We start from the raw sequence: 57671 nt of genomic DNA on the forward strand, positions 1-57671 counted from the left end.
CACCAGCGTCGTGCAGAGGCCGGCGTAGAACACCGCCGTGCGCCCGAGGAGCCGCACCCTGCTGCCGAACGCGTACGCGAAGAACGCGGGCAGCAGCAGCGCGCTGCACGGGCTGAGGAGCGAGAACAGCCCGCCGAGGAACGCGGCCGCGATGCCGATGCCGGTCACTGCCCGGCCTCCTTCGCGATCCGCGCGGCACGCTCGATGGCGGCCTCGAACGCGCCGTACGGCTGCGCGCCCAGCATGGGCTGGGAGTTGAGCAGGAAGGCGGGCGTGCTCGGCACGCCGATCCCGTACCCCTCGTCGGTGTCGCGCTGGACGGCGTCGCGCGCCTGCTTGCCGTCCATGTCCGCGCGGAAGCGGGCGAGGTCCGGCACACCGGCCCGCCGGGCCATCTCGACGACCTCCTCCGGGTCGAACGCGCCGCTGTTGCGCTTGCGCTCCTTGGCGTAGGCGACGTCGTGGAACTCCCAGAACCGGCCCTGGAGCGCGGCGGCCTGGCCCGCGCGGGCGGCGGCCTCCGACTCCTCGCCGAAGATCGGGAAGTCCCGCCACTCGATGCGCAGCGTCCCGTCGTCGACGAACTTCATCAGTTTCGGCTTGGTGTCGCGGGCGAACTTCCCGCAGAACGGGCATTGGAAGTCGGCGAACTCGACGAGGACGACCGGCGCGTCCACGCGTCCCAGGGCGCGCGGGTCGCCTGCGTCCCTGCGCGCCGTGTCGGGCATCTTCGTGTCGTTCGATTGGGTCTCGTCCGATGGGCGCGGCGACGCGGCGGACGACGTGGCCGACGCCCCGGCAGTGGGGCTTTCGCCACCGGTGGTCAGCGACACCGCGCCGAGGCCGAGGGAACCGGCCAGAACGACGCCGGCGACGGCGATGACGGTCTTGCTCCGGCGGGCAGGGGTCTTGCTGGGCATGATGCTCCTCGGGAGAGAGAAGAACGGTGGAAGGTCGCGCGGAACAGGCGCGACCGCCTCCGGAGCGACTTCATGCCGGAAGGGGCCGACGCCCTGTTCTGCCGTGCGGCGCGCGATGTGGCGCGCCGCGCGGAAAGAACGGGCGTCTAGATCCGCAGAACGGAGAGGGATACCGGGCTGGGCGCGGGCGGCGCGGGCCCGGCGTAGCGACCGCCGTCTCGCGGTGCGTGCGGGTGAACCGGCCCGGGGAGCCTGATCGCCGGCGCCAGGGCCGCGTCGTACACGGCTTGGGGTGCGGGGTGCGCCTCGGTGGACGACGGTTTCTGTGAGCAGTACCGGCCGCCGTCACCGTCGTCGGCCGAGGTCTGGTCCACCGCCGCCTGGGACTGCGCGACGGCCGCCGGCGCGCTGGGCGCCGAGGGCGGCTCACCGGCTGCGGCGTCCGCGGTGAGCGGCCGCAGGCAGACGGCCGCCGCCAAGGCGAGCAGTACCAGTGTGAGCGTCAGCGCCCGGGTGAAGGGCGCCGGGACCGCGGGCAGCCCGGACGTGCGCGCGGAGGGACTCCGGACCATCCGTGCGTCCCCCCTCTCCGAAGCCGTCGGTTCGCGCCCACAGTACGAAGCGCCCATCGCGGCGGCAAATGCGGGAACGCGGCACCAGGCGCCGCGGCCCCCTTCAGCGTCCGGGCGGGTCAGTATCCGGGGAGCGACGACAGGTCGGGGAGGCCGACGTCCGGGACGAGGAGGGCGCCGCCCGCCAGGAGCGCCAGCAGGGCGGTCGCGCCGAACAGGCTGACCCAGGCCAGGCCCGGGACGCCGGTGAGGTGCGCGAGCTGGTCGGCGTCGGAGCTCGGCGCCATGTGCCGGGAGCGCATCCGCTGCAGCTCGATCACCGGGCGGGTGGCGGCGAGCAGCAGGAACCAGGCGGCCAGGTACGCGAACCCGGCCTGGACCTCGGCGCTGCCCAGCCACGACACCCCGAAGATGATCGCGCCGGTGGCCACCACCGAGAGCACCCCGTAGGCGTTGCGGATCATGATGAGCATCGCCCCGAGCAGCGCGAGCGAGAACCACAGCATCAGCGTGATCCGGCCGCCGGCGAGCAGCAGCGCGAAGAACAGGCCGAGCAGCGGGGGAGTGACGTAGCCCGCCAGCGCCGTGAAGATCATGCCGGGCCCGTGCGGCTTGCCGCGCGAGACCGTCACCCCGGAGGTGTCGGAGTGCAGCTTGATGCCGTCCAGCTTGCGGCCCGTGACGAGGGCGATCAGCGCGTGCCCGCCCTCGTGCGCGATCGTCACGGTGTTGCGCGCGACCCGCCAGGTGGGGCCGTGGAGCACGGCGGCGAGCGCCACGAGGCCGACGAAGGCGACCAGCCACCACGGGGGATCGGGCTGCGTCCCCGTCACGCGGTCCCACAGGTCGGCGATGCTGATGTCTTCCACGTCCACCTCGAAGTCGTCGTCGCGAAGCCCAACATTAGGACGTCATGGATAACGTTCGCGTTCGGTTCTCGGCGGTCATTCGGTGAATACCGGTACGGGACGGCGTTGAAAGCCGTTATTGTGCCCTTCGCGCCGGGGGGTCGCGGCTCCCGACCCGGGATCTGGTGCGACGAGAGGGTGACGGGGATTGATCGGGGACCGATCCCCCGCGCGGGACACGGGCCCGCGCGGCTGGGGGTGCAGTTGAATTGACAGAGAACGCGGGGGTGGACGCGGACGCCCTGGCCGGGCGGTTCGCGCAGATGTTCGCGGCGCTGGCGGGCAACGTCGAGCGGGTGGTGCGCGGCAAGCGGGAGAAGGTCGAGCTGGCGCTCATCTGCCTGCTGTCGGAGGGGCACCTGCTCATCGAGGACGTCCCGGGCGTCGGCAAGACGACCCTGGCGCGGGCGATGTCGGCGTCGGTGGAGGCGGAGTGGACGCGCATCCAGTTCACGCCCGACCTGCTGCCCAGCGACATCACCGGAGTGTCGATCTTCAACCAGGGGACGAACGCGTTCGAGTTCCACCCCGGGCCGATCTTCGCGAACCTCGCCGTCGCCGACGAGATCAACCGCGGCTCGCCGAAGACGCAGTCGGCGCTGCTGGAGGTCATGGAGGAGCGCCGGGTGACCGTGGAGGGCACGCCCCATCCGGTGCCGCGCCCGTTCATGGTGATCGCGACGCAGAACCCGGTCGACATGGACGGCACGTACCCGCTGCCGGAGGCGCAGCTCGACCGGTTCCTGATGCGCATCTCGATGGGCTACCCCGACCACCAGGCCGAGGTGGCGCTGCTCGCGGGCGCGCCGACCGGCGCGATGCTCGACAAGATGCCGCCCGTCATGGGCCGCGAGGACCTCGCCCGGATGATCGACTTCGCGCAGCGGCTGCACGTCGCGCCGCCCCTGTTCGACTACCTGGTGCGGGTCGTCGCGGCCACCCGCGCGCATCCCGACCTGCGGCTCGGCGCGAGCCCGCGGGCCAGCATCGCGCTGCTGCGGGCGGCGCGGGTGCGCGCTGCCGCGGCCGGCCGGTCCTACATCGTCCCGGAGGACGTGAAGGCGCTCGCGGTCCCGGTCATCGCGCACCGGCTCATCGTGACGCCGGAGGCGGAGCTGCGCGGGCGCTCCGGCGCGGACGTGGTCGGGGAGGCGCTGCAGAACGTGCCCACCCCGCAGGCCGCCGGTGTCTGAGGGCGGGCGTGTGACGTGCTGACGCCGCTGGGTTGGGGGACGGCGGCCGTGTCGGCGCCGCTGTACGCGGCGGGCTGGTGGCTCGGCTATCCGGAGCCCGCGATGTTCGGCCTCGCCGGGCTCGCCGCGGTGGCGGGCGCGGCGCTGTGGGCGCTGCCGCAGGCGAAGCTGGACGTCAGCCGCGAGATCGCGCCGAAGAAGGTCGAGCGCGGCGAACCGGCCGTGGGCGTCCTGCACGTCACCAACAAGGGACGCGGTGCGCGGGGGGTGAGCGCGCAGGACGCGGCCGGCTCCGACTCCGTCGCGGTGGACGTTCCCCGGCTGCGGCCCGGCGGCACGCGGACCGTGACCTACCGGCTGCCGACCGGCCGGCGCGGCGAGATCCCGGTGGGGCCGCTGCGGCTGGTGCGCGCCGACCCGCTCAGGCTGGCCCGGCGGATCCGGGAGTACGGCAGGCCGGAGGTGCTGCTCGTCCGGCCGAGGACGGTGCCGCTGTCGCTGCTGCCGTCCGGCCGCGCCCACCATCTGGACGGCCCGACCAGCGACCGGTCCCCGGCGGGGACGGCGACGTTCCACGCGCTGCGCGAGTACGTGATCGGCGACGAGCTGCGCCACATCCACTGGAAGTCCTCGGCGCGGACGGGCACGCTCATGGTCCGCCAGCTCGTCGACGCCAGCCTGCCGACCACGACGATCGTCCTGGAGACGCGGCCCGGAGCGTGGGCCGAGCCCGACGACTTCGAGCTGGCGGTGGACGCGGCGGCGTCGGTCGCGATGGCGGCGGCGTCGGCGAACTTCCCCGTCCGGCTCCTGACCGGCGAAGGGCAGCTCACCGAGACGCGCGGCGGACGCGACGACGTGGAAGCCCTGCTCGACCGGCTCACCTCGGTCGGAACGCAGGAGCGGCCGCAGTCCGCCATGGACGCGGTGCGCCGTGTGCGCGCGGGCGGTTCGCTCGTCGTCGTCACGTCCGGCGCCGTGGAGCTCGGAGAGGTCGCGGCCGTCCGGAACCGCTTCGACCGGGTCGTGGTGCTGCGGGCCCGGCCGCCCGGGCCGGTGTCGGCGCCGCCCGGCGTCCAGGTGATCGACTTCGGCGACCTGGACGGGCTGGCCGGGTCGTGGCGGCGGCTGGGGCGCGTCCGGTGACCCGGTACGCGTCGCTCGCCGTGACGGCCTGCCTCGCCGCCGTCGCCGGACTGTCCTTCCAGCGGGTCTTCGGGTTCGGCCCGGTGGTCCCGGTCGCCGTCGTCGCCGCGGTCGTGCCGGCGCTGCTGTGCGGGCTGCTGTCCGGACCGCGCAAGGGCGGGCCTGGCAAGAGCGGGAACCCGTGGCCGCTGTGGATCTCGCTGGTGCTCACGGTGGTCGCCTGGGCGGGCACGGTGTCGGTCACCGTCCTGCGCCCGGCCCTCAGCGCGGGGACGCTGCCGCAGACGCTCCGCGAGGGCGTGCTCAGCTCGTGGAAGGCGATCCTGACGACGCTGCTGCCCGCCCCGGCCGAACCGGAGCTCCTCCTCCTGGTCAACGTGGTGGTGTGGCTGGCGGCGTTCGCGTCCGCCGAGCTGGCGCTGCGGACCTCGCTGCGCGCCGCGCCGTGCCTGCCGGCGCTCGGCGTGTGGGCGGTCGCGCTCCCGCTGGGCGTGGACGGGCCCGGCTCCAACGCGCCCCTCGCCGCCGCGACCGTCGTGCTGGTCGCGGTCCTCGTCCTCGTCCGCGCCGACGGCTCCGTCCCGCGCGTCGCGTGGCGGCCGCTCGCGATCGGCATGCCCGCCGCCGTCGTGCTGGGGGCGGTGGCGTTCGCGGTGGCGCCGGTCGTCCCGGTCAGCGCCGACCCGTACGATCCGCGCGAGCAGGTGCAGGCCCCGCCGCCGCAGCAGCGCGACGGCGTCAGCCCGCTCGACCGCGTGGGCGGCTGGCTGCTGAACCCCGGCCAGGTCATGTTCACCGTCCAGTCCGGCCGGAACGAGATCGAGCGGCTCGCCGTCCTCGACCGGTTCAACGGCGTGACCTGGTCGTCCACGGCCCGGTTCGTCCCCACCGGGAGCCGCGTGCCGCAAGGCCCGCGGCCGGACCGCACGCACGAGGCGGAGCAGCGCATCACGATCCGCGACCTGCCTGGCGTGTGGGTGCCCGCCCCCGACCGTCCCCGGCAGGTCGACGGGCTCCCCGTCGTCGTCGACCCCGAGAGCGGGGCGCTGGCCGCCGCGCAGCCGCTCCGCCCCGGCCAGACGTACCGGGTCGCCTCCGTCGTGCCCGAATGGACGGCCGAGGACCTCGCCGCCGCGACCGTCGCGACCGACGCCGAGGCCGAGGCGGCGCTCGAACTGCCGTGGGGACCGGGCGCGAAGGAGCCGCCCGTCCAGCTCGCCGAGTTCCGCAGGTTCGCGGAGGCGGCCACGCAGGGCGCGGTGTCGCCGATCGACAAGGCCGCGCTGCTCGCCCAGTACCTCAAGCGCTACGCCAGGTACGACGTGACCGCGCCGCCCGGGCACAGCTACCGCCAGCTCGACTACTTCCTCGCCGAGGGCAGGCGCGGCACCCCCGAGCACTTCGCGACCGCCTACGCCCTGCTCGCCCGGACGCTCGGCCTGCCGTCGCGTGTCGTGGTGGGCTTCGACGGCGGGAACCGCGTGGGCGACACCGTCCAGGTCCGTTCCGGGGACGTGATGGTGTGGCCCGAGATCAAGTTCGAGCGTCTCGGCTGGATCCGCTTCAATCCGCTCCCGGATTCCGGACGCGGCTCCAAGGGCAATGACTCGGTCGCTGCGGGCGAGACGGAACAGAAGCTTGAACAGGCACAGAAGAACGCCGTGTCCCAAGAGCGCGGTGAAGGGCCGGGCAACACCACGGAGAAGGGGCCGCAGAAGAGCGTCGCCGAAGACTCGCCCACACCGTGGTGGGTGTACGCGTCGATCGCGGGGGCCGTGCTGGTCATCGGATACGTGCTCGCCGTCCTGCTCGCTCCCGCCTTGCGCAGGCGGCGCCGCCGGGCCGGATCGCCCGCCGCCCGCATCACCGGCGCCTGGCACCAGGCCCTCGACCACCTGTCGGACGTCGGCCTGTCCACGGCCCGCACACTGACCGCGCACGAGGTGGCGCGGTTCGGCGCGTCCAGCGTCGGCGAGGACGCCCACGGGCATCTGCGCCCGCTCGCCGACCTCGTCAACCGGAGCCGCTTCGCCGCGTCCCGCCCGGACCCGCGCGCCGCCGACCGGGCCTGGCAGCACACCGACGCGCTGGGACGCCTGGTCACCGCCAAGGCCGGGCATCTGCGCCGCCTCCGGCGCCGCCTGCACCCCCGCTCCCTGAAGGACCGCCGCGCACCCGCCGGACGTCCGGCGGAGGCGCCCGTCAGGAGAGGGGCAGGCTGACCGCGATCTCGCCGCCCAGCGCCGCGCCGGTCTCCAGCTCCAGGTCGTCCCCGCTCCAGAACCGCCCCGGGTCGAACCAGTTCGGGCGGCGCCCCTTCGGCAGCAGCCCCATCGCCTGGTAGGTCACCGCGACGATCTCGGCGCAGAACGCCGTCTCCATCGCGTCGGCGCCGCGGCCCGCGTCGCCCTCGGCGGGCCGCCGGATCGGCACCCGCCCGCGCAGCCACCGCGTCGCCAGCTTCGACGTCGACGGGAACGGGGTGCCGTTCAGCCGCGCCACCGCGCGCAGCGCCGCGTCCTCCATCTGCGTGGTCGGCGGCGGTTCGAGCTGCCGCAGCCACGCCCGCTGCCCGTACCGGTTCCCCCACGCCAGGACGGCGTCGCGCAGGTCGTGCAGCTGCGCGCCGCGGTGGTGGCCGCCCGTCCACATGTCCCGCAGCGACCGCCCCAGCTCGGCGTGCCACATCAGCGGCGGAAGGTCGTCGATGACCAGCGACATGCCGACATGGTTGACGGGGCTGTTCGTCGTCATCTGGATGGCGCGGTCCGCGACCGTCCGGCCGCGGAACAGCCACACGTCCCCCGTGCGGGTCAGGTCGGCGGCCTCGTCGAGGGAGATGCTCGTACCAGGCATGATCGATACGGTAGCCGCATGCGATGGTGGAAGACGCTGGGCATCTGGAAAGCACTGGGCATCGCCGGGTTCCTCGGTGTCGCCGCGACCGGGGCGGTGATCGTGCGGTCCGAGCGGCGCCGCCGCTCCTACACGCCCGAGGAGGTCCGGCAGCGCCTCCACGAACGGCTGGACGAGGGGCCGGGGGAGCGCCCGTGACGGTCCGCGCCGTCCGCCCACCCGGCCCCGAGGACCTGGACCGCGCCTGGCGGGCCGTCTCCGCCGAACTCGAGCCGACGCCGCTGGTGCCGTCCGGCCTGGCCCCCGGCGCCCTGCTGAAGCTGGAGACGTTCCAGCCGACCGGCGCGTTCAAGGTGCGCGGCGCGCTCGCGGCCGTCGCGGCGCTCCCCCCGGGGCGGCCGGCCGTCACGGCGAGCGCGGGCAACCACGGGCTCGGCATGGGCTACGCGGCGGCCCGGTCCGGCGCGGACGTCACCGTGGTCGTGTCGACCCGGGCGTCCCGGGTGAAGGTCGACAAGATCGGGGCGTACCCGGTGCGGCTCGTCCAGCACGGGACGACCTACGACGAGGCCGAGGCGCACGCGACGACCCTGCCCGGTCACTACGTCTCGCCGTACAACGACCCGGCGGTCATCGCCGGGCAGGGGACCATCGGGCGGGAACTCGACCGGCAGGCGGACGGGCCCCTCACGGTCGTCGCGCCGGTCGGCGGCGGCGGCCTGCTCGCCGGGCTGTGCCTGTGGGCGCGCGAACGCGGAGACGTGCGGATCGTCGGCGTGGAGTCGGCGGTGTCGCGCGGCGTGTCCGCCTCGGTGTCGGCCGGGCGGGTCGTGGAGGTCGAGGTCGGCGAGACGTTCGCCGACGGACTTCCCGGCAACCTGGAGGCCGGCAGCGTCACACCGGAGGTGATCGGCGGGACCGCCGAGCTGACCGCCGTCGCCGATGACCGGATCCGGACGGCGATGCGGTGGCTGTTCCGCGAGCACGGGCTGGTCGCGGAGGGGGCGGGCGCGGCCGGCGTCGCCGCCGTCCTCGCCGGGAAGACCGAGGTCACCGGCCGCCTCATAGTGATCATTACCGGACGTAACATTACAGTCCCGACATTCACCGACGCCATTCGCGAAAGCTGAACACCATCCTTATCCGGGAAAACACCGGCATCCTGCGGCCGGAACCCACTACGGTTCTCCTCGAACCGGGGGAAGGTGATCGTAGTCGTGCGGGTTGCTGGCCTGAGCTGGATCCGGCGTGACCGCCTGACGGGGCAGGTCGCGGTCGGTCTCGTCGGTGTGCTCGCCATCGCCGCCGCCGTGTACGGAGTGGGCGTCGCGAGCGCACAGTACCGCCTCGCCGACGTCGGCGCCTGGCTGGCCGCGAAGAGCAAGGGAATCGTCGTCCACGTCAACGGCCCCGCGGCCAAGGTGGACGGCAAGGCCGGCGTGATCCCGCAGATGCGCGGCCACAACATCAAGATCGTCCAGGACGGCGCCACGATCCTGATCATCGACCTCGACACGGGCGTGGTCAGCCGGCTCGACCCGTCCCAGCTGAGCATCGGCCAGAGCCGCTCGCTCGGCAAGGGCATCCAGGTCCTCGCCGGAGCCGGGAAGGCCTACACGGTCGACTCGGTCAAGGGCGTCGTGCAGCAGATCGACCCCGTCGGCCTCACCCCCGTCGGCGCGGCCGCCGACCTGCCGCCGGTCCTCGGCCAGGCCGGAATCGACGGCAAGGGCGCGCTCTGGATCCCGGTCTCGCAGAAGGGCGAGGTCGCGGCGTTCAAGGACGGCGAGGTCCAGCCGCCCGTCCGGGTCGGCGAGCCGGGCGACGACCTGGCGCTGACCATCGCGGCCGGCGCCCCGGTCGTCACCGACTCGACCGCCTCCACCGCCACGGTCGTCACCTCGTCCGGGTCGCCGCTCAAGATCAGCCTGCCGACGACCGTGCGGCGGGCGGGCCGCGGCGGCGTGCTGGCCCCCGCGCACACTGACGGCAAGATCGTCCCGCTGCTGGTACCCGGCACGGGATCCCTGGTGACCGTCGACACCGACACAGGGCGGTACTCCAGCACCCGGCTGCCGATGCCGAAGCACCGCTACCGGCCGCCGCAGATGCTCGGCGCGAAGGTCTACATCCCGGACGAGACCGCCGGCGCCCTGATCGTGTACAACTCGGCGGCGAACCGGTTCGAGAAGCCGATCCCGGTGTCGAACCCGCGATCCAGCCTGGACGTCTTCGTCAAGGACGGGATGATCTGGGCGAACGACCCGTCCGGTCCCCGCGCCGTCGTGATCGACCGGCAGGGCGTGCAGAAGGGGATCAACAAGTACAAGGACAGGGTCGCGGGCGGCCCGAAGCGCCGGACGATCCCGCTGCCCGGCGACGGCGACGCCCCGCCGCCGGCCCGCAGGGGCCCGTCCGCGCCGCCGCTGACGCCGCCGGGTCGGCAGCCGACCGGCCCGCCGCGCCCCGGCGATCCTCCGACCGCGCCGACCAACGTGTCGGTCACGCCCGGCGCCGGCACGATGCGGATCGACTTCCAGCCCTCGCAGGGCGAGGGGATCGTCGGGTACGCGCTGAAGGACGTCCCGGCCGGACTGTCGGCCGGCCCGTCCGCGATCGGCCCTGGCGCGGGCCCCTTCACGTTCACGGTCACGGGCGGCGACTGCGGGCAGGAGTACCGGTTCCGCGTCGCGGTGCGGTACAAGGACGCCAACGGCAGGACGCGTGAAGTGCTGTCGACGGCCAGCGACCCCGTCCGGCCGTGCGTGACGCCGGGTGCGCCGACCGGCCTCAAGGCCCAGGCGACCAAGTCCGGGGCGAAGCTGTCCTGGACGGCCCCGCCCGGCGGAGGCTCCGCCACCTACAAGCTCACCTGGAGCGGCCCGGTCTCGGGAAGCAAGACGGTCTCGGCCACGTCCGCGACCCTCGGCGACGTGTGGTCGAACGGGAACTACACCTTCACCGTCGCGGCCGCCAACGGCGCGGGAACCGGCTCGGGCACGACGATCAGCACCAAGCTGACCGGGCCCACGAGCACCTACGCCGTGACGAGCAACGGCAACTCCGACGGCTACATCCGGGAAACGGCGAGTTCCACGAGTGCGAAGGTCGCCACCATGCACGACAACAACGGCGACAAGGTCACCGTGCATTGCAAAGAGCAGGGCCTCTACTACGAGCACCCCAACGATCCCAACCTCGCCGGTGACATGTACACCAACATCACGTGGAAGGGGAACCGCGGCTACGTGATCGGCTACCTGATCACCACGCCCGGCAGCTGGAAGACTCACAACGGGCCGGCGATCTGGAAGTGCGAGCCGTCCAACAGCTGGTAGCCTGCCGACCGGCCTCCGGCTAGCCCCGCTTGTTCTTGTTCTTCGGGATGCAGGTGGGCGCCGACCACGACACGTCCGGCGCCTGACCCTGGTTGAGGCGCAGCACCGCGCCGACCTTGAAGCAGTAACGGGTGTTCGGCCGCAGGCCCGGCACGGTCGCAGCGCGGGAGCCGGCCTGGACGGTGATGAGCGGCTCCGCGCCGGCGGGATGCTGCTGGATGAGCAGCGGCAGATCCTTCGCGGCGGGCGGGAGCGCCCAAGCCAGCGCGGCGGTGCGGCCGACCGGCTTGGCGACGAGCTTGCGCGGCCGGGTGGCGGCCAGCTGCGCGGACGTGATCGGCTCCGGCGGGACGTTCGTCGCCTGCCCCTGCGCGGCCGGCGTGGACCCGCCGGGAGGCTCCGCGGTCTGCTGGTTCCCGTCGCCGCCGCGTGTCAGGGCGAGCGCCCCGATGCCGAGCGCCAGCCCGCCGACGAGCGCGACGCCCGCCGCGACGATGAGGCCGCGGCGCGGCCCGTCGTCCGGCCGGTCGTGGGCGAGCCGGTACGGGTGCGCGTGCGGGGTGGTGTGGGAGCCGCTCGCCCGCGGGTCCCCGGCCTGCGGCGGCGCGTACGGCGGCTGCCCGGCCGCTGCCCAGGTGGCGGCGTCGGGCGCGGCCGGCGGCTGCTGCGGACGCGGGCCGTCCTGGGGGAGGAGGGCGTCCGGGGTCTGCGGCGGTAGCCCGTCCGGATGCCAGGGGGACGGTGGCGCGGCGGCCGGCGCCGCGGGTGCGGGCGGCGCCTGGGCGGTGGGCGCCCACTCCGGGACGCGCGGCGGGCCGGAGGTGTCGGGGAACGACATCCGCGGCCCCGAGAGGGAACCGGACGACGAGTAGCCCGAGGACGAGTGACCCGAAGACGAGTAGCCGGAAGACGAGTACCCGGAAGACGACGGGCCGGTGCCGCCGTCGGTCCGCGGGGCGGGCCGGACGGAGCCGCTGCTGTGCGCCACGTCCGTGACCGGAAGCCCCAGCTCGCCCTGCACGCCCTGGAGCGCCTGCGCGAACTCCACGGCGGTCGCGAAGCGCGACTCGGGGGTCTTGGCCATCGCGCGCCCGATGGCGTCGGCGACCTGCTGCGGGACGTCCGGCCGGGGGATCGGCGGCGGCGGGTCGTTCAGGATGCGCAGCATCAGCAGCGCGATGCCCTCGCCGGGCGGCCCCTTGAACGCGGGCTGGCCGGCCAGGAGCTGGTACAGCGTCGAGCCGAGCGAGTAGATGTCGGCGCCGACGCCGGGCGGCCGGCCCTCCAGCACCTCGGGCGCCGCGTGATGCGGCGTGAACGCCTGCGTGTGCGTCGCGTCGAAGGAGTCGACCAGGCGGGCGATGCCGAAGTCGGCGAGGGCCGGCTCCCCGTACCGCGACAGCAGCACGTTCTGCGGCTTGACGTCGCGGTGCAGGACGTCGGTCTCGTGGGTGGCGGCGAGCGCGCCCGCCATCTTCACCCCGATGCGCAGCACGTCCTCGAACGGCAGCGGCCCCTCCCGGGCGAGCCGGTCGGTGAGCGCGCCGTGCTCGAAGTACTCCATCGCGATGTAGGGACGTCCGGAACGGGTGGTGCCGGTGTCGAGCACGGTCACGATGTTGGGGTGGCCGGACAGCCGACCGGTGATCTTGCTCTCCCGCTGGAAGCGCCGCATCGCGGCGTCGTCGACCGAGGCGATCGACAGCACCTTCAGCGCGACCATCCGGTCGAGGTGCTCCTGGTGCGCGCGGTAGACGACGCTGAAGCCGCCCTCGCCGACCTGCTCCAGCACCCGGTAGCCGGGGACGTCCTCGGTCATGGGTGGGGGGATCCTTCTCGGTTGCTCGTCCGGGTCGCGGCGGGGGCGCGATCATTCGATGTCCTGCGGCCCGGGGAGGTTCCCCCGGAGGTCAACAGCGTAGTACGGGGAGGAATCGGGCGAGGCTGGTCTCGCCGGACCGCCGCGGCCCGCCCTCCCCGCGCCGCCCCCAGTACGGAAATAGGGTGACATATCCAATCGCCTGATTAATCGTTGTTCCAATTTCGCCTCGCTCCCGCCGGGAAGCGGCTTAACCTCGGGGTTCGCGACGAGAGAACGGCCCAGAGGGAGTGGCCAGCCGTGACGGAAGATGTCCTGACGAATACGCGCACGGAATCGGAATCGCCGATCTCGAAATCGGCTTATGGCGACCTTGTCCGGATGGCGTACTTCGTTCTTCCCGGCACGGGAAAGCGCGTCTACCGGCTGGCGATCGCGCGCCGGATCGTGGACACCAGCGCGCGCGGCGCCCGGGACCGCTCGCCCGCCGGGCTCGCCCGCCGCCGCACCCGGGTGCTCCGCAGGGCGCTGCGTCCCTCCCGGCGGCTGCACATCGGCCTCGGCCCCTGGCTGCGCGCGCTGCCCGCGCGGCTGCCCGACCCGGCGCTCACCGCGGCGCTGGCCCGGCTACATCCGCACGTCCGCGTCGCCTACGTCCTGCGCCACATCGAGGGACTGCCCCGCTACGCGGTCCACGACCAGCTGGTCGAGCTGCGCGTCCGCGACCCCTGGCCGGTGATCCGCGCGGCCGACGCCGTCACGCCGCCGCCCGTCCGGCGCACCGGACGGTTCGAGCCCGCGCTGCTGCGTCCCGTCCGCAACCGCTCGGTGCTGCCGCTCGCCACCGCCGCCGTCCTCACCGTCGCGCTGGTCTGCGCGCTGGTCATGACGGAGCACGACGATCCCCGCACGCCCGGCCTGCGTCTCGTCTCGGCCGCCCCGGACGCCTGGACGCGCGGCGCCCGCACCCTCGACGCCTGGCCGGCCCGCGGGGACCTCGCCCGAGACCGGGCGTTCACCGGACGCGCCGCCGGCGCCTGGGCGGACGCGCCGGCCGGCCGCCGCGCCGCCGGCGTCGCGCAGCTCCTCTACGCGGGCCGCGTCGACGGCGCGCCCGTCGCCCTGATGCGGGATGGCGGCCGCCTGGCCCGCTACACGCCCGGCGATGCCCTGGAGGTCCTCGAAGCCGGCGAGGACCCGTCCGCCCCGATCGCGCTCGGCGGCGGACGCTACCTTCTCGCTCCCTGGGACACCCGCCCGGAGACCCTCACCGGGGATCGCCTCGCGACCTCGGACGGCGTGACCGCCCCCACCCGCGCCCGGACCGGCTGCGGCCGCGGCCCGCTCTTCCACCTGGGGTCCAGGACGGTCGGCGACCTGGGCGGCCCGCGCGCCGCCGTCCTCACCTACCACTCGCCCGCCCACCGGCCGGGCCCGGCCGGCCCGCCGGACCGCCTGGGCGAGAAGGCGCGGGAGTTCTGGAACCGCCTGGCCTGCCTGACGCCCCGGCCGGACCGCCCGGTCTCCGAGGCGATGGCGTGGAACTTCTGGTCCGGGAAGCTGCCGCACGGCGGGAAGCGCGCCGACTGGTTCTGCACCCGGCTGACCCATTCCGGCGGCGCCGCGACCGCCCGCGCCGCGCTGCTCGCCGCGGAGGACCGCGCGACCGGCCTCTGCGACGCACGCCGCCCCGTGAGCGGAACGTGGTGGCGGTCCCCGTCCGGCCGCTGGTACTACCTGGCCGCCGCCGGGCGCGGCCTCGTCCCGCACGCGGAGGGCGTCCGCCGCCCCACCACGAGGAAACGCCTCCTCACCGCCACCGGCTCCAGGGACACCCCCGTGGAACTCACCGCCCGGTAGCGGCGGGCCGGGTCAGCGCGCGCTTACGTTCATCGTGCACACTAGGGGGACCGAACGAGATTCAGGGAGTCGCACATGGGCCAGGGGCCGCTGTCCGGAGTACGGGTGATCGAGCTGGCCGGTATCGGGCCGGGGCCGTTCGCCGCGATGCTGCTCGCCGACCTCGGCGCCGATGTGATCCGCGTCGACCGCGCCTCCGCGGTCAGGGCCGGCGAGGCGACCGGCGGCACCGACTTCAGCAACCGCGGCAAACGCTCGATCGCGATCGACCTCAAGAGCGAGAAGGGCAAGGAGGTCGTCCTCCGCCTGGTCGAGAAGTCCGACGTCCTCCTCGAAGGGTTCCGGCCCGGCGTCACCGAGCGGCTCGGCCTCGGCCCGGACGACTGCCTCGCCCGCAACCCGGGGCTCGTCTACGGCCGGATGACCGGCTGGGGCCAGGAGGGGCCGCTCTCCCACACCGCCGGCCACGACGTCGCCTACATCGCCATCACCGGCACCCTGCACGCGATCGGCCGCGCCGGCGGCCCGCCGCAGGTCCCGATGAACCTCCTCGGCGACTTCGCGGGCGGCAGCATGTACCTCGTCGTCGGCGTCCTGTCCGCCCTGCTGGAGTCCAAGACGAGCGGGCGCGGCCAGGTCGTCGACACCGCCATCGTGGACGGCGCCGCGCACCTGTCCACCTTCATCCACGGCTTCCTCCGCGGCGGCCTGTGGGAGGACCGCCGCGGCGTCAACATGCTCGACACCGGCGCTCCCTGGTACGACGTCTACGAGACCTCCGACGGCCGCCACATGGCCGTCGGCGCGATCGAGCCCCAGTTCTACGCCGAGTTCCTCCGCCTCGCCGGCCTCGAAGGCGAGGACCTCCCCTCCCAGCACGACCGTGCCGGCTGGCCCGCCCTCCGCGACCGCTTCGCCGCCGTCTTCCGCACGAAGACCCGCGACGAATGGACGGAGATCTTCGTCCCCAGCGACGCCTGCGTGGCGCCCGTCCTGTCCATGGCCGAGGCCGCCGAGCACCCCTACAACACGGCCCGCGACGTCTTCCCCGAACTGGCCGGCCACCCGCAGCCCGCCCCCGCCCCGCGCTTCTCCCGGACCGCCCCCGAGACCGACGGCGTCCCCGCCCTCCCCGGCGGCCAGACCCGCGCCGTCCTGGACGACCTCGGCTTCGACGACGCCGAGACCCTCTTCAAGGAAGGCGCGGTGGCCCAGGCCTGAGCCGGTCCCAAGCCCTGGTCAAGCGATATGCGGGCTGATCCGATTGTGAGTCGTTTGACAATTCCGCCCCGGTAACCGGCGGCCGTCGCACAAGACCGGGCCGGAAAGCGGCCGTACGTTATGGGCACTCCACCCCGACCGGCACGGCGATGAGGGGCCGGACCCGCCCATCCGGGTCGCGGTCTATTTTCGGTGTGCCCGCATTAGGGAGATGCGCATGCGATTCAGGCGGCTCCGATCATTGGCGGTCATCGCGGCGGCGGCGGCCGCGGTACTGGGCACGACCGGCATCACCGCGCCCGCCCACGCCGAGACGAGTCCGGAGGGGGCGAACGACTGGAACTGCCGGCCGTCGTTCTGGCATCCCCGGCCGGTCGTGCTCGTGCACGGGACGTTCGAGAACATGGCGTTCAACTGGCAGAAACTCTCGCCGGAGCTGAAGAAGGCCGGATACTGCGTCTACGCCCTCAATTACGGCGGCCCGCAGGACGGCCCGATCCAGGGGATCTATGACATTCCCCAATCGGCCGGGGAACTGTCGGCGTTCGTCGACCGGGTGCTCGAATCGACGGGGGCGTCCAAGGTCGACATCGTCGGGCACTCGCAGGGCGGCATGATGCCGCGGTACTACATGAAGTTCCTGAACGGGGCCGCGAAGGTCAACAAGCTCGTGGGGATCGTCCCGTCCAACCACGGGACGAACGCGTCCGGGCTGGTGGAGCTGGGCCGCCTGCTCGGCATCACGCAGGCGATCGTGAAGGCCGCGCCCGCGGCGGGCCAGCAGATCGTCGGCTCGGACTTCCTGAAGAAGCTCAACGAGGGCGGCGACACCGTGCCCGGCCCGGAGTACATCGTGCTCGCCACCAAGTACGACGAGGTCGTCACGCCCTACACCTCGGCGTTCCTCAACGGCTCCAACGCGCACAACGTCCTGCTCCAGGACAAGTGCCCGAACGACACCAGCGCGCACGTCGGCATCAACTTCGACCCGGTGATGATCAAGTTCGTGCTGCACTCGCTCGACATCTGGGGCCCGTACTGGCCCATCGACTGCGCGAACCCGCTCGGCTGACCTTCTGCGGACACGACGGCGCCCGGCGGCCTCCCCCTTCGCCGCCGGGCGCCGTTCCGCGTCCGAGGCGGCTCAGCCGACCGCGTCCGCGACGGACTGCGACCAGAGGCCGAGGGCGTCGTCGATCTGCGACTCGGTGACGATCAGCGGCGGGATCATCCGGACGACGTTGCCGTACGCGCCGCAGGTCAGCAGCAGGAGCCCGCGCTCGGTCGCCGCCGTGTGCGCCCGCTGCGCGGCGGCCGCGTCGGGCTCGCCGCCGGGCGCGGTGAACTCGCTGGCCTGCATGAGCCCGAGCCCGCGCACGTCGCCGATCTCCGGGTGGTCGGCGGCGACCTTGCGGAGGCCGTCGTTCAGCCGCGCGCCCTGCCGGGCGGCGTTGCCGACGAGGTCCTCGTCCTGGATGACCTCGAGCGTGGCGAGCGCGGCGGCGCAGGCGACGGCGTTGCCGCCGTAGGTGCCGCCCTGCGAGCCGGGACGGGCCTTCTCCATCAGCTCGGCCGGCGCCGCGATCGCCGACAGCGGGAACCCGCTGGCCAGCCCCTTGGCGGTGATGAGGACGTCGGGACGCGCGGCGGAGTGCTCGTGCCCCCAGAACCGGCCGGTCCGCCCGAACCCGGTCTGCACCTCGTCCATGATGAGCAGGATGCCGTGCCGGTCGGCGCGCTCGCGCAGGCCCTCCAGGAAACCGTCCGGGGCGGGGATGTAACCGCCCTCGCCGAGGACGGGCTCGACGATGAACGCGGCCGTGTCGGACGCGGGGCTCGCGGTGACGAGCAGGTAGTCCAGCTCGCGCAGCGCGAACCGGGTGGCCTCCTCCTCGTCCCAGCCGTACCGGTACGCCTGCGGGAACGGCGCGATGGCGGCGCCCGGCATCAGCGGGCCGATCCCGGCGCGGAACTTGGTGCCCGCGGTGGTCAGCGCGGCGGCCCCCATCGTCCGGCCGTGGAAGGAGCCGTGGAAGACGACGATGTTCTGCCGGCCGGTGGCGTGCCGGGCCAGCCGGATGGACGCCTCGACGGCCTCGCTGCCGCTGTTGAGGAAGAACAGCGAGTCCAGGCCGGACGGCAGCACCTCGCCGAGCGCGTCGGTGAGCCGCAGCAGCGGCTCGTGCATGACCGTCGTGTACTGGCCGTGGATCAGCGTGCCGACCTGACGCTGCGCCGCCTCGACCACGCGCGGGTGGCAGTGGCCCGTGCCCGTGACGCCGATGCCCGCGGTGAAGTCCAGGTGCCGGCGGCCGTCGGTGTCGTACAGGTAGACGCCCTCGCCGCGCGCGGCCAGGACGGGGGTGGCCTGCTTGAGCAGGGGTGACAGCTTCGCCATACGTCGTCCCTCCGGTGCCTTCGGTAGATTGTCGACAATCTGCAATGTAGGTGCCCCTCGGCCCGGATGTCCAGCGCCGAGGGGGCCCGCCGCCGCGAATGTCGCGGCTAGGAGACGCGGAGGCGGTCGATGGAGTCGGTCATGTGCTCCTCGATGAGCGTCAGCAGCCGCTCCTCCTCGCCGTCGCCGATCGCGTCGACCAGCCGCGAATGCTCCTCGACGAGCTCGGACGGCTCCGGGTAGGTGTCCTGCAGCGCGTTCAGGCACATGCGGGTCTCCACCAGCAGCGTGTGCGCCATCCGCTCGAGGCGCGGGCTGCCGGACGAGCTGACCAGCACCTCGTGGAACGCCTGGTCGGCGTCGCTCATCGCGACCCGGTCGCGTTCGCTCGCCGCGTCGACGAGCGCCTCCAGGGCCTCGGTGAGCCGGGCGACCGCCTCACCGCGGTTGCGCTCCATGATGAGCTGGCAGGCCTCCCGCTCGATCGCGAGCCGGGCGAGGTAGACGTCCTCGACGTCCCCCTCGTCCAGCGTGATCACGAAGAGCCCGCGGTGCGGCTCGCTGACGAGCAGTCCCTCCTGGACGAGCCGCTGCATCGCCTCGCGCAGCGGGCCGCGGCTGATGCCTAGCCGGCCGGCCAGCTCGGCCTCGCCGAGCTGGGCGCCGGGCTCCAGCGACCCGTACATGATCGCCGAGCGCAGCTCGTCCGAGACGATCTCGACGGTCGACTTGCGGGGGACGGGTTCCAGCTCACCCAATCGGCCCATGCCGCGGGTCCTTTCCTCATAGCTGCCGGGTATCTCGTTGGTGCTCGAAGACATCCGGCGGGACGGTGGCGGGCACGGCGAAGAGCCGGCCCAGCCCGGTGCGCGGCGAGAGTCCCCCGGGGCCGGACGCGAGCCGCAGCCCCTCCCACACGCTCACCTGATTGGCGGTCAGCACGGGCTTGCCGACCCGTGCCTCCAGCTTGTCGAGCCAGGACACGGTGTGCAGCGCGGTGTCGGGCACCAGCACCGCCTCGGCGTCCGGATGGTCGTTGGCGGCGACGAACGCGAGGACCTCGTCGCGGCCCAGGGTGCCGACCTCGGCGGCGGTGACGATGCCCCGGCAGGACAGCGCCACCACCTCGATGCCGGCGCGGCCGAGGAACGCGACGAACCGCTCCGCGACGTCGGCCGGGTACGTCGCCGCGACCGCGACCCGCGTCACGCCGAGGGCGCGGGCGGCGTTCACGAACGCGAACGACGTGCTGGACGCGGGAACGCCCGCCGCCTCGCGGACGCCCTCGACCTGCTGCGCGGCGCCGTCCCAGCCGAACACGAAGCTTCCGCTGGTGCAGGCCCACACGGCGGCCTGGACGCCCATCCCGCGCAGGGTGCGGGCGCCGTCGCCCAGCACGTCGGCGCCGCCGATGTCCAGCAGGGCGTCGACCCTGTGGGCGTCCTCGCGCATCAGCGTGTGCACGACCGGAAGGCTCACCCCGCCGAGGGCGCGCTCGATGGCGGGGTAGTCGTCCTCAGCGCTGTAGCCGGGATAGAGAAACCCGGCGCGCAACCCGTTCTGGTGCATGGAATCGTCAATCCTACCTTTGCGGATCATCGGCGATCAGGCGGCGGTGGACGGGGCCAGCTGTACGAGCGACTGCCCGGGACCGGCCGCGGAGCGGCCCATCGAGCGCAGCGCCGCGCACATCGTGACCTGGTTGGCGGTCAGGACCGGCTTGCCGATCATCTGTTCCAGCGGGGCGATGATGTCGTAGGTCGGCACGTTCGTGCAGCTGATGAAGACGGCCTCGGCCTCCGGGGCGTCGACCGTCGACACCGCCGACACGATCTCGCCGTAGCCGACTTTCCAGATGTGGCTGAGCAGCCCCATCCCGACCGACGACACCACCTCGATGCCGTACTCGCCGAGAAAGGACACCAGCCGCTCGGTGACGGCGTCTATGTACGGCGTGACGACCGCGATCCGGCTGATGTCGAGCAGCCGCAGCGACTCCACCAGCGCGCCCGAGGTCGTCGTCGACACGGGTGCGCCGGCCATCGTCATCGACTCGTGCAGCCGCAGCTCGCCGGCCTTGCCGCCGATGAAGCTCCCCGACGCGCAGGCGTAGGCGACGGCGAGCGGCTCGGGGGCGAGCACGTCCCGCGTCGCCTGCCGGACGATCGACTGGTCCGACAGCGCGGAGGCCATCTCGACGGTGACCGGCACCGGCACGTACGGCAGCCGGGTCATGAACAGGGACACGTCGTCGGGGGTCCACCGCCACAGCTCGCGGTCAAGGGCGAAGTCGAAAGGGGCGACCACGCCGATGCCGTGCTGGGCGAGCAGTTCGGGGCCGACGACCAGCGTTGGGTCGAACGTCATCTGCGCGCCCACCGCTCTACGAGTCAGCACGGTCGTAGACCAGGCGCTCGCCGACGCCGCCGGAGCGCCACACGTCGTTGCAGGCCTCGGCCATGCGGTCGAGCCCGTCGACGATCGTCGCGTAGACGTTGCCGGGTACCCAGCCGACGTCCCCGTTGAGCAGCAGGTTGTTGCGCCCGTAGAAGATCGCCAGGTCGATGACGCCGGGCAGCGCGTGGATGCCCTTCTCCTCCTTGAAACGCCGGTCGAGCATGCCGCCGGCGAAGGAGAAGTAGACGACGTCGCCCGGGATCGGCGTGACGGTGGGGTTCTCAAGGCCGACCTCGTCCTCGGAGAACCGCTCGACCATCGTGTACACCTCGTTGCGCGCGTACTTGGCGTGGTACGCGTCGCCGCCGAGGGGCAGGGAGCGCCACACGGCCTCGCAGGTGCGCGGCGCGTCCTTTTCCAGCAGCTCCGCGACGCATGACACGCCGCGACGCTCCAGAGTGATGGTCATGAGCTTGGGCATGCCGGACCTCCCCGTGAACAGGGGTGGGCGAGAGCGTCGCCACCCGAAGGACTCTTCCGTTAGAGCGCTCTGGGATCCGTCCTGGCCTTGCGTGGGCAGGTTGCGACGGTCTTGCAGCACACGAGATCTCAGTGCGGTGACCGGGGCCGCGGTGCACCGCGCTGATTGTTGACAATCCTACGAACCGATCCTAGCGTGTCAATGCCTCCCCGAGTTCCCTTCACATAAACTCCGGACTCCCTGAAAGTGGCGCCGATGGAGCATGTCCCGCCCGCACCCGGTGGACCGCCCGACGTGGTGGTGCTCGTCGGGGACGTCCCGCCGCGCGACATGGCGGACGTCGAGCATCGCGCCCGCGTCCGCTACGTGCGCGAGTCAGAGCTCGCGGAGGCACTTCCCGGCGCCGACGTCCTGTTCATGTGGGACTTCCTCTCCGACGCCCTCGCCGGGGCTTGGCCCCGCGCCGGCGGCCCGGGCTGGGTGCACATCGCGAGCGCGGGCGTCGACCGGCTGCTGTTCCCCGGCCTCGTCGAGAGCGACGCGGTCGTCACCAACTCGCGCGGCGTCTTCGACGAGCCGATCGCAGAGTACGTCCTCGGCCTGGTGCTCACGTTCGCCAAGGACCTGCACACGACCGTCCGGCTCCAGGGGGAGAGGCGCTGGCGGCACCGCGAGACCGAGCGGATCACCGGCGCCCGCGCGCTGGTCGTCGGCACCGGGCCGATCGGCCGCGCGATCGCCCGCCGGCTGTCGGCCGCGGGCCTGGCCGTGTCCGGCGCCGGCCGCACGGCCCGCGACGCCGACCCCGACTTCGGGCTCGTCCACCCGATGGAGCGGCTGGACGAGGCGCTCGCCGGAGCCGACTACGTCGTGCTGGCGGCTCCGCTCACCCCGCAGACCCGCGGCATGATCGACGCCGCGGCGCTGGACCGGATGCGGCCGTCCGCGCGGCTGATCAACGTGGGGCGCGGCCAGCTGGTGGACGAGGCCGACCTCGTCGAGGCGCTGCGGGCGGGCCGCATCGCGGGCGCGGCGCTCGACGTCTTCGAGGACGAGCCGCTCCCGGCGTCGTCGCCCCTGTGGGCCATGCCGGACGTCGTCGTCTCCCCGCACATGTCCGGCGACGTGGTCGGCTGGCGGGACGAGCTGGTCCGCCTGTTCGCGGCCAACTTCGACCGCTACCTGTCCGGCCGCCCGCTGCGCAACGTCGTGGACAAGCGGCTCGGCTACGTGGGTTCACCGCAAGGGGCCGGCTCACCGGTGACACAGAGGGGGTAGCAGTGACCGTGACCAAGTCAGAGGTGACCGGGACCGACGCGGCCGACCTGACCGCGACCGAGCTGCTGGAGGAGTACGAGGCCGGGACGCTCTCCCCGGTCGAGGCCGCCGAGGCGGTCCTCGCCCGGATCGAGCGGGACGACCCCGAGCTCAACGCGTTCTGCCTCGTCGACGAGGAGACCACGCTCGCCATGGCACGCGACGCGGCCGACCGGCGGCGGCGCGGCGCCGCGCTCGGGCCGCTGGACGGCGTGCCCGTCTCCATCAAGGACGTCCTGCTCACCCGCGGCTGGCCCACGCTGCGCGGCTCCACGACCATCGACCCGGCGGGCCCGTGGGACGAGGACGCCCCATCCGTCGCGCGCCTCCGCGAGCAGGGCGCGGTGTTCGTCGGCAAGACGACCACGCCCGAGTTCGCGTGGAAGGGCGTGACCGACAACCCGCTCACCGGCGTCACCCGCAACCCGTGGGACCCGTCCCGCACGCCGGGCGGGTCGAGCGGCGGCGCGGCGGCGGCGGTCGCGGCGGGCATGGCGCCGCTCGCCCTCGGCACCGACGGCGGCGGCTCGGTGCGCATCCCCGCCGCGTTCACCGGCACCTTCACCATCAAGCCGACCTACGGCCGCATCCCGCACTACCCGGCGAGCCCGTTCGGGACGCTCGCGCACACCGGCCCGATGACGAACACGGTCGCGGACGCGGCGCTGCTGCTCGACGCGATCTGCGGCCCCGACGGCCGCGACTGGTCGTCGCTGCCGCCGCCCGACGTCCCGTTCAGCGAGGCCGGCCTCGACGACCTGACCGGCCTGCGCGTCGCGTTCAGCCCCGACCTCGGGTTCGCGAAGGTCGATCCCGAGATCGCGGCCTCCGTCGCGGCCGCCGCCGAGTTCTTCGCCGAGCTGGGCGCGAAGGTCGAGCTGGCCGACCCGGGTTTCGGCGACCCCGTCGAGGAGTTCGAGGTCCTGTGGTTCGCGGGCGCCGCCAAGGTGGTCGAGCACCTGCCGCCCGAGGCCCGCGCGCGGCTCGACCCGGGCCTGCGGGAGATCTGCGATCAGGGCGACCGCTACTCCGCCGGCGAGTACCTGACCGCCACGGCGCGCCGCATGGAGCTCGGCCGCATCATGGGCCTGTTCCACGAGCGCTACGACCTGCTGCTCACCCCGACGATGCCGATCGCGGCGTTCGAGGCGGGGCTGGAGGTCCCGCCGGGTTCCCCGTCCCCGCGCTGGACGAGCTGGACCCCGTTCACCTACCCGTTCAACATGACGCAGCAGCCCGCCGCGAACCTGCCGTGCGGCTTCACCTCCGGCGGCCTGCCCATCGGACTCCAGGTCGTCGGCGCCCGGCACGCCGACGCCCTGGTGATGGCCGCCTGCCACGCCTACGAGCAGGCGCGTCCCTGGCCGAAGCGGCGACCCTAGCGGAGCGGAGGCCGCCGGCCGGGAATGCAGGGGCCGTCCCCCCAGAAGGAGTGCCTGCTCAACCGAACGTGATGACCGCGCGGCCCCGGTGGACGCCCTCGTCCATCTCGGCGAGGACGCGCGGCGCGTCGTCCAGCGTGACGGGCGTGACCTCGGGGACGATCCCGTGCGCCACCGCGAAGTCGAGGGTGTCGCGCAGGTCGTGCGGGGACCCGGACGGTACGCCCATCACCCGCAGCCGGTTCACGACGAGCGCCGCCGGGGGCACGCTGACGTTCTCGGCGCCGAAGCCGAGGTAGAGCAGGGTCCCGTCGGGGCGCAGGCCGCCGAACGCGGCGAGTCCCGTGGCGGTGTCGGGTGCGGTGTTCACCACCACGTCCGCGCCGCCCCAGTCCCGCAGCGCCTCGGCCGGGTCCTGCTCGGCGGTCGCGACGAACAGTTCGGCGCCGAAGGTTCTCGCCTCCTCCTCGGCGCGGTGCGACCGGGACACCACGGCGACCCGGGCGCCCATCGCGGCGGCGAACCGGGCCGCCATCGTTCCGACGCCGCCGGTGCCGAGAACGGCGACCTTCGACCCGGCGGCCGTGCCGGCCTGCCGCAGCCCGTTGAACGCGGTGATCCCGGCGCACATCAGCGGCGCGCCCGCCACGGGGTCGAGACCGTCCGGCAGCGGGGTGACGAACCCGGCGCGGCCCAGGAAGTACTCTGCGTAGCCGCCGTCGCGGTTGACGCCGGTGACGGGCCTCGGTGCGCCGGTGCACAGGATCTGGTCGCCGCGCACGCACTGGTCGCAGTGGCCGCACGACCCGTACGGCCATGCGGCGCCGACCGGGGTTCCGGGCTCGGGCCATTCGACGCCCTCGCCGAGCGCGGCGACGACGCCGCTGATCTCGTGTCCGGGGACGATCGGGAACGTCCCGAACGGATAGTGGTCCCGCAGGTGGCCGACCTCGGAGTAGCACATCCCGCACGCGGTGACCTTGACCAGGATCTCGCCGGGGCCCGGTTCGGGCACCGCCCGCTCGACGATCTCCAGCGGCTTGCCGGGTGCGGACAGAAGTGCGCTGCGCATCGCAGGCCTCCCTTTCCATGAGTGGGCATAGCGTTGATACGGCATCAACCATAGCGGCGCTATACGACTATGCATAGCGATGTTCGGCAAATTTCTGTAACATCGATGTTGTGACTGCTCAGAAGGACCCTGACACCCGGGCACGGATCCTGCGGGCGGCCGTCAGGCTGCTCACCGAGGCCGACGGCGAACCGGTCTCGACACGCGCCGTCTGCACGGCCGCCGGAGTCGGGGCGCCGACCCTCTACCACCACTTCGGCGACAAGCGCGGCCTGTTCGACGCCGTCGCCGCGTACGGGTTCGAGGAGTACCTGGCGAGCAAGCGCGCCCAGGACGGCACCGGCGACCCGGTCGACGACCTGCGCCGCGGCTGGGACCTGCACATCGAGTACGGCCGGACGAACCCCGCGTTCTACACCCTCATGTACGGGACGTCCCGCACGCCGCCCGTCGCGGACGAGGCGCACGCCATCCTGCTCGGACTCGTCGGCGCCGTCGCCCGCGCCGGCCGCCTGCGCGTCCCCGTCGACACCGCCGCCCGGATGATCCATGCGGCCGGGGTCGGCGTCACCTTCGCGATCATCGCCGGCGAGGACGACGGCGAGCTGTCGGTCCGGACGAGGGAGGCGATCCTCGGCGCGATCACCGTCTCACCCGGCGGGAAGGAGAACGGGACCGCGTCGGCGTCCGCCCGCGCCGTCGCCCTGCGCGCCGCCCTGACCGCCGACCCGCCACCGCGCCTGACGGCGACTGAAGCGGCCCTGCTCAACGAATGGCTGGATCGGATCGCCGACGGCTAGTCGGGCGGCTAGTCGCCCTCGGCCTGCTTCAGTTCCTTCTCGCGCTTCTTCTGCCGGCTCGACTTGCGGCGCTTCACCCCGACGCCGCCCCAGAACGCCAGGCCCTTGACGACCACCGTGGGCGCGCCGGGCACGCCCGGGCCGCTCGCCCGCTGGTCGAACCCGCCCATGATCCCGAGCCCCTTGACGTGCACGGTGATGTCGTCCGGCACGATGATCTCGAAGCCGCCCATGACGGCCAGCGCCCGGATCGTCGTCTCCGGCCCGTCGAACCGCGCCTCCCGCAGGTCGATCTTGCCGCCGCCCCAGAACGCGAACGCCCGGAATTTGCGGGGGACGTTCCACACGCCCGCCCGCCGGAACCCGCTCATGATCCCGATGCCGCTCTTCCAGGACGGCGCGCCCTCCACCGGGCGCCAGGCGTCCGCCCCGGCCACCGGTGCGGCCGGCGGCGCGGCGCCCGGCGCGGGCAGGTCCCGGGTGAGCGGCTCCAGCTCCCCGTACGTCTTGGCCGCGTACACCGCGTCCAGCCGCTCGTCCAGCTCGGCCAGGGTCAGACGCCCGTCGCCCGCCGCGTCCCGCAGCACCTGCGCGACCCGCTCGCGATCGGCGTCACCGGCGCGCATCTCCGGCGTCGCGGGGGTTCCTGCGCGCTCCGGGAGATTCGTCATGCCCCGAGCCTAAACCGCAGACGCGCCGCGCGGCGACCTGTACCCAGCGTGGTCCGTACAGGAAACGGCGGTGGCCGCCGGCCGCGGCGGCGGTGCTGACGCGGCCGGTGTGCCGGTCGAGGACCGCGACCTCGTCGGGGGCGAAGACCGGTGTGTGCGTCACCAGCATGAGGACCGCGATCGCGGGACTCACGGCGCGCTCCTTCACGGGCCGGCCGGGGGACCGGGGGGCGGGTGACCGGGGCCGGGGAGGAATCGGCCGGTGCGGGCGTCGGCGGGCCGACCGTCCTCGGCGACGAGTTCGCCGCGCAGGTAGGTCCGGACGACCCGGCCGGTGAAGGTCCGGCCGTCGTACGGCGTCCAGCCGGCCTTGGAGCGGACGCCGGAGTCACGGACCGTCCAGGCCCGGGACGGGTCGACGAACGCGATGTCGGCGTCGAATCCCGGCGCGATGCGTCCCTTGCGCGGCCACAGGCCGAACAGGCGGGCCGGGACCTCCGCGTACAGCCGCGCGACGTCCTCGTAGGCGATCATCTGGCGGGCGGCGGCGTCGAGCAGCGCGGGCATCGTCGTGTCGAGGCCGGGCAGCCCGAAGTGGACGTCCCAGATGTCGCCCGACGCCTTCTGCTCCCGGGTGGAGGGCGCGTGGTCGGACGAGACGTGGGTGAGCGGGCCGTCCCGGAGCAGCCCCCACAGGGCCTCCTCGTCACGGTCGTGGCGTGCGCGGGCGGGCGGCGTGAACTTGCGGAACCCGCCGTGCTCCAGAACCTCGTCCTCGCGCAGCAGCAGGTACTGGGGACAGGTCTCGGCGAACAGGCGGGCCCCCGCCGCGCGTTCCCGCCCGAGGTACTCGGCGACCTCGGGATGGCTCACGTGTGCGACGGCCGCCCGCGCCCCCGCCTTGCGGACGAGCACCCCCGCCACCATCGCCGCGACGACCTCGGCCTCCCGGTTGCGCCACTGCGGGACGATCCCGCCGTCACGGCGTCCCGCGTCCCGCAGGACCGCGCCGGCGGACTCGGTCAGCGACTCGTCCTCGCAGTGCAGCAGGCTGACCGCGCCGGCCTCGGCGGTGGCGCGCAGGTGCCGCCACAGGGCCGCGGTGTCGTGCCCCGGCACGCCGTGGGTGGTGCAGGTGAAGACCTTGAAGAACGCCGCACCCGCCTCCCACAGGGGGCGTACGTACGCCTCGGCGTCCGGCCATGCGTGCGCGGCGAGGCCGAAGTCCACGTTCGAGCGGCCGTCCAGGTGGTCGATCTTCGCGCGCAGGTCCCGGACGGTCCGGACCGGCTCGCCGTGCGCGTGTTCGATGATCGTCGTCGTCCCGGCGGCCGCCGCGGCGCGGGTGCCGTGCGGGAAGTCCTCCCGGTCGGTGGCGCCGGGGTCCATCAGGTGGACGTGGGCGTCGACGCCTCCGGGCAGCAGGAGCAGCCCGGAGGCGTCCACCCGCCGCCGCGCCGGCGCGCCGCCGTGGCCGAGACCGACGATCCGGCCGTCGTGCACGGCGACGTCGGCGCGGCGGCGGCCCCCGCCGGTGACGACGGTGCCGCCGGAGATGAGCAGGTCGAGGATGGCCACGGCCCGTCCCTCAGATCCGGTACTCGTCGACGGCGGACGTGGACAGCCGGATGCCGAAGCCGGGCTCGTCGGACAGCTCGATGTGCCCGTCCACCACCCGCACCGGCTCCTCCATGATCGGCTGCCACCAGGGCTGGTACTCCTGCCAGACCGCGTTCGGCGCGGCACAGGCGAGATGCGCCGAGTGCTCCATGAACAGGTGCGGCGTGACGGGCAGCCCGAAGCCCTCGCAGATGTGCGCGGCCTTCATCCACTCGGTGACGCCGCCCATCCGCATGAGGTCGGGCATGACGTAGTCGGCGGCCCGGCCGCGAGCGAGTGTCAGCAGCTCGTCCTTGAAGTAGTTCGACTCGCCCGTGCACAGCGGCATCGGGAGCCGCGCGGCGGCGGCGGTGTAGTCGTCCACCCGGCCGTGCGGGATGGGTTCCTCCAGCCAGAAGACATCGTGCTCCTCCAGGAGCCGCGCCACGGTGAGCGTCCGCTTGAGGTCCCACGCCTGGTTGGCGTCCACCATCAGCTTCACGTCCGGGCCGATGGCCTCGCGCACCGCCTGCACGCGCAGAACGTCCTCGAACTGGTCGGGCAGCCCCGCCCGCATCTTGACGGCGGTGAACCCCTGGTCGACGAGGTCGCGCGCCTCCGCGGCCAGCTCGTCGACCGTGCGGTCGAGCCACAGGCCCTGGCTGGCGTAGGTCTCGATCCGGTTGCGGTACCCGCCGAGTAGGCGGTGCACCGGCAGGCCGGCGGCCTGGCCCGCGATGTCCCAGCACGCGGTGTCCAGGGCGGACATCGCGAGGGCGGCGACGCCGCGGCGGCCGATGAACCCGCAGGCGTCCGACATCCGCCGCCAGTGCGCCTCGGTGGCGAGGGCGTCGTGGCCGGCCAGCGTCTCGCCGAGGTCCTCGATGAACCGGACGAGGGCGGCGACGCGGCCGCGGCCGAACGCGAAGCTCCACGCGACGCCCTCGTGCCCCCCGCGGGTCCGCACCCGCACCAGCGCCGTATCGATCGCCGGGATGGGGAACGCGGCGGTGACGAGCGGTCGGTCGAGGGGAATGGACAGGAAGTCCGTCCGCACTTCGGTGACGGTCGTGGCGGAGGTCATGAGGGGGTCCTCTCCTGTGCGGCGCGTGAGCGCCTGAACGGGCGCGCGAGCGCTGCGAGGATCCGCCTCAGCAGCGACCCGCCCGCGAGCCCGAGCAGGTCGATGGCGTCCTCGGAGCCCGCGGGATCCTTCGCGGGCGCCGGGCGCTCGCTCGTGATCTGCTCGGCCAGCGCGTCCGCGAACCGGCCGATGATCGTGTTGCCGACGTCGGTCATGACGCCGCGGCCGAGCTGCGCTGGCCGTCCGGTGATGTCGAGGTCGGAGCAGACGTCCACGCGGGTCGCCCCGCCTTCGGCCGCGAGCCGCATGGTGACCGTGGCCGCGGCGGTGCCGGCGCCGCGGACGTCCTTGCCCCTGGCCGTGAGCGTCGCCGTGTGGGACGCGGGATCGCGCGAGGTGAACTCCGCACGTCCCTTGTAGGTGAGGGTGACGGGCCCGACCTTCGCCTTGACCCGGCCGCTGAAGGCGTCGCCGTCCACCGACTCGAGCGTCGCGCCGGGCATGCACGGAGCGACCCGCTCGATGTCGAGGAGGACGGCCCACGCCTCGTCCACCGGGATCGGCACCGTGAAGGTGTTCTCGATCCGCATGTCAGCCCCCGTGGCCGATGGCCGCGGTGCCCGCGAGCCAGCGGTAGGTCAGCAGGACGTTCAGCCGGTGGTTGGACCGGACGAGGGCGGCGAACCGGCCGGCCTCCCCGGCCTCTGCGTCCGGGACGATGTCAGACAGCGGCAGCGGGTCGTCCAGCGCCACCTCGTCGAGGACCTTCTGCACGCTCGCGCCCTGGTCCCGCAGACGCGCGACCGAGGCGGCGACGTCGTGCAGGTAGTGCAGGTGCCAGCTGATGCCGGGTTCGGCGGCGGCGAGCGGGCCGTGCCCGGGGACGAGGGTGTCGACGCGGATGGTGGACTTCAGCGCCTGGACGGAGCGGGCGTAGCCGACGGGGTCGCCGGCCAGCAGCATCGGCGGGATGCCGTGGTGGCGGAGGAAGTTGCCGACCCAGGCGACCTTCGCGTCGGGGACGTGGACGACGGTGTCGCCCGATCCGTTGCCGGGCCCGAAGTGCCACAGGTGGACGACCCGCCCGCCGAGGTCGATCTCGCAGAACCGGTCGAAGACGAGGTCGGGCTGCCGCCAGGTGACGACGTCGTCCAGGCCGTCGTCCCCGTACATGCTGCTGAGCCGCAGCTCCTTCTCGTCGTCCAGCGAGATCGACGCCATCGACGCCTTGTTGAGCCGGGACGAGACGAGTGTGACGTCGTCGCCGAACGCGGCGTTCCCGAACGTGTGGTCGCCGTGGAAGGTGGTGTTGGCCAGGTAGCGGACGGGGCGGTCGGTGATCTCGGCGACCACCTCCTGGAGGTAGCGGCCCACGCCGGGGGTGATGCCGGAGTCGATCACCATTGCGGCCCGGTCCCCGACGATCAGCCCGTTGTTGTCCTTGGGGATGCGGTTCGCCATCAGCGCGTAGACGCCGTCGGCGAGTTCGGCGGGGCGCAGCCGCAGGCCGCGCGGGCTGAGGTTCGGCGGGACGAAGTCCTCCTGTCGTTCGCTCATCTCGTGGATCACGGGCAACGGCCAGCAGACCACCTTCGCCCTCCCTTCATATGTACATCTTTATGTATCTTGATACCTAAAGCTAATCAGAAGCACCGGAGCCGTCAAGAGGCGGCCCGGGACGCGGCCGCAGGAGGTGCCCGGGATGACCACCGTCCGGACCAGGAGCAGAGTCCACGTCCTCGCGCTCGGCGGCACGATCGCGATGACCTCGCCGGGAGAGGGGCACGGCGTCCGGCCGGCCCTGAACGCGCGCTCGCTGATCGACGGCGTGCCCGGTCTCGCGGACGTGGCCGAGGTCGGCTTCGACGCCGTGCGGCCCGTCCCCGGCGCGCACCTGCGCCTCGGCGACATCCAGGCGGTCGCCGCGCGGGCCGGGGAACTGCTGGCGGACGGCGCGGACGGCGTGGTCGTCGTCCAGGGCACCGACACGCTGGAGGAGACGGCGTTCGCCCTGGACCTGCTGTGCGCGTCGGACCGCCCCGTCGTGGTCACCGGCGCGATGCGCAACCCGGGCATGCCCGGTGCGGACGGCCCGGCGAACCTGCTCGCCGCGGTGCGGGTGGCGGCGAGCGAGGCGGCCGCGGGCGTGGGAACCGTGGTGGTGATGAACGATGAGATCCACGCGGCGCGGTTCGCGCGCAAGGGGCACACGACACGGCCGTCGGCGTTCGGCGGCGCCGGGGTGGGGCCGATCGGCTGGATCGCCGAGGACCGCGTCCGGGTGCCGCTCCGCCCGGCGCGCCGGGTGCGCCTCGTCCCGCACGGCGGTGCGGAGCCGCCGCCGGTCGCCCTCGTGACCGTCGCGCTCGGGGACGACGGCCGCGTGCTGGCCCGGCTCGCCGGCCTCGGCTACGCGGGGGTCGTGCTGGCCGCGTTCGGCGCCGGGCACGTGCCGGACGCCCTGGTGGACGAGGCGGCCCGGCTCACCGAGTCGATGCCGGTCGTGCTGACGTCCCGGACGGGGGCGGGGGAAGGACTGCGCGCCACCTACGCCTTCCCCGGCTCCGAGACCGACCTGCTGTCGAGGGGCCTGATCGGCGGGGGAGCACTCGACCCCTACAAGGCGCGCGTCCTGCTCTCGCTCGCTCTCGCCGCCGGCTGGGACCGCCGGCGGATCGCGGACGCGATCGAGCGGCTGTCCGCCTAGGCGTTGCGGCGGACAAGGGCGTTATGTATTTTGATACCTAAAAACAGACGTATATATCTGCGGGAGGTGGGCGACGTGGAGCGATGGACGGCGGAGGACGACACGGTGCCGTGCGAGCTGGACGTCAACGGCGGCGCGGAGGCGGTCCGCGTCCCGCCGCGGCGGACCCTGGCCGACGCGCTGCGCGACCACGGGCTCACCGGCACGCGGCTCGGCTGCGAGCACGGGGTCTGCGGGGCCTGCACGGTGCTGATGGACGGCCGTCCCGTCCGGTCGTGCCTGACGCTGGCCGTCCAGGCCGCGGGCTCCCGGATCGAGACGATCGAGGGCGCCGCGCCCGAACTGCGGGCGCTGCGGCGGGCGTTCGACGAGGGCGGCGCGCTCCAGTGCGGATTCTGCACGCCCGGCTTCCTGATGCTCGCGGCCGGGTTGCTGCGCGACGAACCCGGCGCCTCCCCCGAGCGGGTGCGCGAGGTGGTCAGCTCCAACCTCTGCCGCTGCACCGGTGGCGTGCCGATCCTGAAGGCCGTCCTCGCCGCGCAGCGCGAACTGGCCGGGAGCGCGCGATGAAACCGCCGCCGTTCGCCTACGCGCGGGCCGCGACCCTGGACGAGGCGCTCGCCCTCGTCGCCGAGGCCGGGGACGAGGCCAAGTTCCTCGCGGGCGGGCAGAGCCTGCTGCCGCTGCTCGCCTACCGGCTCGCCCGGCCGACGCACCTGGTGGACATCGGCCGCCTGCCCGGCCTGGACCGCATCGAACCGGCCGGCGGCGGGCTCACGATCGGCGGGCTCGTCCGCCACGCCGACCTGGAACGGTCCGCCGCGCTGACCGGGCCGTGGCGGGCGATCCGCGAGGCGGCCGCCCAGATCGGGCACCTCCCGATCAGGGTGCGCGGCACGTTCGGCGGCAGCATCGCGCACGCCGACCCGGCCGCCGAGCTGCCGGTCGTGGCGACCGCGCTGGACGCGGTGTTCGTGCTGCGCTCGGTCACCGGCACGCGGACCGTCCCGGCGGCGGACTTGTTCACCGGCCCCTTCATGACGGTCATCGAACCGCCGGAGGCGCTGGTGGAGATCGGCTTCCCCGCGCCGCCGCCGGGGCTTCGCAGCGTGTTCGAGGAGTTCACCGCCCGCTCGGGCGACTTCGCGCTCGCGTCGGCGGCCGCCGCCGTCGCGCCCGGGGACGACGGCTCCGCGCGGCACGTCCGGATCGCGCTCGGCTCCGTCGGGCCCGTCCCGGTCAGGGCGCACGACGCCGAGGCGTCGCTGGAGGGCGCCGCGCTGACCCCGGACACCGTGGCGGCGGCCGCCCGGCTCGCGGCGGACGGGATCGAGCCGGGCGAGGACGCCTTCGCCCGGCCGGCGTTCCGCCGCGACCTCGTCGCGGCACTGGTCGGGCGGGCCCTGACGCGGCTCATGAACGAAGGAGACAGAGGATGACCGGGATCATCGGCGGCGACGTGCACCGGGACGCGAACGCGCCGCTCCTCGCCGGCACCGCGCAGTACGCGGCCGACCTGCGCCGCGACGGCGAGGTGCACGTCCGCCTCGTCCGCAGCCCCGTCGCGCACGCCCGCATCACCGGGATCGACGTCTCCGAGGCCGCCGCGCACCCGGGCGTCGTGGCGGTCCTCACCGCCGACGACCTCCCGGACGTGCGGATCCCGATCCGGCTCCCGCTGTTCGAGACGCCCGAGGCGAACCGCTTCCTGCAGCCGCCCCTCGCGCGGGAGGTCGTCCGGTACGTGGGCGAGCCGATCGCCGCGGTCGTCGCCACCGACCCCTACCTCGCGGAGGACGCGGCGGAGCTGGTCGACATCGACCTGGACGAGCTGCCCCCGGTCACCGGCATCGCCGACGCGGAGGCGGCCGAGCCGATCCACCCCGCGGCGGGCACGAACGTCGTCGGGACCGTCCCGCTCCGCCACGGCGACGTGGACGCCGCGTTCGCCGCCGCCGACATCGTCGTCCGCGAGCGGTTCCGGATGCACCGGCACACCGCCGTCCCCATGGAGACCCGTGGCCTGCTCGCCGAGGTGGACGAGATCACGGACCGCCTGACGCTGTGGGGCGGGGCCAAGGTGAAGCACTCGGTGCGGCAGGCGCTCGCCGGGATGCTCGGCATCGACGCGGAGCGGATCCGGGTCGCGGAGGTGAACGTCGGCGGCGGCTTCGGCGTGCGCGGCGAGACCTACCCGGAGGACTTCCTCGTCGCGTTCCTCGCCCTGCGGCTGCGCCGGCCGGTGAAGTGGGTGGAGGACCGCGCCGAGCACTTCGTCGCCACCAACCACGCGCGCGAGCAGGAGCACGAGCTGGAGATCGCCGCGACGGCGGACGGCCGGCTGCTGGCCTTCCGCGACCGCGCGGTCGCCGACCACGGCGGCTATGTCCGCTCCCAGGGCATCCTGCCCGAACTGCTGCCCGCCCAGCAGATCGCCGGTCCCTACCGGTGGGAGGCGTTCGCCGTCGAGGCGACCGGCGTCATCACCAACCGCACCCCGGTCGGCACCTACCGGGGACCGGGCATGACGGAGGTGACGTTCGTCCGCGAGCGGCTGCTCGACATGCTCGCCGCCCGGGTGGGCGCCGACCCGGCCGAGCTGCGGCGCCGCAACCTGATCCCGCCCGAGGCGATGCCGTTCACGTTCGCGATGGACGAGGGCTCCGCCGTCCCCGGGCTGACGTACGAGAGCGGTGACTACCCGGCGGCCCTGGACGCCCTGCTCGACGCGGCGGGATACGACGGCCTCCGGCGGGAGGTGGCCGAGCGCCGCGCGGGCGGCGAGTGCGCCGGCATCGGCCTCGCCGCCTACATCGAGATCGGCGCCATCGGGCCGTTCGAGGAGGCCCGGGTCGTTCCGGACCGCGCCGGCGGCTTCACCGTCCACGTCGCGACCGGTTCCCTCGGACAGGGCGCCGAGACGGTGTTCGCGCAGATCGTCGCGGATGCCCTCCGGGTGCGCGTGGAGGACGTCCGGGTCGACTTCTCCGACACCGACGAGATCCCCATGGGCTTCGGGGCGTTCGCGAGCCGCTCGACCCCGATCGCGGGGAACGCCGCCCTGCTCGCCGCCCGCGACCTGCGCGCCAAGGCGGCCGAAGCGCTGGGCGCCGATCCGGACGACGTCGAGTTCGGAGCGGGTCTCGTCCGCGCGGGCGGGGCCTCGCTCCCGGTGGGCAAGGTGGGCGAGGGACGCGCCCGCTTCGACAAGCCCCACCCGACGTTCTCGTTCGGCGGCGCGCTCTCCCTGGTCACTGTGGACCGGGCCACCGGCCGGGTACGGGTGCAGCGCCATGTCGTCATGCACGATGTGGGGCGGGCGGTCAATCCGGCCCTGGTCCGCGGCCAACTCGCCGGCGCGGCGTCCCAGGGGATCGGCGGCGCCCTTCTGGAGGAGCTCCTCTACGACGCACAGGGGCAGCCGCTGTCCACGACATTCGGCGACTACCGGATGCCGACCGCCTCCGAGCTGCCCGAGATCGAGGTCGTCGTGGTCGAGCACCGGCCGCCGGAGTCCAACCCGCTGGGCGCGAAGGGGGCCGGGGAGGCGGGGATGGTGGCCACGCCCGCCGCCGTCGCCAACGCCGTCGCCGACGCGCTCGGTCTGGAGGTCACCCGCCTTCCGCTCACCCCCGACCGCGTGCGGTCACTTCTCCGCGACGCCGGACGCTAGGCCCGGCCGCTCTCGCCGCGCAGCGGGACGCCCTTGCCCTCCAGCTCGTCCAGCAGGGCGAGGCCCTCCTTCGCCCACTCGATCTCGGCGCGGGCCTTGAGGACCTCGCCGCGGAACGCGAACCTGCGGAACGCGACGATCGCCTCGTGCTCCTCCTCGGGCCGCTGCTCCAGCCGACGGCGCAGCAGCGACACCCGGCGCGCGTCCAGGTCGTCCAGCATCCGCTCCCAGCCCTGGAGCGCCCTGGTGAAGTGGTGCAGGTGCTCCCGCATCTGGTGGCGCGCCGACTCGTACGTCGCCTGCTCGAAATGCGCGGCCTTCAGCCGGTACGGGTCCCGCTCGGACTGGTACGGCGTGAGCTCCCGCTCCCACCGCTGCAGCTCGGCCGTGCCCGCCTCGTTGATCGAGTAGACCCGCTTCTCGGCACGCTCGCCGCGCGGCACGACCTGGACGGCGACCAGCCCGTCCCGCTCCATCCGGCGCAGTTCCGGATAGATCTGGCTGTGCGGTGCGCTCCAGACGTAGGCGACGCTCCCGTCGAAGTACTTGACCAGCTCATACCCGGTCATCGGCTGGGCGGTGAGCGTCGCGAGCAGCGCATGGCGCAGTGACATCGTTTACGTCTCCAGATGCGTATGGGGATTCATACTTTTCCACACGCGGGCCCGGAGGGGATCAGGGGTGTGCCGGTTCGAGGCGGACGACGATGGATTTGGAGGTCGGGGTGTTGCTCACCTGCGCGGTGCTGTCGAGGGGGACGAGGACGTTGGTCTCCGGGAAGTACGCCGCCGCGCAGCCCGGCGCGGTCGGGTACGACACGACGCGGAAGGACGGGGCGCGGCGCTCGACGCCGTCCGACCATTCGGAGACCAGGTCGACCATCGCCCCGTCGTCGAGGCCGAGGGCGGACAGGTCGGCCGGGTTGACGAACACGACGCGGCGTCCGGCCTTGATGCCGCGGTAGCGGTCGTCCAGCCCGTAGACGGTGGTGTTGTACTGGTCGTGGCTCCGGACGGTCTGCAGCAGCAGCCGTCCCTCCGGGACCCGCAGCACCTCCAGTTCGTTGACCGTCAGGTTGGCCTTGCCGGTCGCGGTGGGGAACCTGCGCTCGTCGCGGGGCGCGTGGGGGAGGGTGAAGCCGTCGGGTTCGCGGACGCGGGCGTTGTAGTCGGCGAAGCCCGGGACGACACGGGAGATGTGGTCGCGGATCACGTCGTAGTCGCGTTCCATCGCGTCCCAGCCGATGTCCGAGTCCGGGAGCGTCGCCTTCGCGAGACGGCAGACGATCGAGACCTCGGACAGCAGGTCGGCGGACGCGGGGGCGAGGCGGCCCCGGGAGGCGTGCACCATGCCCATCGAGTCCTCGACGGACACCAGCTGCGGTCCGGACTCCTGCTCGTCGCGTTCGGTGCGGCCGAGCGTCGGCAGGATCAGCGCCAGCTCGCCGGCCTCGGCGTGCGAGCGGTTGAGCTTGGTGGACACCTGCGCGGTCAGCCGGCAGCAGCGAAGAGCCCGTTCCGTGACGGCCGAGTCGGGGGTGGCGCGGACGAAGTTGCCGCCCATCCCGAGGAACACCTTCGCGCGGCCGTCGCGCATGGCGCGGATCGCGTCCACGGTGTCGACGCCGTGCTCGCGCGGCGGCTCGAACCCGAACTCGGCGGCGAGCGCGTCCAGGAACTCCGGCTTCGGCTTCTCCCAGATGCCCATCGTCCGGTCGCCCTGGACGTTGGAGTGGCCGCGCACCGGGCAGACGCCCGCACCCGGACGGCCGATGTTGCCGCGCAGCAGCAGGAAGTTGACGATCTCGCGGATCGTCGGCACCGAGTTGCGGTGCTGGGTCAGGCCCATCGCCCAGCAGACGATGATCCGCTTCGCGCCGAGGACGTCGCCGAGCGCGGCGGAGATCTCGCCCCGGGTCAGCCCGGTCGCCTCCAGCACGTCGTCCCAGTCCAGGGCGAGGACGTGCTTCTCGAACTCCTCGAACCCGTGGGCGTGCGCGTCGAGGAACCCGCGGTCGACGGCGTCCGGCGCGTCCGACTCCAGCAGCAGCCGGTTGAGCGCCTGGAACAGGGCCAGGTCGCCGTTCAGCCGGATCTGCAGGAACCGGTCGGCGAGCACCGTGCCCTGCCCGGTCACCCCGGACGGACGCTGCGGGTTCTTGAACCGCATCAGCCCCGCCTCGGGCAGCGGGTTGACGGCGATGATCCGGGCGCCCTCCTTCTTGGCCCGTTCCAGCGCCGACAGCATCCGCGGATGGTTCGTCCCCGGGTTCTGCCCGACGACGAAGATCAGGTCCGCCCGGTAGAGGTCCTCCAGCAGCACCGAGCCCTTGCCGATGCCGATCGTCTCGCTCAGCGCCGACCCGGAGGACTCGTGGCACATGTTGCTGCAGTCCGGCAGGTTGTTCGTGCCGAACGCGCGGACGAACAGCTGGTAGGCGAACGCGGCCTCGTTGCTGGTCCGGCCCGAGGTGTAGAAGACCGCCTCGTCCGGCGACTCCAGCGCGTTCAGCTCGGACGCGAGCAGCCCGAACGCCTCGTCCCACGACACCGGCTCGTAGTGCTCGGACCCGGCGCGCTTCAGCATCGGCTCGGTCAGCCGCCCCTGCTGCCCGAGCCAGTGGTCCGAGCGTTGCGCGAGGTCGGCGACGGTGTGCCGCGCGAAGAACTCGCGGGTGATCCGCCGCGTCGTCGCCTCCTCGGCGACGGCCTTCGCGCCGTTCTCGCAGAACTCGGCCGTGTGCCGGCGGCCGCCCTCCGGCCACGCGCATCCGGGGCAGTCGAAGCCCTTCTTCTGGTTGACGCGCAGCAGCGTCAGCGCGGTGCGCCGCACCCCCATCTGCTCGTACGACTGGCGCAGCGCGGCCGTGACACCGGGCACGCCCGCGGCCCATGTCTTCGGCTTCGAGATCTCAAGGCCCGTGTCGTCGAAGTCGTCGGAGGGCGCCTTGCGGCTCATCGCACACATCCTCGTAGTCGCCTGAGTTCCTCCCACTGTCGCATGAGGACGCCCTCTGGAACCCGACCGGATCCGCACGATGGAAGTGCACTTCATGCCGGCGGGCTCCGATGCCACCGGCGCTACTGGGGCGGGCCTTCCGTCAAGCGGATGGTCGCGGACACGTGGGCGCCCTGGGCGGTGGTCCACTGCATCTGGACGATGTCGCCGGGGTGGTGGGCCATCATCAGCGTCGTGAGGGCGGTGGGGGAGTCGACGGCGCGGCCGTCGAAGGTGACGATGGCGGCGCCGACGGGGACGCGCGCGGTGTCGGCGGGGGTACCGGGGACGACCTCGGCGACGAGGGCGCCCGGGGAGTTGGCGTTGGAGCGGACCTTGACGCCGAGCAGGGCGGTCGGGCCGATGTGCACGGTGGTGGACGCCTCGCCGCGCTGGATCTGCCGGGCGATGTCCAGGGCCCGGTCGGTCGGGATGGCGTACCCGCGGTGGTTCTTCTTCTCCTCGTCCCCGTCCACCGAGAGACCGGCGGACGCGGCGGTGTTGATGCCGATGACCTTGCCCGCGGTGTTCAGCAGCGGGCCGCCCGAGTCGCCGGGCTTGATCGGCGCGTTCGTCTCGATCAGGCCGGTGAGGCGCTCGGTGGTGCCGTTGCTGTCGTCGCGGGCGGTGACGGACTGCTCCAGGGCGGTGACCTTCCCGGTGACGACCCTCGGCGTGCCGCCCTTGCCGCCCGCGTTGCCGACGGCGCTGACCGTGTCGCCGACGTTCACGCCGGACGCGGAGGCGAACGCGGCGGCCTTGAGCCGGGAGGCGCCCTTCAGCCGGATCACCGCGATGTCGCCGGCGCGGTCGTATCCGACGACCTGCGCGGTGTAGGTGCGGCGGTTGTCGGTGTCGGTGCCCATGATCTTGGTGGCGCCCCTGATCACATGGTTGTTGGTCAGCACGAGGCCGGACGGGTCGAGCACGAGGCCGGTCCCGGCGGCGCGGGTGCCGCTCAGGTCCTGCTCGGTCTTGATGTTGACGACGCCCGGGCGCCGGCCGCTGGGCTCGGCGGGCTCGGCGGTGGGCGTCGCCGTGACGGGCGGCGGGACGTCCGTGGTCGCGCCGCCCTCCACGATCCGGCAGCCGGGGGCGAGCAGGGACAGCAGCGTGATCAGGAGTACCGGTATCACGGTACGGGCGCCGCGGCGCACGGTGTCCTCGCTCACCTCGCTGCCTCCTCGCTGTTCCCCCCCATGATTCCCGATTTCCGGGGATTAGTCGTAGATCAGGTGAGGCGTGACCAGGTGGTCGCACGAGGAGGGCGGCGCGGGACGGGCGCCGTCCCGCGCCGGAAGCCCTCAGCGGGTGAAATAGCGCCTGGGGTTCTCCACCAGCATCTGGTCGATCTGGGCGTCGGTGACGCCCGCGTCGCGGAGGGCGGGCAGGACGTCGTCGCTGATGTGCCGGTAGTGCCAGTTCGGCTGCATCGCGGGCACCGTCGCGGGGTCCGGGCCGAACCAGTCGATGAAGCAGCTCGCGTCGTGGCTGAGCACGACCCGGTCGGCGTAGCCGCGCTCGCACAGCGACGCGATCGTGGCCACCCGGTTCTCGGTCGGGTTGATGATGTCGAGGCCGAAGCGGTCCATCCCGAGGATGGCGCCGGTGTCGGCCAGCTCCATCAGGTAGTCGAGGTCGTTGCTGTCGCCGGCGTGCCCGACGACCACCTTGGTGAGGTCCACGCCCTCCTTGCCGAGCAGGTCGACGACCGTCCGCCCGGCGTGGATCGAGCTCTCGGTGTGCACGGTGACCGGCGCGCCCGTCTCCCGGTGCGTCGCGGCGACGGCCCGCAGGATGCGCTCGACGGCGGAGGTGAGGCCGGGGGCGTCCACGGCGCACTTGAGGAACGCGGCCTTGACGCCCGTGCCGGCGATGCCCTCGGTGAGGTCGCGGGTGAAGTCGGCGATCATCGGGTCGGGGCCCTCGTCCAGCATCGTGCCGGGGCCCCGGTGCAGGAACTGGAACGGGATGTCGTGGTAGGTGTAGATGCCCGTGGCGACGATGATGTTGAGATCGGGGACCTGCTCGTTGATCCGCTGGATCCGGGGGATGTAGCGGCCGAGCCCCCACACGGTGGGGTCGGCGATCGTGGTGATGCCGCGTCCGGCCAGCTCCTGGAGCTTGGCCACCGCGTCGGCGACCTTCTCCTCCTCGTCCCACCAGTCGCCCGCGCCGTAGTTCTCGACGTTCTCGGTGCTGAGGACGAAGACGTGCTCGTGCATGAACGTGCGTCCCAGGCCGGCGACGTCGACGGGGCCGCGGACGGTCTCTACTGCGGGCATCAGCTCTCCCTCTGTAGGGCAGCGGGGTTGCATACCGACCGGTCGGTTTTCTGGCAAGCTATGCGCGGGGCACGGCAGAGTCAATGCCCGCGTACATACCCGCTTACATGAGAGGTGCCCAGGTGACAGATACCGAACCGGCGCTCGGCGATGGGGCGGACGTCACCCGGTCGGCGGCGCCCGTCCGGGTGAGCGCGGTCGAGCGGCGGATCCTGGACGCGGCGCTCACCCTGTTCGCCGAACGCGGCTTCGACGGGACGTCCGTGCAGGGCATCGTGGAGGCCGCCGAGGTGACCAAAGGAGCCCTCTACCACTACTTCGACTCCAAGGACGATCTCCTCTACGAGATCTACCATTCGCTGATCGACCGCCAGCTCGCCGACCTCGGCGAGGTGCTGGCGCGCGGGCTGCCGCCGCGCGAGTCCGTCCGTGCCGTTCTGGCCGGGCTGATCCGCAGCACGGCCGAGCACATCGACGAGGCGAAGGTGTTCTCCCGCGAGATGCACCGCCTGGACAGCGCCCGGATGCGCTCGGTCCGCGCCGACCGCCGCCGCTACCACGTGACGTTCCGCGGTCTCATCGAGCAGGGGCAGCGGGACGGGGTGTTCAGCGACGCGACGCCCGCCGAGACCGTCACGATCGTCGCGCTCGGCATGGTCAACCAGATGCCGTCCTGGTACCGGGCCGACGGCCCGAAGACGGCCGGGCGGCTCGCCGACGAGGTCGCCGGCTTCGTCCTGGCCGCCCTGGATCAGCGCCGCGTCTGAAGATCCAGCGCCGTGTTCATTGCGTCGCCCTTGGCGTCGGGCGCTGGGGCGCCCTCCTTCGGCGGGCGTCGCGGCGATCGCTGCATCGCTCCGACTCGCCTAGCGGCTCGCTGCGCGATCAGGTTCTCGCAAGCTCGAACCTGGCTTCGCACGCGATCGCGACGCCTCAGGTCACTGACGGCTGAGGCGACCGGCTGAGGAAGTCGTGTCCGTTGGTAGTGATCCTGCCGTCGCGGCTGGCATCCCTTTGCGGATGCCGAGTGCGGTCTCGGATGCACGCTCTCCACACGTCGAATCCGCCGCCACGAGCGTGCGAGAACTTGATCGCCATTGCAGATGGGAAGGAACGGGCGGCGATATTCAAGACCGTCCAGTGCGGCGCAGCTCCGGCTCGGACGTCCCGCCCATCCACACGTCGAACCCGCGCGCCGCGGGCTTCGGCAGGACGCGCAGCGCCTCGTAGCGGAAGCGCGGGCCGTCGTGGGTGACCTCGTCCTCGGCCCAGAACCGGCGCAGCAGCGGCAGCGCCTCCTCGAAGATCGACGCGCGTTCCTCGCGCCGCACCCCGAACGCCTGCTGCTCCCCGGCGTGGCGCTGCCCGAGCCCGAACGCGGGCAGCAGCCGCCCGCCCGAGAGCACGTCCAGCGAGGCCAGCTCCTTGGCGAGGACGGCGGGGGAGCGGCCCGGGAGGGTCATCACCGCGGTGCCGAACTTGATCCGCGACGTCAGCGGCCGCCGTAAGAAAGGTCGCCCAGCGCCCTACACCAGGGTCAATGCGAACGGTCACGACTTCCTCAGCCCTTGTCCTCAGCCCTCAACGACCTCAGGCGCCGCGATCGCGTGCGAAGCCAGGTTCGAGCTTGCGAGAACCTGATCGCGCAGCGAGCCGCTAGGCGAGTCGGAGCGATGCAGCGATCGCCGCGACGCCCGCCGAAGGAGGGCGCTCCAGCGCCCGACGCCAAGGGCTTCGCAATGAACACCGTGACGGCGGCCGCCAGCACCGCCAGCACGGCGATGGACACCGCCATCGGGACGGCGGTGTCCGGCCCGGCGATCCCCGCCAGCGGCGCGGCGGCCCCGCCCAGCGAGAACTGCGCGACGCCGAGCAGCGCCGACGCGCTGCCCGCCACCCGGGGCGCCCGGCCCCACAGCGCCAGCGCGGTCGTGTTCGGCAGGACGAGCCCCTGCCCGGAGGTGACCAGGAACAGAGCCGGGAGCACCCAGTACAGGCCCGCGCCGGCGAGGACGGCGACGAGCAGGACCAGTCCGCCCACCACGACGATGCCGAGCCCGACGCCCAGGAGCCGCCGCAGCGGTACCCGCCCGGCGAGCCGGCCGCCGATCTGCGCGGCGGCCACGAGCCCGAGGGCGTTGACGCCGAAGGCGACGCTGAACGCCTGCGGCGAAAGGCCGTAGATGTCCTGCAGCACGAACGGCGACCCCGAGACGTAGGTGAACATCGCGGCGAACGCCAGGCCGATCGTCAGCGCGTACCCGGCGAACGTCCGGTCGCCCGCGAGCGCCCGGAACGTGCCCAGCGCGACGCGCAGCCCGCCCGTCGCGCGCCGCTCGGGCGGCAGCGTCTCCCGCAGCCAGAGCAGCGAGGCGAAGAACAGCGCCACGCCGATCCCCGCGAGGACGGCGAACAGGCCCGGCCAGGGCATGAACTGCAGCAGCTGCCCGCCGAAGACGGGCGCGAGGATCGGCGCCAGCCCGGTCACCAGCATCAGCGTCGCGAAGAACCTGGCGGCGGCCACGCCGTCGTAGAGGTCGCGGACGATCGCACGCGCGATCACGATCCCGGCGGCCCCGGCGAAGCCCTGCACCAGCCGCAGCGCGATGAGCGTCTCCACGGTCGGCGCGGCGGCGCACAGCAATGACGCGACGGCGTAGGCGGCGACCCCGACGAGCAGCGGCCGGCGGCGTCCGAACGTGTCGCTGAGCGGCCCCGCCACCGCCTGCCCGACGGCCAGGCCGGCGACGCACGCGGTCAGCGTGAGCTGCGCCTGCACCGCGCCGGTCGACAGGTCGGCGGTCAGCGTGGGCAGCGCCGGAAGGTACATGTCGATCGACAGCGGCGCCACGGCCGTCAGCGCCCCGAGCATGGCGACGAGCCAGAGCCGCCGGTCCGGCGCACGGCCGTGCGACGTTCCGGCGGCCGGATCGGCCGTCTGCGTCATGGTCGCCTCTCCGTCGGAAGAGAGCCGCGGGTGTAGGAGGCTCTGAGAGGGTCCAATCGGATGGCGGCCCGTTATCTTCCATGTCAGGAAGTGGGGTCGGTCACAGTTCGCTCAGAACGGGAATCGTTCGGCGGCGGCGACGACCGCGCCGGTCACGGTGGCGACCGTGAGGACCGACAGCCCGGACAGCACCGCCCAGCGCCCCACCTGGTACCCGATGGGGACGCGGCTCGGGCCGCGGCCGCGCACCGGCCACGGGGCCCGCAGCGGGGCCGTCCCGGGAAGCTCCTGGGCGGCGTCGGCGCCCTTGCGGTCCGCCCCGGCCGCCCCGCCGGCCGGGGCCAGCCCGGTCACCCAGCCGAGCAGGTCGGCGACGTCCGCCGGCTCGGTGGCCAGGCCGGACGCGAAGTACCGCACCTGGCCCGCGACCTGGTCGAGGGTCCGGACGGTGTTGCCGAGGCCGACGTTCCCGAGCCACTCGCGCAGGCCGGCCTCGGTGTCCAGGCAGCGGCCGATCTCCGTGCGGGCCAGCAGGTCGGTCTTGGTGACGATGACGGCGACGCGCTTCTGATGCCCCTGGTCGGGACGCGAACGCAGCTCGTTCAGCACCCGCTGCAGCGTGTCGGCGGGATCCTCCTCCGATGACGCGGCGGACTGGTCGACGAACTCCCGCTCGTCTCCGGTGAGCGATCCGCGCAGCTGGGGGAGGGCGAACGGGTCCACGACGAACAGCAGCGCCTCGCTGTGGTCCAGGTAGCGCAGCGACTCGACCTCCGTGGCGCCCGTGTAGTGCTCGCCCGCCGGGTCGAACAGGTAGAGGATGCGGCGTGCGCGTCCCGGCAGCTCCACGTCCACCATGGTCGCCAGCGGCAGCTCCGGCCCGGTCTTGGCGAGCCGCCCGCCGCGCTGGAACTCCCGGATCGCGCCCGCGTACGCCTGCGCGTGCCGCTGCTCGACGAACGCGAGCCGCCCGTGGACGGCGCGGACGCGTGCGTGCAGGGCGCGGATGCCGAGGACCATGAACGTGGTCTTGCCGGCGGCCGGGCCGCCGACGAACGGCAGCGGCTCCACGCGGACCCGCCCGATCCGCTCGGGTAGACGTCCGCCGCAGTGCGGACAGTACGCGGCCAGCCGGAACCGTCCGAGCGGGACGGTCGTGGGCAGCCGCGCCCCGCACCGGCACACGTGACGGAACGCGCCGCCCGATCCCGGGGCGAGGCGGGCGTGCCGCGCGCCGCATCCCGGGCATTCGTACTCGGGCAGGCCGATCCGCTCGTAACAGAAGGGGTGCGGGCACGTCTGCAGGATCCGCCCGTACGTCATGAAGACGCGTTCCACCGCCGCCAGGACGAGCACGCACACCAGCCACACGGCGAGGCCGACCGCCGCGACCAGCCCGTACAGGACGGTGAGCGCGAGCACGAACACGCCGGCCGGGACGGCGGCGGCCACGATGCCCGCGCACAGCGCCAGCCAGACGGGGAACACGAAGAAGCCCCAGAACCCGCCGAGCAGCAGCCGGGTCAGGCGGACGATGATGCCCCTGGCCGTCCGGTACACCTGCGGGACGACCGTGCGGCTGATCGTCCACCAGTCGCGCCACACCTGCCCCAGCAGGTAGTGCCGGTAGGCGATCTTCGGTTCGGCGACCGGCGAGGGCCCTTCCAGGGTGGACGGCGCGAGCGTCCGGCACGCGTGCAGGTAGTACAGGCCCAGGGCGGCGGCCCCGGCGACGACGAGCGTCGCGGCGAACAGCACGGGGAACACGTACATGAACCCGAGCCACATGGCCGCGCCCCACACGGCGATCAGCAGCAGCACGAGGATGGGATGCACCGGCTCACCTCCCCCCGCGCGGGGACGGGCCGTCGCCGAGGAGGTCGCGCAGCTCGGCCCGCAGCCGCGGGCTGCGCGCCAGGTGGGCGTCGAGCTGCTTGGCCGCGAGCCACCGGGTGGCCGCCGACCGCACCCATGCCTCCAGGGCGGGTTCGCTGACGCCGCGCGCCTTCAGCCGCAGGACGACCTCGACCAGCTCGTTGCGCTGCTCGACCTCGCCGCCGCGCAGCGGGGCGCGCCCGGCGCGGGCACGTCCCGGCAGCTCGGCGGTCCAGCGCTCGCCGAGCCGGGCGCGGGCGGGCGGGGACAGGGCCGCGAGCAGCTCCGCCCGGAACGCCGGCGGCCGACGGCACAGCCGCCGCGCCGCCCCGACGAACGCCTCGCCCGCGAGCTGCGGGGTGGCGCCGTCCGCGGCCGCGATGTCGTCCAGCGCCCGCGCGGCGCGGGCCGGGCCGGCGGTGATCGCCTTCCCGTACGCCTGGACGAGGGCCGCGTCGCGTCCCGCCCGGCCGCCGGGTACGACCTCGCGGACCCGTTCGGCGAGCCGCAGCGCCGCCGGCTCGGTGAGGCCGTCGCCGCCGGGGAACGCGAGCCGCGTGAACGTCCGGGACGGCAGCCCGGCCAGCGCGGGGCGGCCGGCCACCGCGTCGCCGTGCGCGTCCAGCAGGTCGGCGCATTCGCCGGCGGACGGAGGCTCCGCCCAGACCTCGCCCAGCGCCGCGTCGACGCCGGGATCGCCGTCCAGCCGCAGCAGCTCGCCGGTGACCGGGATCCTGCGTCCCGGATGGCGGCGCCCGACGGACGCCAGCACCGAGGACGCGACCGAGGGCACGGCGCGCAACCGTTCGGCGTGCGCGTAGAGCAGATCGCAGTTCCCGGGGGTGAGCAGCGCCGCCCGCTCCCGCTCACCGGCCGCGCCGAGCCCGGCGAGAACCCCGTCCAGCAGGGCGTCCCGAAGCTCGGCGGGGCACGCGCCGAGCGCCGCGCCGAGATCACCGTCGCCGCGCCGTGCGCACCGCGCCGCCGATGCGGCGACGTCCGCGGGATCGACGCGCACGCCCGCCCGCCCGGCGATCCCCGCGGCCGCCGCGACCTCGGTGATGTCGGACGCCCCGGCCAGCGCGTCCGACACCCGTTCGGTGACGCGGAGCGAGCACTGCCGGGCGACCTCCGCCGCGCCCGCGGCCCGCGCCCGCTCGTGCAGGGCGAGCGCCAGGTCCAGGCCCATCGACGGGACGCCCGGGACGAGATCGCGCCACACCCATTCGGGGATCCCGGACCCGCGCCGCGACAGCAGCTCCGCCGCCGCGCCCTCCTCCGCCGCCGTGACGGTCGCGTCGCCCCGGCAGAGCGCCAGCAGCGCGGCGGCGGCCTCCTGCGCGGGATCGTTCAGCGGCGCCAGCTCGGCGAGGGCGTCGAGGCCGGCGAAGTCCGGGCCGCGCCAGCAGCCGGCGACGGTCCGCGCGAACCGGCTCGCCGCCCCGTCCGGGACGCCCTTGCGGAGGTCGAACGCGGAGGCGTGCGAGGCGTGGTGCTGCGCGCCGGCCCAGATCGCGGGGGTCGTGCCGACGAGGCGCTGCGCCGCGCCGTCCGGGTCGGCGGTGTAGGTGACGAACGACAGGCGCGCCGCCGCCGCGACCGGCAGCGAGTACGACACGACCGCGATCCAGCGGGCGATCAGCTCGACGTCGTCGGCGACGAGCACGACCCGCCCATGGCCCCGGCCGAGGACGCCCGCGACGGCGTCCACGAGATGGCCGAGCAGCGCGTACGGGTCGCCCGGGCCGGAGACGGCGAGCCACGCGGCGAGCGCCTCGGGGTCGAGCGCCGCTCCGGGGGTCAGCTCGTCCAGGGCCTCCAGGACCGGCGTCTCCGGCGCCGGGCGGTGCGTCCAGTGCGGCGCGTTCCAGAGTTCGGCGGGCCGCACCCCCTCCAGCTCGTCCGGCTCGGCCACCACGGCGTGCCCGAAGAAGTTGCCGTAGCGTCCCGAATAGTCGCGGCCGAGGTAGCTGCAGCGCAGCAGCAGCGGACGGCCGTCCACCCGGTCGTACAGGAGCGACACGGGGAACCGGGCCAGCTCGGAGTCGTCGGGCGACGGCGGCGCGTCCGGCGGCGGGCGGTACGACAGGTACGGCGTCACGCCCGCCCGGACACCGTCGGGCAGCCCGGGCGTCTCCGCGACGAACTGGAAACCCGCCCGGCCGGTGGGGCCGCGCCGCGCGGAGGTGTAGTGCAGCTGCCAGGCCACGGCTACGGCCCTCCGGGACGGACGCCGTCGAGCATCCCGAACCGGTAGAGCAGCCAAAGCAGCGGGTCTTCGGCCCGGTACGGCCGGACACCGCCCGCGCCGACGCGCTCCCCGTCCGGGACGGCGCCGAGCGCCGACAGGCCGAACAGCCCGTGGTCGGCGTACTGCTGCCCGAGATAGGTGTCGAGCTGGCCCGCCTGCCACTCGTGCAGAAGCGCCCGGACCTGCTCGTTCACCGCGTCCCTGTCGTCCAGGTCCAGGACGCCCTGGCCGGACCGGGACCGGTGCAGCGCCGACTGCTCCAGCAGCGCCGGCCGCAGCACGTCGATCTTGGTGAGCGCGACCGCGACGGGGACGGGCAGCGGCTCGCCCGGCCGGGTGCCGTGCCGCCGGCGGAGCGTGTCGGTGACGCGGGCGATGATGTTCAGCGGCTCGCTGTCGGGGTCCTCCCCGGCCGCGCGCGGCCCCGGGACGGCGTCGCGCACGCCGGACCGGGCACCGGGCAGCTCCAGCGGATCGACCAGGAAGATGACCGCGTCGGCCGCCTCCAGGTACCGCAGGTGCAGGTCGGTGACCTCGCGGCTGCGCAGGTCCTCGCCCGCGGTATCGAACAGCACCAGCGCGAGCGAGTCGTTGCGGGGGCGCGAGAAACGCCCCCGCCGCGTCCGGGTGAGCAGGTACACCAGCGGCTCGCGGGGACCGGTCGCGGCGCTGGCCGTCGTCGGCAGCAGCCGCCGCTCCTCCAGCAGCGGGCGCGCGAAGTCGCGCTTGTACCGCTCGATCGTGCGGTCGTCGCACGCCACCAGCGACGCGTCCAGCTCCGTCCCGACGCGGTTCATCAGCTCGTGCAGCAGGACGGCGATGTAGGTGCTCTTGCCCGCGTTCTTCGCCCCGACGAGTGCGACGATCCGGCCGGGGGAGTCGCAGTACGCGGACGGGAGCGGGTTGTGGCACTCCGGGCAGGCCCGGTTGCCGGTCGGGAGCCCGCAGTCCGGGCAGTCGGCGCGGCCCCCGCGCCCGGACGCGGAGAACACCGGCGGCAGCGACGCGCCCGCCGTCGACCCCGTGTACGCGGCGAGCTCCTCGTCCAGGACCGGCGCGCAGCCCCGCCGCCGCCCGGCCTGCCCCCGGCACCGGAACAGGATCCGCTGCGGCGCGACGGACGCGAAGCAGTACGGGCAGGTGACGCCCTGCCTGGACGCGCCCTGCCTGAACACGCCCTGCCTGAACACGCCCTGCTTGAACATGCGCGGCCGGGACGGCACACCGGGGATCCCCGCCCGGGCGAGCGGCCTCGCCATCACTGGACCCGCAGCCGGCGGACAGGGGGGTCGCTCAGCTCGACGGCGCCGTCGTCGGCGAAGCAGCGCAGCCAGTACGGCCCGGACACGTCCGGCGCCGCCATCGACAGCTCGCCCGGCACGGGCACCTGCTCCCACCGGCCGAGCGTCTCCCCGTCGGCGGGCCGGTGCGGCATGACCCGCCCGGCGCGCAGCACCAGCGACAGCCGCGCCACCCGCAGCGGGCGGGACGAGGTGAACCGGACGGTCAGCGACCGCCGCCACGGCGGACCCGACCGCAGCACGTCGTAGCGGACGATCGTGCGGGCCGCGACCTCGGCGGTGACCGGCGGCCCGGTCACCCGGGAGCCGCCGACGGTCCCGGCCGCCGCGACCGACAGCTCGACGGGCTCGTCCTCGGGGACGGGCAGCCGGATCCCGCCCTGCGTGTCGTAGGCGGCGCGGGTCACCGCCTCGCCGACGGGCGGCTCGGCGAGCTGCCGCGGCCCGGCGCCGATCCGGTACACGAGGTCGACCTCCGCGACGTCCGCCGGCCAGTCGAACCCGACGTGCACGTAGTCGCCGCGCCGCTCGGCGACCAGCCGGCGCGGCGGCGGCAGGTTCACGTGCCGGTGGTAGGCGCCGATCGCGGCGGTTCCCTCCGCGACGGTCACCGCGAGCAGCCACCCGCTGGAGCCGGGCCGCGCCGCGAGACCGCCGGGGACCGGCGTGCACGCCAGCCGCCGCGTCTCGCGCCGGACCTCCTCCAGCGGGACGAGCGCGCTGCGCGGCCACGGCGGCGGCCCCTCCGACAGCACGAGCTCGACGGTCCCGCTGCCGGGCGGGTCGAACCGGGCCCGGACGAGTCCCGGGTCGGACGCGTCGGTCACGGCGGACAGCTCGTACACCGGCTCGGGCGGCGCGCTCGGCGTGGCCGACGCCCGCACCCCGCCCGTCACGACCTCCCGGCCGGACGAGTCGAGGTACACGGCGCAGATCCGGTAGTGGTGCGTCCGCCCGTTCGGGACGTGTTCGCGGAACCCGTCGCGGCCCGCCGGGACGGTGCGCCCGTCGCGGACGACGACGACCCGCGCCGCCTCTGCGGGGCAGCGCCACCGCCCCGTCACCTGGCCGTCCCCGGCCAGCAGCTCGACGTCACCGGGATCGGGCCGTACCACCAGCGGCCCCGCGACGGCCGGCGCGGAGGCCGCCTCGCCGCGGACCGCGACCACGCCGTAGTACACCGGGACGTTCACGGGCGGCCGCTCGTCGAGCGCCCCGCCGAGGGACGTCCCATCCCTGACATCGCGCGGCGGCCGCTCCACGCGCCGCACGATCTGGTACGCGATGTCCCCACTCGTGGACGGCGACGCCTCCCACGACAGCCGCACCGACGCCCCGCCACGGCGTCCGCCGTCGGCGGGCCCGTCTCCCGCCGGGGGGACGTCCACGTCCGCGCGCAGTGAGGGGACGGGGCGCGGGGGCAGCCGGCGCTGGTGGGCGGCGGCCCCGGGGAGGTCGCGGACGAGGCGGAGCGCGTCGGCGAGGAGCCGGTGGGCGCGGTCGGGGTCGGGGTCGGCGGCGGCGCTCTCGCGGAGGCGCAGCGCGGTGTCGAGACGGTGCCTGGCCTCGGCGGCGAGGACCTCCTCCTCCGGCGGCTCGGCGTCCGCGGAAGTCCGGGGGGCGCCGGAGGCCGGCGGGACGCCCGCGGCGTCCGCCAGCTCCGCCGCCGCGAACACCTCGCCCGCGTCCAGCAGCGCGCGCAGCCGCCCCGCGAGGCCCCCGCCCGGCCCGGTCTCCCGGACGACGGCGAACACCATGCGGCGGGCGTCGCCCTGCTCGATGCCGAGGTCCTCCACCGCGTACCGCAGCAGCGCCCGCTCCGACGCCCGCTGCCGCAGCCGCTCGCGGAGCCTCTCCACCACGTCGTAGAGCACCAGCTCGGGCAGCTCGGCCCCCGACCGCAGCGCGGCGAGGATCGTGTCGGCGTGCGTGGTGCTGGTGTCGCGGCTGCGGCGCGCCCATTCGGCGCCCGCCGCCGCGACCGTGTCCTGGTCGAGCCGCAGGTTCCCGCCCGGCGCGGCGAACCCGTCCAGCAGCCGCACCGGGCCGGTCAGCCGGGCCCCGAACAGGAAGTCGGCCAGGTGCCGCTTGCCGAGGACGTCCAGCGACTCCTGGACCTTCCGGTACGCCGGGTACGGCGCGGCGGACGGCAGCTGGTCGGGCTCGCGGATGTCGATGCGGTCGCCGGCGGCGAGGCCCTCCAGCTCGGCGCGCGCCACGCCGGCGGTGCGGGCGATGCCCTCGACCTCGGCGGGCGTCGCCATCTTCAGCGTCCCGGCCGCGTCGGCGAGCCGGGCGCGCGCCTGCGCGCGGCGCCGCTCGCCGCGTTCGCGCCCGCCGCGCAGCCGCGCCTCCAGCGGCCGCAGGTCGCCGCGTTCGGCGGCGGTGAACAGCGGCGTCAGCTCCCGGTGCTCGGCCTCCAGCCGGTCGATCAGCTTGCGGTACTTCAGCTGCCCGCGGGCCCGCCGCCAGCACTGCCGGACCTCCTTGACCCGCGCCGCGACCGCCGGGCCGTCGAGCAGAGCTCGTCCGTCGAATGGCGGTGGGTGGGGGCTGGAGAACGGTGGATCGGCCAGGGCGTACCGGACGCGCAGATCCTCGGGGGGCTGGTCGCCCGCCGCCCGCGCGGGCTCCAGCACCTCCCGCCGGTAGTCGTCGTCGAACGCCACGGGCGCCTCCAGCTAGCTGACCTGGACCCGGGAGAGGGCCTTCCGGGAGCGCTCGACCTCCTCCTCGGACATGCCGCCGACGTCCACCTTCAGCTCCAGCCGCTCGCCGGTCTCCTTCTCCACCGCCGTGACGTTCAGCAGGCCGGACGAGTCGAGCGCGAACGTGACGCCGATCGGCCAGCCCGCCTTCTTGCCGGGCGGGACGCGGATCTCCCCGGTGGCGATCTCGGTGTTGTCGATCAGGTCGGCGGACTCCACGACCCCGGCCTGCTCCATCACCCGGACGTCGGCGGACGTCTGGTCGTCGTAGACGGTGAAGAAGTCCTCGGTCTTGGAGGCGGGCAGCTCGTCGTTGGCGTGCACGAGATGCGCGACGTTCTCGGCGCCGGTCTCCCGGTCGACCACCACGATCCCGAACGCGTGCGAGGCGACCGTCTTGATCTGCCGCCCGGCGATCTGCTTCTGCTGCTCGGCGGACAGGCCCGCCCGGCTCGCCATCTCCTCGGCGCGCTCCTCGGCGCCCTCCCGGACGAGCCGCCGGTAGGTCTCCTCGAACGCGTACAGCGCCGCGCCCTTGGCGACCGCGAGGTCGGGGTCCTGCAGGCGGGGCGCGAGGCCCAGCTCGGTCTCCAGCCGCGCCGCGACGACCGGCATCTTCGTGGACCCGCCGACGAGGACGAGGTCGTCGTAGTCGTCGACGTTCTTGTCGGCGGCGGTCGCCAAGGTCCGGCCGGTGATCTCGACGGTGCGGTCGAGGAGGTCCTTGGTCAGCTCCTCCAGCTTCTCCCGCGTCACCTCGACCGACGCGACCCGCCCGGCGTGCATCACGCGGACGGTGTGGGCGGTGCGGGTGGTGAGCGCCTTCTTGGCGTCCTCGGCGTCGCGGCGGAGCTGCTGCTCGGTCTGCTTGTCGTCGAGCGGGTCGCCCGCGTCCGGGTGCTCGGCGCGGAACCGCTCGGCCAGGTGCTCGACCAGCCGCGCGTCCCAGTCGGCGCCGCCGAGCTCGTGGTCGCCGTCGGTGCACACCACCTCGATGTGCCCGCCGCGCAGCGAGATGACGGTGGTGTCGAACGTGCCGCCGCCCAGGTCGTACACCAGGATCGTCCTGTCCTGCTCGGGGTTCAGGACGCCGTAGGTGATCGCGGCGGCGATCGGCTCGGACACGATGTCGATGACGTTCAGCCCGGCGATCCGCCCCGCCTTGCGGGTCGCGTCCCGCTCGGCCGCGCCGAAGTAGGCGGGGACCGTGATGACCACGTCGCGGGCCTCCTCGCCCGTCGTGGTGCGCGCGTCCGTCGCGAGCTTCAGCAGGATGAACGCCGACAGCTCCTCGGGGGTGAAGTCGATCCCGTGGATGGGACGCGCCACGTCCCGGCCCATGTCCCGTTTGATCAGGCTGACGACGTTGTCGGGCTCCAGGACCGCGGTGTCCTTCGCGGTGGCGCCGACGATGACGTTCTCGCCGCTCTCGAAGTAGACGACGGACGGGGTGGTGTCGGTGCCCTCCAGGTTGCGCAGGACCGCAGGCCGCCCGACATCGTCGATGGAGGCAATGCAGGAGTACGTGGTTCCGAGGTCGATCCCGTAGACAGCCATGTCCCTCTCACCTATCGGTACCGAGTCCGCTGTTCATCGTCTCGCCGCGCCCCGTCCCGCGCAGGCGGTTTGAGCCGGCCCCGACCGTGTCACCGGCCCCGTTCGATCCGGTCTCGGGGGCTTTGCCCGCCATGTCTTCCGTGCCGTCGCCGGCGGTGCCGCCCCGTTCACCGGCCCCGTGGTCGCCGACGCCGTGCTTGTCCACGCTGTGCTTGCCGACGCTGACGGTCGCCTTGCGCAGCACCTTCCCGCTCTGCTCGAATCCGTCGGACTGGACGGTCGTCACGGTGCCGTCCCGCATCGGGTCGTCGACGGGCGTGACCGCGACCGGCCGGTGCCGGGACGCGTCGTAGGGGGCGCCCGGCTCCACCGTGAACCTCTCCACGCCGAGCCGCGCCAGCGCGTCGGCGACGTCGTCGGCCATCGCCCCCAGCAGCAGCGACGTCCGCAGGGGGTCCGGCGGGTCGGTCAGGTCCGGGGCGGAGAGCCGGTCGGACTCACGGCGCGCCTGGTCGTGCAGCTTGTACAGCGCGGCGCGGACCGGCTCCAGCATCGCCTGCAGCTCCCCGCGCCGCAGCCGCTGGTTCTCCTCGTGCAGCCGGTCGATGACGGCCTCGCGGTGCGCGGCGCGCTCATGCTCGCGGTCGAGCCGCGCGGCGAGCCCGGCCAGGGCGTCCCTGACGTCGGCGCGGAACGCCTCCGTGCCGGGCGGCTCCGTGCCGGGCCGCTCGGTGCCGGGCGGCTCGATGCCGGGCGCCGGATCGTCCCCGGCGGGCCCCGGCTCGGCCCCGGCTCCGGAATGCTCGTTGACTGGGGGGTCCCCGTCCCTCGACACGTGGAGTTACCTTAATGCTGGGAGGCGTGACGCGATAGGCCTGCTGATGACCTTCACTGGACTCTAGTTTGACCTGTACCCGCCATTCCAGCACCGGCAACGGCGGCGTTTTCTCGCGTCGACACCCGCGGGTAACACGATGGAAACAGCCATCGCCGAAGGTGGTGGCATCACACGGGGGAACTGGAGGTGGCGATGTTGTTGCGGATACGCATCCGGCTGCCCGACCGTCCCGGATCGCTGGGGCAGGTGGCCCGCACGCTGGGCGCCGCGGGCGCCGACGTCGTCCAGATGGCGGTGCTGGAGCGCGGCAACGGGCGGGCGATGGACGACTTCACGGTCGTGTGGCCCGCCGGGGCGGGCGTGGAGCGGCTGGTCGAGGGGCTCGGCTCGGTGCCCGGGGTGGAGGTCGCCGGGGTGTGGCCGACGGCCGAGCCGCAGGGCTCCTGCCCGGACGCCGCCGTGATCGGGCAGGTCGCGGCCGACCCGGCGCGCGGCGCCGAGATCCTCGCGGACGCCGTCCCGGCCATCCTGAGCGCCGACTGGGCGGGGCTCGCCGAGCCGGCGGGCGACGAGGCGGGGGAGGCGGTGCTCGCGCACGTCAGCGCCGGCGGCATGACCGGCACCGGCGGCATGCCCGGCGCCGGCGGCCTGGGCGGCGTGACCGGCACCGCCCTGCCGGGGCTCCTGCCGCTCCGCCCGCGCGCGTTCACGGCGCCAGACGGCGTGCACTACGCGATCTCCCCGCTGCTCAGGGGCCGGGTCGCGCTGGTCGCCGCCCGGACGGGGGCACCGCCGTTCCACTGGACGGAGGTGTCGCGGCTGGAGCAGCTCGCGGGCGCGGCCGACATCGTCCTGGCCGGTGACCGCGCCGGACGGTCCGTCGTCTGACCTGGCCTTGCGGGGCACCCGGTTCTAGAGTCGCAGGTTCAGACCCTGCCGCGTTCCCCGGAGGTGGCCGATGGCCGTACTGCTGCGCCCTCACGTCGAGGCGAGGCCCGACGAACCAGCGCTGACCGACGAACGCGGCAGCACGTCCTGGCGGGAGCTGGACGCCAGAACCGACCGGCTGGCGAGCGCGCTGCGCGGCCTGGGCCTGACCACCGGCGACGCGATCGCCATCCACTCCGGCAACCGGCGCGAGTACTTCGAGCTGATGTGCGCCGCGGGCCACATCGGGCTCCGCCACGTCATGGTCAACTGGCACTGGACGGCCGACGAGCTGCGCTACGTCCTGGAGGACGCGGGCGCGCGGGCGCTGTTCTCCGAGGACGTCTTCGGCGACATCGCGCGCGAGGCGTCCGAGGGACTCGGCCTGGACGCCCGCGTCGCGTTCGGCGACGGGATCGCGGGCTTCACCCCCTACGAGGAGTTCTTCGCGGGCGGCGCGCAGGAGGAGATCGCCGACCCGGTGATGGGGTTCCCGATGTTCTACACCTCGGGCACCACCGGGCGGCCGAAGGGCGTGCGCCGCAAGCAGCTCGGCGCGGGCGCCCCGATCGAGACGGCCACGCTCCTCGGGGACGTGTTCGCCGACGTCCTGCAGATCCCCGCGAACGGCCGGTCGCTGCTCGTCGGGCCCGTCTACCACTCGGCGCAGTGGCTGTGGTCCTACGTGTTCATGCTGGTGGGGCGGCCGGTGGTGATGCGGCAGACCTTCGACCCGGCCGAGACGCTCCGGCTCATCGACGAGCACACGATCACGAACGTCCATCTGGTGCCGACGCAGTTCGTCCGGCTTCTGCGGCTGGACGAGGAGACCCGCGCGTCGTTCGCCGGCCACAGCCTCTCGGTCGTGTGGCACGGCGCCGCGCCGTGCTCGCCGGACGTCAAGCGGCAGATGATCGACTGGTTCGGCCCGATCGTCCACGAGTACTACGGCTCCACGGAGGCGGCGGTGAACAGCGTCATCACCGCGCCGGAGTGGCTGGACAAGCCCGGCAGCGTCGGCCGCCCCCTGCCGACGACGGAGGTCCACATCCTGCGCGAGGACGGCGAGCCCGCGGCGCCGGGGGAGCCGGGCCAGATCTTCTTCCGCTACACCAGCGGCGACGACGTCGAGTACTGGGGCGACGAGGACAAGACCCGCTCGATGCACCGCGGGGACCGCCTGTTCACCACCGGCGACGTCGGCTACCTCGACGACGACGGCTACCTGTTCCTGTCCGACCGCGTCATCGACATGATCATCAGCGGCGGGGTGAACATCTATCCGGCGGAGATCGAGGGCGTCCTGATCACCCATCCGTCGGTCCGGGACGTGGCCGTGTTCGGCGTGCCGGACGAGGAGTTCGGCGAGCAGGTGAAGGCCGCCGTCGAGCTCGCCGACGGGGCCGAGCCGTCCGGCGCGCTCGCGGACGAGCTGATCGAGCACGTCCGCACGGCGCTCGCGGGGTACAAGGCGCCGCGCTCGATCGACTTCGTCGACGCGATGCCGAGGACGCCCACCGGCAAGCTCTACAAGCGCCTCCTGCGCGACCCGTACTGGGAGGACCGGACGCAGAAGATCTGACTCACCTAAGCAGCGCGAGGACAGCGTCCAGGTCGGTGAGGCAGGCGTCGGAGCCGAGCCCCTGGGCGACGGTCGCCGCGGCGGCCGTGCCCCAGCGCGCCGACTCCAGGACGTCGCGTCCCCGCGTGAGCCCGGTGATGAACCCGGCGCAGTAGGCGTCGCCGCAGCCGGTGGTGTCGACGACCTCGACGGGCAGGACGGGCAGCCGGTGCACGCCGTCGGCGGTGGCGACGAGGCTGCCGTCCCCGCCGAGGGTGACGATCACCGTCTCCGGACCCCTGGCGAGCAGCGCCTTGGCGGCCTTCTCCGGGTCGTTCTCGCCGGTCATCGCCGCGGCCTGCTCCTCGTTGGGCAGGAAATGGTCGACGTACGGCAGGAACGCGGCGGCGCCGCCGAGGAGGTCGGGCATGTTGGACAGCGGGTCCATCGTCACGACGGTGCCGGTGTCCCTCGCGGCGGCGAGCGTCTCGAAGAACGCGGCGTCGTTGAGGCCGAACGTGACGTCCGGCCCCCCGAGGTGCACCACGGTCGCCGCGGCGAGCAGCCCGGGGCCGACCGCCCCGGCGGTGAGGGTCAGGTTGGCGCCCGGGACGTGGAAGCTCGGCCGCCCGCCGTCGGGCCGGATCGGCAGGATCGACGCGCTCGTCTGGTCGGCGGTCCGCCGGACGAGCCCGCGCACGTCCACGCCGTTCCGCGTCATGATGCGCACCAGCAGGTCGCCGAGGTCGTCGTCCCCGATCGCGCCGACCGAGACGACGTCGTTTCCGAGCCTGGCGAGGGCGACCGCGGTCCCTGCGGCGGCGCCCGCGGCGGTCACCCTGATCTCGTCCACGACGACGGTGTCCTGCCCGCCGGGGATGTTTTCGACGGGCCGCGCGAGCACGTCCAGGATGTGCGCACCCAGTGTTACAACCGCCATGACCACACCCCTTGAAGATCGTCAGGGTCGTAGCGTACGGGGTACGGACCCGAAAATGTGAGAGGTGTTC

At 73.7% G+C, this 57671-nt stretch carries 49 protein-coding genes (1 of these 49 running past the window's edge); 19 read left to right on the forward strand and 30 right to left on the reverse strand.

Features of this window, described 5'->3' with window-relative positions; translation table 11 throughout:
• From AB0C35_RS08640 to AB0C35_RS08655, 4 genes are all read right to left on the reverse strand, one after another.
• On the reverse strand, positions 1-168 hold the start of the coding sequence (locus AB0C35_RS08640; protein WP_358452129.1) for a cytochrome c biogenesis CcdA family protein. It extends 717 nt beyond the left edge of the window; only the first 168 of its 885 coding nucleotides appear in the window; its start codon is at positions 166-168; the stop codon falls past the left edge of the window.
• A complete protein-coding gene (locus AB0C35_RS08645) occupies positions 165-920 on the reverse strand; it encodes a thioredoxin domain-containing protein (RefSeq protein WP_358452131.1) in 756 nt (251 codons plus the stop codon). Before AB0C35_RS08645 ends, AB0C35_RS08640 begins: the two co-directional genes overlap by 4 nt.
• A 146-nt stretch (positions 921-1066) precedes the next feature.
• Positions 1067-1492: a hypothetical protein gene (locus tag AB0C35_RS08650; protein WP_358452133.1), complete on the reverse strand. Its 426-nt coding sequence runs from the start codon at positions 1490-1492 to the stop codon at positions 1067-1069.
• A gap of 119 nt (positions 1493-1611) precedes the next feature.
• Positions 1612-2367: a M50 family metallopeptidase gene (locus AB0C35_RS08655; protein WP_358452135.1), complete on the reverse strand. Its 756-nt coding sequence runs from the start codon at positions 2365-2367 to the stop codon at positions 1612-1614.
• 242 nt (positions 2368-2609) lie between these two features.
• Between AB0C35_RS08655 and AB0C35_RS08660 the strand changes: the two genes are divergently transcribed.
• The 3 genes from AB0C35_RS08660 to AB0C35_RS08670 are packed head-to-tail and all read left to right on the forward strand — an operon-like array spanning position 2610 to position 6961.
• Positions 2610-3593 carry a MoxR family ATPase gene (locus AB0C35_RS08660; protein WP_358452137.1) on the forward strand — a complete coding sequence of 328 codons (984 nt, stop codon included), beginning with the start codon at positions 2610-2612 and terminating at the stop codon, positions 3591-3593.
• Between the two features lie 15 nt (positions 3594-3608).
• On the forward strand, positions 3609-4739 hold the full coding sequence (locus tag AB0C35_RS08665; protein ID WP_358452139.1) for a DUF58 domain-containing protein: 1131 nt from the start codon (positions 3609-3611) through the stop codon (positions 4737-4739).
• Positions 4736-6961 carry a DUF3488 and transglutaminase-like domain-containing protein gene (locus AB0C35_RS08670; RefSeq protein WP_358452141.1) on the forward strand — a complete coding sequence of 742 codons (2226 nt, stop codon included), beginning with the start codon at positions 4736-4738 and terminating at the stop codon, positions 6959-6961. The genes AB0C35_RS08665 and AB0C35_RS08670 overlap by 4 nt, the downstream gene beginning before the upstream one ends.
• On the opposite strand, the gene AB0C35_RS08675 is transcribed toward AB0C35_RS08670, so the two are convergent.
• Positions 6942-7595: a hypothetical protein gene (locus tag AB0C35_RS08675; protein ID WP_358452143.1), complete on the reverse strand. Its 654-nt coding sequence runs from the start codon at positions 7593-7595 to the stop codon at positions 6942-6944. The two genes, AB0C35_RS08670 and AB0C35_RS08675, sit on opposite strands and share 20 nt — an antisense overlap.
• Positions 7596-7613: 18 nt before the next feature.
• Between AB0C35_RS08675 and AB0C35_RS08680 the strand changes: the two genes are divergently transcribed.
• The 3 genes from AB0C35_RS08680 (at position 7614) to AB0C35_RS08690 (ending at position 10933) form a co-directional block, all read left to right on the forward strand.
• Positions 7614-7793 carry a hypothetical protein gene (locus tag AB0C35_RS08680; RefSeq protein WP_358452437.1) on the forward strand — a complete coding sequence of 60 codons (180 nt, stop codon included), beginning with the start codon at positions 7614-7616 and terminating at the stop codon, positions 7791-7793.
• On the forward strand, positions 7790-8725 hold the full coding sequence (locus tag AB0C35_RS08685) for a pyridoxal-phosphate dependent enzyme (RefSeq protein WP_358452145.1): 936 nt from the start codon (positions 7790-7792) through the stop codon (positions 8723-8725). Before AB0C35_RS08680 ends, AB0C35_RS08685 begins: the two co-directional genes overlap by 4 nt.
• A gap of 87 nt (positions 8726-8812) precedes the next feature.
• The gene (locus tag AB0C35_RS08690) at positions 8813-10933 is read left to right on the forward strand and encodes a hypothetical protein (protein WP_358452146.1); all 2121 of its coding nucleotides are present in this window, start codon (positions 8813-8815) and stop codon (positions 10931-10933) included.
• Positions 10934-10952: 19 nt separating this feature from the next.
• Here AB0C35_RS08690 and AB0C35_RS08695 read toward each other — a convergent pair whose 3' ends face one another.
• Complete coding sequence (locus AB0C35_RS08695; RefSeq protein WP_358452148.1) at positions 10953-12752, reverse strand: serine/threonine-protein kinase; 1800 nt, start codon at positions 12750-12752, stop codon at positions 10953-10955.
• Between the two features lie 381 nt (positions 12753-13133).
• On the opposite strand from AB0C35_RS08695, the gene AB0C35_RS08700 reads away from it, so the two are divergent.
• The 3 genes from AB0C35_RS08700 to AB0C35_RS08710 all read left to right on the forward strand — a co-directional run bounded on the left by AB0C35_RS08700 (position 13134) and on the right by AB0C35_RS08710 (position 16905).
• Positions 13134-14612 (forward strand): hypothetical protein, encoded by a 1479-nt coding sequence (locus AB0C35_RS08700; protein WP_358452150.1) that lies wholly within the window; start codon positions 13134-13136, stop codon positions 14610-14612.
• 75 nt (positions 14613-14687) lie between these two features.
• Complete coding sequence (locus AB0C35_RS08705; protein WP_358452151.1) at positions 14688-15833, forward strand: CaiB/BaiF CoA-transferase family protein; 1146 nt, start codon at positions 14688-14690, stop codon at positions 15831-15833.
• Positions 15834-16050: 217 nt separating this feature from the next.
• On the forward strand, positions 16051-16905 hold the full coding sequence (locus tag AB0C35_RS08710) for an alpha/beta fold hydrolase (protein WP_358452152.1): 855 nt from the start codon (positions 16051-16053) through the stop codon (positions 16903-16905).
• A gap of 72 nt (positions 16906-16977) precedes the next feature.
• Here AB0C35_RS08710 and AB0C35_RS08715 read toward each other — a convergent pair whose 3' ends face one another.
• The 5 genes from AB0C35_RS08715 to AB0C35_RS08735 form a co-directional block, all read right to left on the reverse strand.
• Positions 16978-18231, reverse strand: coding sequence for an aminotransferase class III-fold pyridoxal phosphate-dependent enzyme (locus tag AB0C35_RS08715; protein WP_358452153.1), 1254 nt, complete (start codon positions 18229-18231; stop codon positions 16978-16980).
• Between the two features lie 107 nt (positions 18232-18338).
• Positions 18339-18998, reverse strand: coding sequence for a GntR family transcriptional regulator (locus tag AB0C35_RS08720; RefSeq protein WP_358452154.1), 660 nt, complete (start codon positions 18996-18998; stop codon positions 18339-18341).
• A gap of 16 nt (positions 18999-19014) precedes the next feature.
• A complete protein-coding gene (locus AB0C35_RS08725) occupies positions 19015-19800 on the reverse strand; it encodes a maleate cis-trans isomerase (RefSeq protein WP_358452155.1) in 786 nt (261 codons plus the stop codon).
• Positions 19801-19836: 36 nt separating this feature from the next.
• Positions 19837-20598, reverse strand: a complete 762-nt coding sequence (locus AB0C35_RS08730; protein ID WP_358452156.1) for an Asp/Glu racemase — start codon at positions 20596-20598, stop codon at positions 19837-19839.
• 16 nt (positions 20599-20614) lie between these two features.
• On the reverse strand, positions 20615-21097 hold the full coding sequence (locus AB0C35_RS08735) for a DUF3830 family protein (protein WP_358452427.1): 483 nt from the start codon (positions 21095-21097) through the stop codon (positions 20615-20617).
• 342 nt (positions 21098-21439) lie between these two features.
• Here AB0C35_RS08735 and AB0C35_RS08740 point away from each other — a divergent pair, with 342 nt between their 5' ends.
• Positions 21440-22387 (forward strand): D-2-hydroxyacid dehydrogenase, encoded by a 948-nt coding sequence (locus AB0C35_RS08740; RefSeq protein WP_358452429.1) that lies wholly within the window; start codon positions 21440-21442, stop codon positions 22385-22387.
• An 8-nt stretch (positions 22388-22395) separates the two neighbouring features.
• Entirely contained in the window at positions 22396-23808 is a 1413-nt protein-coding gene (locus tag AB0C35_RS08745) for an amidase (RefSeq protein ID WP_358452157.1), read from the forward strand.
• Positions 23809-23866: 58 nt separating this feature from the next.
• On the opposite strand, the gene AB0C35_RS08750 is transcribed toward AB0C35_RS08745, so the two are convergent.
• Positions 23867-24880 carry an alcohol dehydrogenase catalytic domain-containing protein gene (locus AB0C35_RS08750; RefSeq protein ID WP_358452158.1) on the reverse strand — a complete coding sequence of 338 codons (1014 nt, stop codon included), beginning with the start codon at positions 24878-24880 and terminating at the stop codon, positions 23867-23869.
• A 110-nt stretch (positions 24881-24990) separates the two neighbouring features.
• Here AB0C35_RS08750 and AB0C35_RS08755 point away from each other — a divergent pair, with 110 nt between their 5' ends.
• On the forward strand, positions 24991-25680 hold the full coding sequence (locus AB0C35_RS08755) for a TetR/AcrR family transcriptional regulator (protein WP_358452160.1): 690 nt from the start codon (positions 24991-24993) through the stop codon (positions 25678-25680).
• Positions 25681-25688: 8 nt separating this feature from the next.
• Here the strand turns inward: AB0C35_RS08755 and AB0C35_RS08760 are convergent, their stop codons facing one another.
• From AB0C35_RS08760 to AB0C35_RS08780, 5 genes are all read right to left on the reverse strand, one after another.
• On the reverse strand, positions 25689-26351 hold the full coding sequence (locus AB0C35_RS08760; protein ID WP_358452162.1) for a DUF1707 domain-containing protein: 663 nt from the start codon (positions 26349-26351) through the stop codon (positions 25689-25691).
• A 204-nt stretch (positions 26352-26555) separates the two neighbouring features.
• Entirely contained in the window at positions 26556-27929 is a 1374-nt protein-coding gene (locus tag AB0C35_RS08765) for a dihydroorotase family protein (RefSeq protein ID WP_358452164.1), read from the reverse strand.
• A gap of 10 nt (positions 27930-27939) precedes the next feature.
• Complete coding sequence (locus tag AB0C35_RS08770; RefSeq protein WP_358452166.1) at positions 27940-29034, reverse strand: mandelate racemase/muconate lactonizing enzyme family protein; 1095 nt, start codon at positions 29032-29034, stop codon at positions 27940-27942.
• The gene (locus tag AB0C35_RS08775; RefSeq protein WP_358452168.1) at positions 29031-29624 is read right to left on the reverse strand and encodes an SRPBCC family protein; all 594 of its coding nucleotides are present in this window, start codon (positions 29622-29624) and stop codon (positions 29031-29033) included. The genes AB0C35_RS08770 and AB0C35_RS08775 overlap by 4 nt, the downstream gene beginning before the upstream one ends.
• Before the next feature lies 1 nt (position 29625).
• Positions 29626-30591, reverse strand: a complete 966-nt coding sequence (locus AB0C35_RS08780) for an MBL fold metallo-hydrolase (protein WP_358452170.1) — start codon at positions 30589-30591, stop codon at positions 29626-29628.
• Positions 30592-30736: 145 nt separating this feature from the next.
• On the opposite strand from AB0C35_RS08780, the gene AB0C35_RS08785 reads away from it, so the two are divergent.
• From AB0C35_RS08785 to AB0C35_RS08800, 4 genes are all read left to right on the forward strand, one after another.
• Complete coding sequence (locus tag AB0C35_RS08785; protein ID WP_358452172.1) at positions 30737-31741, forward strand: asparaginase; 1005 nt, start codon at positions 30737-30739, stop codon at positions 31739-31741.
• Between the two features lie 75 nt (positions 31742-31816).
• Entirely contained in the window at positions 31817-32311 is a 495-nt protein-coding gene (locus tag AB0C35_RS08790; RefSeq protein ID WP_358452174.1) for a (2Fe-2S)-binding protein, read from the forward strand.
• The gene (locus AB0C35_RS08795; RefSeq protein WP_358452176.1) at positions 32308-33180 is read left to right on the forward strand and encodes a xanthine dehydrogenase family protein subunit M; all 873 of its coding nucleotides are present in this window, start codon (positions 32308-32310) and stop codon (positions 33178-33180) included. The genes AB0C35_RS08790 and AB0C35_RS08795 overlap by 4 nt, the downstream gene beginning before the upstream one ends.
• Positions 33177-35414 (forward strand): xanthine dehydrogenase family protein molybdopterin-binding subunit, encoded by a 2238-nt coding sequence (locus AB0C35_RS08800; RefSeq protein ID WP_358452178.1) that lies wholly within the window; start codon positions 33177-33179, stop codon positions 35412-35414. The genes AB0C35_RS08795 and AB0C35_RS08800 overlap by 4 nt, the downstream gene beginning before the upstream one ends.
• Here AB0C35_RS08800 and AB0C35_RS08805 read toward each other — a convergent pair.
• The 4 genes from AB0C35_RS08805 to AB0C35_RS08820 all read right to left on the reverse strand — a co-directional run bounded on the left by AB0C35_RS08805 (position 35411) and on the right by AB0C35_RS08820 (position 40696).
• Entirely contained in the window at positions 35411-36028 is a 618-nt protein-coding gene (locus tag AB0C35_RS08805) for a PadR family transcriptional regulator (protein WP_358452180.1), read from the reverse strand. The two genes, AB0C35_RS08800 and AB0C35_RS08805, sit on opposite strands and share 4 nt — an antisense overlap.
• A gap of 61 nt (positions 36029-36089) precedes the next feature.
• Positions 36090-38372: an FdhF/YdeP family oxidoreductase gene (locus AB0C35_RS08810; RefSeq protein WP_358452182.1), complete on the reverse strand. Its 2283-nt coding sequence runs from the start codon at positions 38370-38372 to the stop codon at positions 36090-36092.
• A gap of 122 nt (positions 38373-38494) precedes the next feature.
• Entirely contained in the window at positions 38495-39583 is a 1089-nt protein-coding gene (locus tag AB0C35_RS08815) for a trypsin-like peptidase domain-containing protein (protein ID WP_358452184.1), read from the reverse strand.
• A gap of 132 nt (positions 39584-39715) precedes the next feature.
• A complete protein-coding gene (locus AB0C35_RS08820) occupies positions 39716-40696 on the reverse strand; it encodes a phosphotriesterase-related protein (RefSeq protein WP_358452186.1) in 981 nt (326 codons plus the stop codon).
• A gap of 122 nt (positions 40697-40818) precedes the next feature.
• Here AB0C35_RS08820 and AB0C35_RS08825 point away from each other — a divergent pair, with 122 nt between their 5' ends.
• Positions 40819-41463, forward strand: a complete 645-nt coding sequence (locus AB0C35_RS08825) for a TetR/AcrR family transcriptional regulator (RefSeq protein WP_358452188.1) — start codon at positions 40819-40821, stop codon at positions 41461-41463.
• 360 nt (positions 41464-41823) lie between these two features.
• On the opposite strand, the gene AB0C35_RS08830 is transcribed toward AB0C35_RS08825, so the two are convergent.
• The 8 genes from AB0C35_RS08830 to grpE all read right to left on the reverse strand — a co-directional run bounded on the left by AB0C35_RS08830 (position 41824) and on the right by grpE (position 54170).
• Complete coding sequence (locus AB0C35_RS08830; protein ID WP_358452431.1) at positions 41824-42192, reverse strand: LLM class flavin-dependent oxidoreductase; 369 nt, start codon at positions 42190-42192, stop codon at positions 41824-41826.
• A gap of 65 nt (positions 42193-42257) precedes the next feature.
• Complete coding sequence (locus AB0C35_RS08835; protein WP_358452190.1) at positions 42258-43643, reverse strand: multidrug effflux MFS transporter; 1386 nt, start codon at positions 43641-43643, stop codon at positions 42258-42260.
• Positions 43644-43754: 111 nt separating this feature from the next.
• Positions 43755-45479, reverse strand: coding sequence for a hypothetical protein (locus AB0C35_RS08840; protein WP_358452192.1), 1725 nt, complete (start codon positions 45477-45479; stop codon positions 43755-43757).
• 4 nt (positions 45480-45483) lie between these two features.
• Positions 45484-47727 carry a hypothetical protein gene (locus AB0C35_RS08845; RefSeq protein ID WP_358452194.1) on the reverse strand — a complete coding sequence of 748 codons (2244 nt, stop codon included), beginning with the start codon at positions 47725-47727 and terminating at the stop codon, positions 45484-45486.
• A gap of 2 nt (positions 47728-47729) precedes the next feature.
• Complete coding sequence (locus AB0C35_RS08850; protein WP_358452196.1) at positions 47730-49028, reverse strand: hypothetical protein; 1299 nt, start codon at positions 49026-49028, stop codon at positions 47730-47732.
• Positions 49028-51739: a hypothetical protein gene (locus AB0C35_RS08855; protein WP_358452198.1), complete on the reverse strand. Its 2712-nt coding sequence runs from the start codon at positions 51737-51739 to the stop codon at positions 49028-49030. Before AB0C35_RS08855 ends, AB0C35_RS08850 begins: the two co-directional genes overlap by 1 nt.
• Before the next feature lie 12 nt (positions 51740-51751).
• Positions 51752-53335 carry an Hsp70 family protein gene (locus AB0C35_RS08860; protein WP_358452200.1) on the reverse strand — a complete coding sequence of 528 codons (1584 nt, stop codon included), beginning with the start codon at positions 53333-53335 and terminating at the stop codon, positions 51752-51754.
• 7 nt (positions 53336-53342) lie between these two features.
• Positions 53343-54170: a nucleotide exchange factor GrpE gene (gene grpE / locus AB0C35_RS08865; protein ID WP_358452202.1), complete on the reverse strand. Its 828-nt coding sequence runs from the start codon at positions 54168-54170 to the stop codon at positions 53343-53345.
• A gap of 195 nt (positions 54171-54365) precedes the next feature.
• On the opposite strand from grpE, the gene AB0C35_RS08870 reads away from it, so the two are divergent.
• Both AB0C35_RS08870 and AB0C35_RS08875 read left to right on the forward strand, forming a co-directional pair.
• Complete coding sequence (locus AB0C35_RS08870) at positions 54366-55061, forward strand: ACT domain-containing protein (RefSeq protein ID WP_358452203.1); 696 nt, start codon at positions 54366-54368, stop codon at positions 55059-55061.
• Positions 55062-55131: 70 nt separating this feature from the next.
• Complete coding sequence (locus AB0C35_RS08875) at positions 55132-56682, forward strand: AMP-binding protein (RefSeq protein WP_358452205.1); 1551 nt, start codon at positions 55132-55134, stop codon at positions 56680-56682.
• 1 nt (position 56683) lies between these two features.
• Here the strand turns inward: AB0C35_RS08875 and AB0C35_RS08880 are convergent, their stop codons facing one another.
• Positions 56684-57601 carry a carbohydrate kinase family protein gene (locus AB0C35_RS08880; protein WP_358452207.1) on the reverse strand — a complete coding sequence of 306 codons (918 nt, stop codon included), beginning with the start codon at positions 57599-57601 and terminating at the stop codon, positions 56684-56686.
• Between the last annotated feature and the right edge of the window lie 70 nt (positions 57602-57671).

Source organism: Spirillospora sp. NPDC048819 (assembly GCF_040650055.1).
In the GTDB taxonomy this organism is placed as follows: domain Bacteria; phylum Actinomycetota; class Actinomycetes; order Streptosporangiales; family Streptosporangiaceae; genus Spirillospora.

Bases quoted from the DNA above. Each gene is read 5' to 3' on its own strand.
- AB0C35_RS08645 (WP_358452131.1), bottom strand. From the start codon at position 920: ATGCCCAGCAAGACCCCTGCCCGCCGGAGCAAGACCGTCATCGCCGTC.
- AB0C35_RS08650 (WP_358452133.1), bottom strand. From the start codon at position 1,492: ATGGTCCGGAGTCCCTCCGCGCGCACGTCCGGGCTGCCCGCGGTCCCG.
- AB0C35_RS08675 (WP_358452143.1), bottom strand. From the start codon at position 7,595: ATGCCTGGTACGAGCATCTCCCTCGACGAGGCCGCCGACCTGACCCGC.
- AB0C35_RS08680 (WP_358452437.1), top strand. From the start codon at position 7,614: ATGCGATGGTGGAAGACGCTGGGCATCTGGAAAGCACTGGGCATCGCC.
- AB0C35_RS08695 (WP_358452148.1), bottom strand. From the start codon at position 12,752: ATGACCGAGGACGTCCCCGGCTACCGGGTGCTGGAGCAGGTCGGCGAG.
- AB0C35_RS08700 (WP_358452150.1), top strand. From the start codon at position 13,134: ATGGCGTACTTCGTTCTTCCCGGCACGGGAAAGCGCGTCTACCGGCTG.
- AB0C35_RS08705 (WP_358452151.1), top strand. From the start codon at position 14,688: ATGGGCCAGGGGCCGCTGTCCGGAGTACGGGTGATCGAGCTGGCCGGT.
- AB0C35_RS08710 (WP_358452152.1), top strand. From the start codon at position 16,051: ATGCGATTCAGGCGGCTCCGATCATTGGCGGTCATCGCGGCGGCGGCG.
- AB0C35_RS08715 (WP_358452153.1), bottom strand. From the start codon at position 18,231: ATGGCGAAGCTGTCACCCCTGCTCAAGCAGGCCACCCCCGTCCTGGCC.
- AB0C35_RS08720 (WP_358452154.1), bottom strand. From the start codon at position 18,998: ATGGGCCGATTGGGTGAGCTGGAACCCGTCCCCCGCAAGTCGACCGTC.
- AB0C35_RS08725 (WP_358452155.1), bottom strand. From the start codon at position 19,800: ATGCACCAGAACGGGTTGCGCGCCGGGTTTCTCTATCCCGGCTACAGC.
- AB0C35_RS08730 (WP_358452156.1), bottom strand. From the start codon at position 20,598: ATGACGTTCGACCCAACGCTGGTCGTCGGCCCCGAACTGCTCGCCCAG.
- AB0C35_RS08735 (WP_358452427.1), bottom strand. From the start codon at position 21,097: ATGACCATCACTCTGGAGCGTCGCGGCGTGTCATGCGTCGCGGAGCTG.
- AB0C35_RS08740 (WP_358452429.1), top strand. From the start codon at position 21,440: ATGGCGGACGTCGAGCATCGCGCCCGCGTCCGCTACGTGCGCGAGTCA.
- AB0C35_RS08750 (WP_358452158.1), bottom strand. From the start codon at position 24,880: ATGCGCAGCGCACTTCTGTCCGCACCCGGCAAGCCGCTGGAGATCGTC.
- AB0C35_RS08760 (WP_358452162.1), bottom strand. From the start codon at position 26,351: ATGACGAATCTCCCGGAGCGCGCAGGAACCCCCGCGACGCCGGAGATG.
- AB0C35_RS08770 (WP_358452166.1), bottom strand. From the start codon at position 29,034: ATGACCTCCGCCACGACCGTCACCGAAGTGCGGACGGACTTCCTGTCC.
- AB0C35_RS08775 (WP_358452168.1), bottom strand. From the start codon at position 29,624: ATGCGGATCGAGAACACCTTCACGGTGCCGATCCCGGTGGACGAGGCG.
- AB0C35_RS08780 (WP_358452170.1), bottom strand. From the start codon at position 30,591: ATGAGCGAACGACAGGAGGACTTCGTCCCGCCGAACCTCAGCCCGCGC.
- AB0C35_RS08785 (WP_358452172.1), top strand. From the start codon at position 30,737: ATGACCACCGTCCGGACCAGGAGCAGAGTCCACGTCCTCGCGCTCGGC.
- AB0C35_RS08795 (WP_358452176.1), top strand. From the start codon at position 32,308: ATGAAACCGCCGCCGTTCGCCTACGCGCGGGCCGCGACCCTGGACGAG.
- AB0C35_RS08800 (WP_358452178.1), top strand. From the start codon at position 33,177: ATGACCGGGATCATCGGCGGCGACGTGCACCGGGACGCGAACGCGCCG.
- AB0C35_RS08805 (WP_358452180.1), bottom strand. From the start codon at position 36,028: ATGTCACTGCGCCATGCGCTGCTCGCGACGCTCACCGCCCAGCCGATG.
- AB0C35_RS08810 (WP_358452182.1), bottom strand. From the start codon at position 38,372: ATGAGCCGCAAGGCGCCCTCCGACGACTTCGACGACACGGGCCTTGAG.
- AB0C35_RS08820 (WP_358452186.1), bottom strand. From the start codon at position 40,696: ATGCCCGCAGTAGAGACCGTCCGCGGCCCCGTCGACGTCGCCGGCCTG.
- AB0C35_RS08835 (WP_358452190.1), bottom strand. From the start codon at position 43,643: ATGACGCAGACGGCCGATCCGGCCGCCGGAACGTCGCACGGCCGTGCG.
- AB0C35_RS08850 (WP_358452196.1), bottom strand. From the start codon at position 49,028: ATGGCGAGGCCGCTCGCCCGGGCGGGGATCCCCGGTGTGCCGTCCCGG.
- AB0C35_RS08860 (WP_358452200.1), bottom strand. From the start codon at position 53,335: ATGGCTGTCTACGGGATCGACCTCGGAACCACGTACTCCTGCATTGCC.
- AB0C35_RS08870 (WP_358452203.1), top strand. From the start codon at position 54,366: ATGTTGTTGCGGATACGCATCCGGCTGCCCGACCGTCCCGGATCGCTG.
- AB0C35_RS08875 (WP_358452205.1), top strand. From the start codon at position 55,132: ATGGCCGTACTGCTGCGCCCTCACGTCGAGGCGAGGCCCGACGAACCA.
- AB0C35_RS08880 (WP_358452207.1), bottom strand. From the start codon at position 57,601: ATGGCGGTTGTAACACTGGGTGCGCACATCCTGGACGTGCTCGCGCGG.